We start from the raw sequence: 53,090 nt of genomic DNA on the forward strand, positions 1-53,090 counted from the left end.
AGAAAAAAGATTAAAGAGAAAAGGATGTATTCTCGTTTTTAATAAAGGTTTTTTAGATGAGTTAAGGAGGTTTTTTATACTTTTTTAAAAAGAAGAACTTCCTCCTTTCTGTCATACTGACGTTAGGAAGTATCTCCGTATAAATAGGGAGTCCTCTCACAACATTTTTTATCATAATTTTTCCATTCATCTTCCCCTTGAAATTTGGGTTTTGCTCTCTTGGGACTTGCGCAGCCATTTACAGAGTCTATTAAAATCAAAAAAATAAGATTTATAAAATTGTTATTTTTTTATTAAATTTACAGCTGAATGAAATTAAATTTAACATACGCTATATGATACATAATCTATTTAAAGTAAGCTTTTTACTTTGTTTTCTAGTTTGCATACAGCCGCTGAAAGCACAACTTTTTATCAATGAATTTTTATCTTCCAATCATGCCGGTATAGAAGATATGTATGGCAATAATGAGGATTGGATAGAAATTTATAATTCCGGTCAATCACCGGTTAATCTTCAGGGATATTACCTTTCAGATGATGAAGATGATAAATTAATGTGGTCCTTCCCGGATACGGTAATCGCTCCCGGAAGTTTTTTAATTGTGTTTGCTTCCGGACATGATATTTTTGAATCGGGAGAAATGCACACCAATTTCAGAATAAGTATTGAAGGTGAACCTTTGTTTTTATCAGACCCTTCCGGTCAACAAATAGATATGGTGCCGGCTCAAAACTTATTAACCGACTATTCATACGGGCGCTATCCTGACGGAGCTGCTCAATGGTACATTATGGGTAATCCCAGCCCTGAAGAGCCAAATAATAATCAATCTAACTATACCGGTATTTTGTCTCCGGCAAATGTGTTGACAGAAGGTGGTTTTTATCAGGACTCTGTGGAAATTCAAATAGCACCGGCTGTCACAGGCAGTGAAATCCGATATACGACCGACGGTACAGAGCCGGATGAAAATTCTCCACTTTATACCGGTCCTTTTAAATTATACGATCGCTTTGGAGAGCCAAACCAGCATTCTACAATAGTAACATCAACTTTAGGTGGATGGCATGGCTGGGACCCGCCGGCAAGCGAAGTGTTTAAAGCACATAATTTACGGGTTAAAGTTTTCAAACCGGGCTATGTCCCTTCAGAAGTGGTTCACACCTATTTTATCGACTCCACAGCTAATATGCGTTATGATTTACCGGTTTGGTCCATTACGACTAATCATGATAATTTTTTTGGACAGAGTGAGGGATTGTTTATTCCCCAAAATTATCTGAACCGTGGCTTTGAATGGGAAAGAGAGGCATTTATAGAGCTTTTTAAAGACGGACAAAAAGTAATTGGACAACATGCGGGAATACGTACTCACGGAGGTGCAAGCCGGCATTATCCTCAGAAAACTTTACGTTTGTACGCCAGAAATCTTTATGGAAACTCTCATTTTGAATACCCGTTATTTGGTGATGACCACTTAACCAATGACGGCAGAAAACAATTAAATCAATTTAAACGCCTGCTACTGAGAAGCTCAGGGAATGATTGGCCTATGACTTTAATCAGAGATGCCGCATTACAAAGCCTTTTGGAAGGGATAGATATCGATAAACAAGCATACACCCCCTCCGTTGCATTTATAAACGGAGAGTTTTGGGGTATACACAACATTCGGGAAAGACAAGATCGCTTTTATATAGCTACCCATTATGATTTAGACCCCGATAGTGTAGTAATTCTAAAAAGAGACAGAAATACAGGTGTTTATGATTTGAAAGAAGGAGAACCGGGTGATGAACAGCATTATATTGACATGGAAGCTTTCATAGATAATGAGGATATTACAGACCCGGTGATTTATGAGCAGGTAAAAGAATTGATGGATGTATACAATTTTATTGATTTTCAGATTGCTCATATCTTTTTTGCAAACAGAGACTGGCCTTCAAATAATAATAAATACTATAGGTACAAAGGGGCTTATGATGAAGACAATGACCGGACTGACGGTCGCTGGAGATGGATAGTTTTTGATACTGATTTCAGCTTTGGGTATTCTCAAACGCCACCCTCTCACAATACCTTGGTTTTTGCAACCAATGACAGTCATAATTCCTGGCCAAATGCTTCCTGGGCAACTTTCTTACTAAGAAATTTATTAGATAACGAAAGCTTTAAAGTTGCTTTTATTAACAGGTTTGCCGATCATTTGAATACCCGTTTTAAACCCTCTTTTGTTGAGGCGCGTATAGATTCTTTTCATAATGATTTGGCAAATGTGATTGATGAGCATGTGAATCGCTGGCAAAGACCATTTTATTGGCAAGGCTCAACCCAAAACATTATTGACTTTGGAAATGTGAGAGCAGGCCATGTGTTTAACCATATACAGAACTTCTTTAGTTTAGATGAAATTCATACAGTTATTTTGGATGTAGACAATCCGCAAAGGGGTAGTATTAAGTTTAGCACTCTGCAGCATGATGAATATCCCTGGACAGGTGATTACTTTTCTAATGTTCCTGTATTGTTAAAAGCTATCCCTGAAGACGGTTATGAATTTGTGGAATGGTTGGAGACGGGCGATACTCTTAGTGAAATGTATGTTTATTTAGATTCGGATACCCAATTCACGGCAGTATTTGAAGCAAAAGTTGCTGCATTCCTGCCGTTTACTTATCCGGCTTTGCATGATGTTTGTGACAGTGATTATGTTTTTGATTTCTGGCCTCCGAATGCACCGGCACTTACTTATCCTCAAAATATTATGTTTCACACACAGGATTTTACAAATACTCCTGATGAACAAACAGAAATGGTTGCTAATTACACCTGTGCGTATGATTTGAACAACCGTCCCCGGATTAATGGCTTAGGAGTTTCCGGATTTTCGTTTATAAACACCGGTAATCCCCAAAACAGTGAAACCTGCCTAAGTGAAAACGGTTGGGTAGGCGCTGCTGTTTTAGGTCTCAGTACGGATGCTTGTGAAGATATTGAACTATATTTTACAGCCGGTACCGTACAGGAAAACTCAAGGACATATAACCTTCGTTTACAGTATAAATTATCTGAAAATGATGTTTGGCAGGATTTTGAACCTTTCACGGAATATACCTCTTCATATACATTACATTTTCAGGAATTTGGACCTATACCTTTTCCCGATTATATGGAAAATCAGGATACTGTTTATCTGCGCTGGCTGTATTATCAATCTCCTCAGTCGGATGATAGCGGACCACGCGCGCAGGTTCGTATAGATGACATAATAGTTAAGCTGGCTGAAGAACCTCAGGATACAATACCGGATAATGATACTGTATCTGTACCTGAAGTAGTGGATTACACAAATGTAACATTATATCCGAACCCTGGAAATAATCAGTTCACGATTGATTTACCTTTTGATGACAGTTATTTAATTGATGTAAAAAATGTGCTAGGGCAAAAAATGGCTGAAACTGTTTTTAATGGTTCCCGTTTTGTTCAGAATACAGCAAACTGGCCGGAGGGTATTTACTTTATCAGAATTCAGCATGATGCAGATTTGCCGCCTTTAATTTTTAGGTGGATTAAATAGGGGGAGCTAACCTGTAAGTCCCTGAATTAGGTTGACCATTTTTATAAGATAGGAATTTTTATAAACCTGACTATTTTGAAAAAGAAAACGCTTAAATATTTCTTAAATTTAACAGCGTTAATTATATTCAGCTTAAATTTTTAGCTTTGTAAAAAAAAAGTGACAGAAATACTCCAATTTATATCGATAGGGTTTATGGAAATCCGTTTACTGGATATACTGGATATATTTCTGGTAGCCTTGCTAATCTATCAACTTTACCGTCTGCTAAAGGGAAGCCTTGCTTTTTATATTTTTCTTGGTTTGGTTTCTATTTATATGATTTACTTTGGTGTGCGGGCACTGAACATGAACTTACTTTCCGGGATTTTAGGACAGTTTATAGATGTAGGGGTTATTTTATTGCTAATTATTTTCCAACCGGAAGTGAGAAGGTTCTTGTTAATTATTGGCAGGGGCAGTCACTTCAAGAGAAATAGATGGCTTAAAAAATGGTTTCCCAATAAAATTCAAACCGAGGAGGAGCTGGAGTCTTATATTGAAGAAACCTTAAGTGCCATAGCTATTTTTCAAAAAGCAAAAACCGGTTCACTGATAGTTTTTGCAAATACTTCTAAGCTTCAGTTCTTTGCAAACTCCGGGGTGAAGATTGATGCTGTAATTTCATCAAAACTTTTGGAATCTATATTTGAAAAAAATAGCCCACTGCACGATGGGGCGGTAATTATTTCAGAAAATAAAATTATGGCTGCAGGTTGCACTCTGCCGGTATCTGAAAATGAAGACTTGCCTGATAGAGTTGGTGTGAGACATAAAGCAGCAGTAGGTATTACTGAACAGAGTGATGCTTTGGCAATAATTGTTTCAGAAGAAAAGGGCACCATTTCTTATGCCCGTGGCGGAAACTTGATTTTCGACATTAAAATCAGTGATTTACGTACTCTGCTAAGGAAAATTATGGTTGAAGATAGTTTTTAAAAATCTATTGATTGTCTTGCTGAGATTCCCATAAGCGAATCATTTCTTCGGGTGATTTACCTAAAAAATTCAGTGAAAATTCAACATCCTTTGTGAGGGGGTGTTCAGGATATACCTCTAAAAAACGATTGTACCAAAAACGTGCTTCAGAGGTGTCATTTACTTCGTTTTCATATGTAAAGCCTATTAAAAATAAAACCTGAGCACGGTTTTCATAAGTTGGATATTCTGCATAAGTTCTTTCGTAGGTCCGGGCAGCTAATACCGGATCGCCGGCACTTCGGTGTAAATCTGCCAATCTAAACAAATATTCCGGAGCTATGGAATGATTAGGGTATTGACTGTAAAAGGCATCATACTTTTCTATTAATTCGTTTCTTATATTTTCTGAAAACTCAAAGCTTAGATTATCTTCAAAAAGTTTATTCTCTAATTTCGTAATTTCCTCTATTAAAGTGTCTTCTGTTTTCTCTGTTGCTGAACAGGATGTTAAGAAAACAGCAAGCAGACTAATCAGAAAGAAATAATTTTTCCAATACATAATTTTATTTTATTAGCGGCAAAGTTAGAAAGTTTTAAAATATACACCCTTAAATATGATGTTTAGTAAATGTTCTTTATTTAATTAATGAAAATTAGCGGAATTTATTTTAGCAATTTATTTTTTATCGTTGTAATTGACATTTTGCTCTTTCAGGGCTAAGCATTAGCTATTGCAGTAATTATGGGGCTATTGACCAAAGTTAGACGTGTAATGCCTTTTTAAGGCTTATTCTGGCTATGACAGATATGATATGGCAGCAATAATGTTGAATAAGCTGATATTATAAGTTTTGGCAACTTCTCTGCAGCCCTGAAAGGGTGTAATAGTTTTAATCATCTCCTTCATTTTTTTTCGGTAACTTCAATATTTCTTCGGCTTCTTTGGTATCCAGGGTGCCGATATCTTTCAGCTTCCTGCTCATTACATTGGTGCGGGTGTTTCTCAATTCATCTAAAGACTTAGATGCGGTGTGTAATTGTTTATCCACCTTTTCTAACTGTTCGCCAAATTTATCAAACTCAGTTTTTACGGCTTCCAGAATTTTCCATACTTCACTGCTTCTTTTTTGCACTGCCAGGGTTCGGAATCCCATTTGAAGACTGTTTAAAAGAGCAGAAAGGGTTGTTGGCCCGGTAATGGTTATCCGGTAAGTTCTTTGAAGCTTTTCAAACAAGCCGCTATGCCTCAATACTTCTGCATATAAGCCTTCTATGGGTAAAAACATAATGGCAAAGTCTGTAGTGTGAGGCGGATCTATATATTTTGCACTGATTTCTTTAGCAGACAATTCAATGCTTTTTATTAATCCTTTTTGAGCAACATCAATTTTTATTTTATCCCCTTCATCATATGCATCCAGTAAAAATTGATAGTTTTCAGTTGGGAATTTTGAATCTATAGGCATCCAGACACCTTCATCTGCAGCACGGCCCGGTAATTTGACAGCAAATTCCACAAAAGCATGACTACCTTTTTTGGTAGCTACATTTTTAGAGAACTGATCGGGTGTTAACAGTTGCTCCAGGATATTTTCAAGTTGGTATTCACCCATAACTCCACGGGTTTTTACATTTGATAAAACTCTTTTTAAGTCGCCAACTCCATTTGCCAGGCTTTGCATTTCACCCAGTCCTTTGTGAACTTGTTCAAGTCGATCACTTACCTGTTTAAAGGATTCCCCCAATCTTTTTTCAAGTGCAGTCTGCAATTTCTCATCTACGGTTTTTCGCATTTCGGTGAGTTGTTCGTTATTATCCTTACGGATACTTTCAAGGTCTTTTTCCACCCGCTCACTAATATCTTTTAGGCGATTCAGAAATCCGATATTCAGCTCTTGCTGCATTTTGTTAAAGTCTTCAAAACGTTCCCTAACGGATTTATTGAGTTTATCGCTGTTTTCGGCATTGATATTCCCAAATTGGTTCAGTGACTTTGCCAGCTCATCTCTACTCATCTGAGCATATTGAGCAGCTTCTGTCCGGTTTGTTTTCATTTCTTCCCGTATGGAACGTTCAATGTCGCTGAGCTTGCTGTTGAGCTGTTGAATAATCTCTTTATTATCAGACTTTTGGTGTTTTTTGCCGAAAAGTAAATAGATGATTACTAAAATTAGCAGCAAACAAAAAGAAATTAAAACCTCAGCCATAGTGATTTTTTATTTTAAAAAATTATATGAAAGCATCCCCGGTAAATTACAAAAAAATAATTGATAGGATACGCTTGTATTTTTTATATTTTTGCGTATTAAATATTTATTAACAAAGCAATGACTGATTATACTCAAAAAATAAAGCAAAACTTAAGGGATGCTGTTAATGACAGAGAGAGTTTAAATAAGTCATTTGAAAAGTTAGAGCAATTTTACTTTAAAAGAAAGAATCAACAGTTGAATGCCGGTGAAGACCTGAAAGCCAAATCTAAGTATTTGCGCTGGAGATTTTTTGAAAATATGGAAGAGCACTTGCTTCAGTTGGATTCCAAATTTAGTGAAAGTGGCATTAAACTGCTTTGGAGTGATGATGAGGAAACAGCTATTCAGTTAGTATATAATATACTTAAAAAAAACAACATCACTTATTTTACCGGAGAGGACGATTTGTTGCGAAAAGAATTGAAATTAGACGAGCGCTTGCAAAATTTTCATTTTAAACGCATAGCCCCCGACCGCTGGCATACGTTAGCTCATAAGAATAGTCAAAAAAATGCACCACTGGAGGAAGCTGCTATAATTACAAGCTGCCGTTTTGTGATATCCGGACAGGGTTTGATCGTCTTGCCTGCAGAATCACCCTATCATACTTTAGAAGCAAAAATGAGCCCGGTAAGAATTTTTTTAGTTGGTATAGACCGGATTATGCCTGATATTAAAGAGCTGAATCACTGGATGCGTTTGTTTTACCAAAACCGGGATTTTACGGACTCACCACCCGATTACAACTTGTTTGGAGGGTTTGGAAAAGAAAATCAGGAAGGTACGGATTATCTGATATTTCTTAATAACGGGCGCGATAAAGTTTTAGCAGATAAAGATTATAGGGAGGCAATGTATTGTATAGATTGTAAAGCCTGTGAAAAATCTTGCCCGGTGACTACTCTCACTGTTAATACAACTGATAATTTGATAGAATCTCCCATTCAAAATATTGTATTCCCCTTAAAAAATGAATTTCCGGCAGCATATTACCTTTCTCATACAAGCACTCTCAGCAAGTCAAACACTGATGTATGTCCGGTAGGGATAAATATTGATAAACTAATGCGATTGAGCCGACAGAGATATAAAGAAAACTTTGGGGAAAGTCTGCAACAAAAATGGGCATATAGCTTTTGGGAGAGAGCAATGTTAAACCCGGTATGGCTTGAGAAATTAAATACCGGTCTGAAATACATCTTAATGAATATGTTGCTACATCATGTCATGGGTAGTGGATATAAAAAAATGAGCCCGGCACCCAAGTCTTTCCGCCAATTATATAAAGAGAAAAATAAATCTTAATTCTGTCGCGTTTTGTAATTAGTTAATTGTCTTATAAAATTAATCATAAAACTAAAAAACCGGTTAAATTTTTGATGTTTTATATTATTATTTGACAATTCTTTTAAATCGTTGTATTTTTGCATTTTAACAAAACAACTTTTATTCGGCATACTTCTACGCAAAATTTGACTTTTAATTTGAACATTTCTTTTACAAATATGCTTAGAAGTAGCTTATTATTGTGTTTTATCGTCCTACTGTTAGTTTCTTGCTCCAACGAGCGCATAGAGGGTTCGTTCACCAAGGAAGAGCTTGCCTGGTTGGTTTATGATAAAGGAGATACCGTTGATTTTTACAGTAAAGAATCGGGAGAAATTCAATTTATCGTTACGGAAAAAACTGAGTTACATCAGGTCTCCAATAAATTCCCTATTGAAGCCGAAGTTTTACTGGAAAGTGATCACCATAATTTAAAGTTTAAGATTTATCTTTTAAAAGATCAGTACTCATTTAAGCGTTACGTACGATTGAATCATATATACCGTCCGTTAGATTTATTAAAACCTGTTGAAACTAAAAAAATTGAAGGCTTAAACTTTTTTAATGTTTATGAGATTGAGGAGAGCAGCAAGGAAGAAACATTTATTCAATCTGCTTCTTTCAACAAACAAAATGGTTTTCTTGAATTTACAGATTCTACCGGAGTAAATTATATTCAAAAAAACCTCAGTGAAAGTAATTCTCCATCAGCTTATTATGTTTTATTTGAGAAATAGCTCTCTTTCTTACTGTACTTTTAAACCTGTTTTTCATTGCCCGAAAAAGTAATTTTAATATTCATTTAATCCTTTAAAATTTTTCTTTCTGTAAAATTGCTTTTATCTTTAAGGCATTATACAATAAGCATATATGATGCTGTGGGTTCAGATGTATTTAGTAAAACTATGTGGTAATTTATTTTAAAGTTATAATTTAAAAAAACAAAAAATGAGACAGGCAACAATTTTTCTCTATTTATCGGTAATTGTATTTTTTATTTATGTGCCATTAGATGTTGAAGGTCAAAGATTAAGGTTAAACAGACCACATGAAGTCAGAGCAGTTTTTTATAATGTAGAGAATCTTTTTGATATATATGATGAACCGGGTAAGAATGATGTGATGTTTACGCCGGAAGGCAGAAATAAATGGACAGCTGAACGTTATGAAAAAAAAGTAAAAGATCTGGGAAAAGTCATCAATGAGATGGGTGGTGACAAGCATCTTGCGCTTATCGGTTTATGTGAAGTTGAAAATATGTTAGTTTTAACAGACCTTGCGATGGAAATTTTTGAAAGGGAAAGAGATTTTAGTATTATTCATCGAAATTCAGCGGATGCCCGGGGTATTGATGTGGCGTTAATTTATGACAATCGATTTTTCACCTTGCTTTCTAAAGAATTTATTGCTGTTGAACCGGAGGAGTTCCCGCAAATGCGTACCCGTGATATTTTATATGCTAAAGGTATTTTATCCGATGCAGACACGCTGCATGTTTATCTGAATCACTGGTCAAGTCGCAGAGGCGGATTGGCTGAAACAGAACCAAGGAGGGTAGCTGCTGCTGAAATATTAAGAAGTCACGTAGATGAAGTTTTGGCTCGAAATTCAGCAGCAAATATTTTGATAATGGGGGATTTTAATGACGAACCGGATAATAAAAGTGTTAAAGAAACTCTAAGGGCAAAGCCGGTAGAACAGGCTTACGAAGATGGAATGCTCTTCAACCTGGTGTATGACTATGTGCATAGAGAAGATATTGGAACTTATAAATTCCGTGGAAACTGGAATATGCTCGATCATATGATTGCATCCAGAGGGTTACTTGATGCGGGAAGTCAAATACACATTCCAACAAAAAAGGCTTTAATTTTTAAAGAAGACTGGCTGTTTACAGAAGATGAACGATTTGGAGGGAAGACAATTTTCAGAACTTACGGAGGGCCTAATTATTTAGGTGGATATAGTGATCATCTTCCTATTTATACAGACATACAAATTATTCCCACTTCAAGGAGAGGGCGTTAAAATGAGAATTTTAATAACCGGTGCGTCAGGTATGCTAGGTACAGCACTTGTAGAAATGGCGGCTGACAAATATGAAATATTAGCTCAGTTTAATAAAACAGAACCGATAAAGGGAGCAGTTGAATATCTGCAATGTGATTTTAATCACGCTGAATTTTTGTTACCCATGTTGAACCGGCTCAAACCGGATGCAGTGATACATTTAGCGGCCATAACTGATACGAATTTTTGTGAAGAAAACCCCGATTTTACTTCTAAATTGAATGTGACGGCTGTTTTTATAATTGCTCGATGGTGTGCACAGCAAAGTATTCCTTTTATTTTTACTTCTACTGATCTTGTTTTTGACGGTAAAAATCCTCCTTACAGTGAAACATGTGAACAGAATCCATTGATGGTATACGGAGAGCAAAAAGCTATGGCAGAGAAAAAAATACTAAGCATTTATCCGGGAGCTCTTATATGCAGGGTGCCTTTAATGTTTGGTTATAAAAATGGCAAACCCGGGGGCTTTTTACGCGGTCTGATAGATACTATTGGAAAAAAAGAGTATGCCTCTCAGTTTAGGGATGAATACCGCACACCTGTCTACACAAGAAGGGTTGCAAAAGGGATTTTAATCGGTCTGAAAAAAAAATTGAAAGGATATTTACATTTAGGCGGTTCGCAAAGACTTTCCAGATATCATCTGGGTCTTCTTGTTTGTGAAGTGTTTGATTTGGATAGTGTATACAATAAGCCTTCCTGGTTGAAAGACACTGAGTTGGCTAAAAAAAGACCTTTAGATGTATCCCTTGACAGCGGACTTGCTATTGAAAATGGCTATGACCCCGGGGATTTAAAAGCAGATTTTATTGATTTAAGAGAAAGACTCCGAATAAATTAAACCGGATATTCTACAAAATTTCTTGGCGTTTCATATAAACGAACCTGTACTTCAAGATTTTTATCCAATACAGCAGTTAATTTATTATAGATTACCACTGCTATATTTTCGGCTGAAGGAATCAGATTTTTGAATTCTTCGGTGTCTAAATTCAGGTTTTTATGGTCAAAAACATCTGTAACCTCTTTTTTTATTACATCTTTTAAAACCTTTAAATCAATTACATAGCCGGTTTCGGGATTGATTTCACCAACAATTTTTACGATTAACTCATAATTGTGTCCGTGATAATTATGATTATTGCAAAGGCCAAAAACCTTTTCGTTCTTTTCGTCTGACCACTCAGGATTAAACAAGCGATGAGCAGCATTAAAATGAGCTTTTCTGTATACAGCAGCTTTCATAATTTTTTATTTAAAAGGGCAAACAGTTGTTTTAGTTGTTTGCTCGCAAGAAGTAATTATCAATCTTGCAAACGTAAAATAGCAATTTATGTTTAAAAAAGTAATTGAATTGTGAATTCCGTGAAAATATTCTTTTATTTTAACGAAATAACTTAATGTTTAGGTAGTTTTGTAAAGAAAAGTGAATAAATGGCAGTGAAAAAAAGTATTTATCAATTTCAGATCGAAGGTTTAGATGGTGAGGAAATTGATTTCGGGCAGTTTAAAGGCAAATTGCTTTTGATAGTCAATACAGCTTCTGAATGTGGATATACTTATCAATATGGCCAGTTACAGGAATTGTACGATATGTTTAAAGATAAAATCAATATTTTAGGTGTGCCTTCCAATGATTTTGGAAATCAGGAGCCGGGAAAAGAAAGTGAAATACAAGCTTTTTGTGAAAAAAACTTTCAATTGAGTTTTCCGGTGACTAAGAAACTTAAAGTATTGGGTGAAGACAGGCATCCACTATATGAATTTTTATGTAATGGAGACTTAAACGGGTTTCAGGATTCTGAGATGGAATGGAATTTTCAGAAATTTTTGTTTGATGAAAAGGGTAGGTTGTGTGGTGTTTACAGCCCGGCTACCGAACCCAATAGTCCGACTATACTGGAAGTCCTGACAAAAGAGCCTAAAGTCTGATTTTGTACAATTTCTACTGAGTACATATTGTACTGCCCTGTTTTAAAAATTATGATAGGGTTTAATAATATTATAGGTCAGCAAAAGCTAAAAGATTATTTGCGTCAAACGGTACGCTCTGAAAGAGTAAGTCATACGCAAATGTTTTTGGGAAGTCCCGGTTATGGAACTTTACCAATGGCTATCGCTTTTATTCGCTTTCTGTTATGTCTTGACAAACAGGAAGATGATGCTTGCGGAGTCTGTGATAGTTGTCAAAAAATAAAAAAATTAATCCACCCGGATGTTCATTTTATATTTCCCACCGTTCGAACAAAAAGCATGAAGTCTGCTCCTAAGAGTGCTGATTTTATGCATGAATGGCGAAAAGCTTTATCAGAAAACCCTTATTTGAATGATAAGGAGTGGTTTCGCTATTCGGGAGAAGAAGATAAGCAGGGAAATATTACAGCAGCCGACTGCAACAGTATCATACATAAGTTTAATATTCAAAGTTCGGAAAGTGAATTTAAAGTATTGCTTTTATGGATGCCTGCTTACTTAAAAAAAGAAGGAAATATTTTACTGAAGCTTTTAGAAGAGCCTCCGGAAGGTTCAATATTTGTTTTGATAGCGGAGAGTGAAACGGATGTTTTGCCAACCATTACTTCCCGCTCACAGGTTTTACGCTTCAGTCGTATAGATGAACAGGCAATTATAGAGGCTTTAGTTAATAAAAAAAATCTCAGCCATTCAGATGCTGCTGATATTGCATTGGCTGCTGAGGGTGATTATGCTGAAGCATTGAGAATGTTGGAGACCTCAAATGAAAGCAAGCCGTCGGGTTTTTTAAACTGGTTGAGACTCTGTAAGGAGATGAAAAAACCCGGTTATCACGATAAGTTAATTGAACTGAATAAATTTATAGATCAGGTGAATTCGTGGGGCAGGGAAGAGCAAAAGAACTTTTTGCAAACCGGATTAGGCTATATGAGAAAAATGCTTCCGGGAAAAAATGATGGCTTTATTCCACCTGAGTTAAGGTTCGAACCTGAAAAAATACAGGCAATTAATGAATTGATAAACAAAAATTATTATTTTATCGAAAGAAATGCCAACGGAAGGATTTTATTTTTTAATCTTTCTTTGGATATAGAGCGAATTTTAAATTAAGGAAAAACAATACTATGGGATGTTCTACATGTGCCACAAAAGATAAAGATGGTCTGCCAAAAGGCTGTAAGAGCAATGGGGATTGCCTGACCGGAGCTTGTAATAAAATGAATGTATTTGACTGGTTATCTGATTATACTTTCGGAGCAGTTGAGTCAAACAGTTTGTATGAGATAAGCTTTAAAAAAGGAGCCAGAAAAGAATTTTTTAGAAATGAAAAGGGATTACCGGTAATTACAGGCGATTATGTTGCTGTTGAATCAGACAGCGGATATCATGTAGGAGAGATTACGCTTTCGGGGCCTTTAGTGAAGCTTCAAATGAAGAAAAAGGGAATAAAAAAAGTGGCTCCGGAAAATTATCCAATGATATTGCGGGAGGCATCTGAAAATGACCTGGCATCTCTTGAAAAAGCCAAATCCAGAGAACTGGATATAATGATTCGAAGCAGGGCAATTGCAAGGTCATTAAATCTGGAAATGAAAATTGGAGATGTAGAAGTACAGGCTGATAATAAGAAGGTAACTTTTTTCTATACGGCTGAAGGTCGGGTAGATTTCAGAGAGCTCATTAAAGTATATGCTAGAGAGTTTCATGCCCGTATAGAAATGAAGCAAATTGGCTCCAGGCAGGAAGCCGGACTTATTGGGGGCATAGGCAGCTGTGGCAGGGAACTTTGCTGTTCAACCTGGTTAACAGACTTTAAAACTGTTTCTACCGGAGCTGCACGATATCAGAATTTATCTATTAATCAGACAAAATTGTCCGGGCAGTGCGGCCGCTTAAAATGCTGCCTGAATTATGAATTGGATACCTATGTGGAGGCCTTAACCTACTTTCCCAAAAAAGCAGAAGTTATTTACACCAAAAAAGGTAAGGCTATCCTCCAGAAAAGTGATATTTTTAAAAAATTGATGTGGTATTGTTATGAAAATACGACTAAGTTTATTCCATTGGAGGTTGATCAGGTAACAGATTTGTTGGAAAAGCAGAAAAAACGTATAGATATAAACGATTTAGAATCGGTTGCATTTAAGATAGAAGCTTCTGTAGATATAGAAGTAGAAAGGGAATACAGTGATTTAGTGGGGCAGATTTCGCTGGAATCTTTGGATAAGAAATCGAAAAAAAGACGTAATAAAAGACGTAAGAAGCCCGGTAAGCGATAATTTTTCAGAATTATAAAGACTGTCATGATTAAAAATAAAATGCAGAAAGCTCATCTTTTCTTTTTGTTTTGCCTGATGATTTTATCAGCCGGCTGTCAACCGGATTATTTTTTTGATAAAACAGAAGAAATTCCGAATGATATATGGACTTATGAATATCAGCCTGAGTTTACGGTAGAAATTGAAGATACTATGGCCTTGTATGATATAATGATTAACATTCGCCATACCCGTTTTTATGGCTATAGAAATCTTTGGGTTTATGTGCATACCCTAATGCCGGATGGGGAAAAACTGGAAAATAAAGTAGAATTGCCTCTTTCAGAACCTAGTGGCAGGTGGTATGGAAACTGCTCTGGAGACATTTGTTTTGTGCAGGTGCCTATTCAGATGAAAGCCATTTTTAAAGAGGCCGGCAGCTATACTTTTCGCATACAACAATACATGAGGGTTCCGGAATTGGAACATATTTTAGGGGTTGGACTTCGCCTGGAAAAGTCAGGGGAAAGGCCATAAAAAAGCGCAAGTTTTTAATTTAAAACAGAGATTTTGTATCTTTATAAGGACAGTTAATCTCTTTTTTTAAAATTTATGGAATATATTGTTCTTGCCATACCGGTTTTTTTTCTGTTAATAGGTCTTGAACTGTTATTCGGTAAGCTGAAAAAGACTTCCTGGTACAGATTTAACGATGCAATAACGAATATCAGCTGTGGTATAGGACAGCAGGTATTAGGTGTATTTTTAAAAGTGGCTGTTTTTATTGGTTACGTTTGGATTTTTGAACATCTCCGCCTTTTTACTATTCCCGTAAATCTTTTTACCATTTTTATTTTATTTGTAGGGGTAGATTTTTTCTACTATTGGTTTCATCGTTTAGCACATGAAATCAGTATTTTATGGGGAAGTCACATTGTGCATCATCAAAGTGAGGAATATAATTTAACGGTTGCTCTAAGGCAGGGATGGGTTCAAAGTGCTTTCAGTTGGGTGTTTTATATTCCACTGGCTTTTATGGGTTTTGATCCATTTGTCTTTTTAGCTGTAAGTGCATTTCAAACACTTTATCAGTTTTGGATACACACCAGAGCCATTGGTAAGTTGCCCAAAGTTGTAGAATATATTTTTAATACCCCTTCTCATCATAGAGTTCATCATGGTATCAACCCTAAATATCTAGACAAAAACCACGGTGGTACCCTTATTCTTTTTGACAGAATGTTTGGAACATTTCAGGAAGAAGAGGAGGAAGTGGTTTATGGTATCACCTCCCAAGCCAAAAGCTGGAATCCTTTGTGGCTGAATTTTGCGTATTGGATTGACTTACTGAAGTTAGTGAGTAAAGGCAGAAACCTGAAAGATAAATGGCAAATTTTAACAAAACCACCCGGTTGGAAACCTGACTATTTAGGAGGTGTAGAAAAACCGGGAGAAGTGAAGCCGGAAACTTTTCAAAAATTTGATGTGCAAATACCGGAAAAGGTTAACTATTATGTACTTTTTCAATATGTGATTTTAATAGCGGCCGCTTCCGCCTTTTTATTTTTTGAATCTCATTTCGGCTGGATAGTGAAAAGCGTAGTTGTTTTATACTTAATTATAACCATAGTATCATTAGGGGGCTTACTGGAAAAAAAACAATGGGCATGGAAAATGGAGCTTCCCCGCTTAATATTTCCGGTAATAGCAGCTATTTTATTTACCCGAAAAGAAAGTTTTTTTAGCAGCATTACATTTACCGCAGAGATTCCTTCCTTTTACGTAATATTCCTTATTTTAGGTGTAATTTCCTTTGCACTGATAAGTATATTATGGATAAACGCATTTAGAAACATATTTAAAACCCCTGACTTAAGTATAAAATAGTTGTATGGAGGATCCGATATTGTATGCAATTCCGGTTTTTATAGTATTTATCCTATTAGAATTAGGGATAGCATGGAAAATAAAAAGAGATGCTTACGAATTAAAGGATAGCGCAGCCAATATTACAATGGGATTGGGTTCTGCTATTATTGGCTTAGGGGTGAAATCAGTTGTTCTGATTCTTTTTTTAGGTATTTATCAATACCGAATTTTTGATATTGGTTTTCAATGGTGGGCTTGGTTAATACTGCTTTTTGCAGATGATTTTTCATTTTACTGGCATCATCGACTAAGTCATCAGATTCGCTTACTTTGGGCTGCACATGTCAATCATCATTCATCTCAGAAATACAACCTCAGCGTAGCTCTTCGTCAAAGTTGGACTGAAGTTATCTATAAATATATTTTTTGGATGTGGCTGCCGTTGATAGGATTTCATCCACTGATGGTTATGACGATGATTTCCATAAACTTAATTTATCAATTTTTTGTACATACTGAAGTGGTTAAAAAAATGGGAGTATTAGAGTACTTTATGAATACTCCCTCTCACCACAGAGTTCACCATGCAAGTAATATCCGGTATTTAGATAAAAATCACGCGGGTATATTTATTATTTGGGATAAGTTGTTTGGTACTTTCAGCCCTGAAGATGAAGATGAAAGACCGGTTTATGGAATTACCCGAAATATAAATACACATAATCCGCTAAAAATAGCCTCACATGAATTTGCAGATTTGTGGAAAGATGTCCGTAAAGCAGATAATCTGAAAGACAAGATTTTGTATATAATAATGCCTCCCGGTTGGTCTCCTGACGGCTCTACACTTACGAGTAATCAGTTAAGGGCTTTGGATAAAAAAGATTCCCGAGTTTAAATATCTGCTCTGAATTGAGTAGGACAGCATACCTAACATTAGATTGCCACCAACTATCTATAATTGTGTATTTTTGAAAAAAAAAGATGGGTACTTTAGTTGCAGATAGTGGTTCTACAAAAACTGACTGGGTTTGGTCGGATGGAAATGAGTATATCAATATGCAATCCCCCGGTTTGAATCCACATTATGTAAAAGGTGATTATGTAGAAAATATTTTGCAAAAAAATGTTTTAACAATACTGAAAGATAAGCCTGTTGAAGCTTTGTTTTTTTATGGAGCAGGTTGTGCCGGTGAAGATCCGGTAAGTGTTTTGGAAACTTCTTTTCACCGTATTTTCAATAAAAATACACAGATTGAAATAAACCATGACTTATTTGGTGCTGCCCGGGCCTTATATGGCATGAAAAGTGGAATAGCGGCGATATTGGGTACCGGTTCGAGTTCCTGTTTATTTGAAAATGGTGTAATAACTGACAGAATACCATCTCTTGGTTTTACTATAGGAGATGAAGGCAGTGCCGGTTACTTTGGAAAAATGTTTCTCAGACATCACTTTTACAGAGACTGGCCCACTGATCTGGCAGAGCATTACAGCAAGCATTTTAAATGGTCCCTCAGCGAAGTACAAACTAAAGTATATACCAAACCTATGCCGAACACTTTTGTGGCGTCGCTCGCTAAATATTTATTTGAAAAGAAAGAACACCCTTTTGTGAATCAGCTTATTTTAAAAGGATTTGAAGAATTTATAGAAATGCATTTGATGAAATACGGAGGAGAAAATAAACTTGCTGCCTTTGTGGGCAGTCTGGCTTTTTTTAACCGGGATATTTTGAAAGTTGCTTTAGAAAAAAAAGGATTGAAATTGCATAAGATTATTCACCGGCCAATAGAAGATTTGGTGAGTTTTCACTTAAAACAGCTGTAGAGTTAAATCAAAGCTTTGAAAATAGAAATCATGAAAAAAATTACAGAATCACCTTCTTTGTATGATAAACTCGAGCTAAAAAGCAGTGGTGAAATACTAACGGAGATAAACACAGAGGATTTAAAAGTTGCTGCGGCTGTTGGACTTTTAATACCTAAGATTGAAAAATTTATAAATGCATTGGAAGACAAAATGCTGGCAGGCGGTAGATTATTTTATATTGGAGCAGGTACCAGCGGCCGTTTGGGTATATTAGATGCCAGTGAGTGTCCTCCGACATTCGGTGTACCGCATAGTTTAGTTACAGGTATTATTGCCGGCGGAGATCAGGCAATCAGAAAAGCTGTTGAGTTTGCTGAGGATGACTATGAGCAGGCCTGGAAAGATTTACAATCTTTTGATGTAACTCATTTAGATTCATTAGTTGGTATCGCAGCTTCGGGGACAACCCCATACGTAATTGGAGGGGTGGAGGCAGCCCGGAAAAATGGCTTGCTAACTGCCTGTATTTGTTGTAATGCAGGTTCTCCATTAGCTGAAAAATCTGAACACCCTCTTGAGGCAATAGTGGGTCCGGAATATGTAACCGGCAGTACACGGATGAAGTCAGGTACTGCACAAAAAATGATTTTAAATATGATTAGCACAACAGTCATGATAAAGCTAGGTCGTGTTGAGGGAAATAGAATGGTTGATATGCATTTGTCCAATAAAAAACTGGAGGAAAGAGGAGCTAATATGGTTGCTGAAAAGCTGGGCATTTCTTTCGAAAAAGCATTTCAATTACTGAAGAAATACGGAAGTGTAAGAAAGGCAGTTCTCTCCGGAAAATAAACGGATTAAGATTTTCTGCGATTTTTATCGTCATCAATATCTTTTATCAACATAGCCGGATTCACCCGAAAAAGCTGTTCCTTTTCATTATTAAACCCAAAACAAGCATGAGGTAATTTATTTTTTAATTCTTCCAGCAATTTATCGTGCTCACTGTCTTTCACCCTGACTTCATCTCCATCCCCGTCCAGAAATCTAAAAAACACAGTTACCATATTTGTAAATTTAATGCCAAAAGGCATAGGCACCACTCTGTATGTGTATACCCAAACAATTTTTTCAGGATCATTTTTAAGCAGATATGCAACTTTATGATTTGCGGCATTAATCAACCGGGATGCATTATAAAACAAGTAAGTGGTAAACCCAAACAATAAGATTGCAATCACTTTTAAAAAAATATTTGTTTGCGGCATTTCCTGCGGAAGATTTTCTGACCATCGAAAAAACAACATGCCTGATAAAAAAAGGAATAAAAATCCATACAGGACTTGTTGATTTCGATCCCTCCTTACAGATTGTAAAATTACTTTTTCTATGTTTTCAGTCTTTTCCATGTTCAAATATACGTGCAATTAGTAAGTAATTTAGAATGAAAAAAGTTTAATTTATATTCATAAAAGGAAGAATGCTTTTTTGAGCACATCCAAATGATTTGAATACCTTTTACATAAAAATAATTTGAACTGTCAATATATTTTTTAGTGTCAAATATTTAAATTTCAACTATGGATTTGCTGAGAACTTTTTAGACGTTGATGCGTAATAATCTAAGCTTGAAAATGTTTTTGTATTTAGCTAAAAAATGAGTACGGCTGTTGTTTTGATTTTGGGGATAGTTTGACTAATCATAGGTCTTTAGGTATATTTAGCCCCTTATTTTTAAAATAAAAAGCAATATAAGGGTGTTTTATCTTAGAATAATAAATAAATAAAAAACCGTGTACAAGATTAAAACAAATTATTAAATTCACTTGAAAAAGTAAGAGAGATAATTTTTAATTAATAGAATTAGAACGCTGAGGAAAAACATTAGTTTAGAATACTGAAATAAAACTATATGCATGAATTGGAGCCTTTTTACAGGTGGCGGGAAGCCTATATAGCTGATGAAGATGAGCGTTCACCGTTTTTCGGGAGAACCTATGACGAGTTTTCATTTCAACAGACAATTTACAATTACTACATACATCCGCAATGGGATGAATTTGGTTCGCCTACCCTGTATCTGAAAATTTTATACGTAGATTATGAAAACGCTTTTGCTATTATTGAGCTCATAGGTGAATGGAATGACTGCATTAATAATGACATTATGTTTTTAAAAAGAAACATCATTGATCTCATTCAAAAAGAAGGAATTAATCAGTTTATCTTATTGGGTGAAAATGTTTTAAATTTTCATGCCTCGGATGATTGCTATTATGAAGAGTGGTTTGAAGATCTGGCTGACGAAGGGGGGTGGATTGCTTGTTTAAACTTCCGGGACCATGTAATAGATGAAATGCGTTCTGTAAACCTGAACTATTATCTGAATTTTGGAGGGCAGTTAAACGATATTAACTGGAGAACCCTTACACCCTTAAAACTATATAAACTGATAGATTTTTTAGTTTTAAAAGCACTTTCCGGATAATGATATTTACTTAGGGGCTCTTATCATAAGAACAATTGCCAGCAGGCCGAAAATTAAATTCGGAATCCAGACACCCAATATAGAAGGCAAATCGCCATTCGTTGAAAAAGTAGTTGAAAAGCGGATAAATATGATATAAGCAGCACTCAATCCAAGCCCAATGACTATATGCATACCCATACCTCCTCTTATTTTTCTTGAAGCAATAGAAAATCCGATAAGTGTCATTATAAAAACGGTAAAGGCATCAGCTGTTCGCCGGTAAAGCTCTACTTCATAAAAAGAAACATTATCTGAGCCCCGCATCACTTCTATATCAATATACTCTCTGAGTTCAGTTGTGTTCATTTCTTCTCTCAAATGCATGCTTTTACTAAGATCTCTGGGGGTAAAATTCAAAACAGTATCCATAGACTGACCAAAAATTAATTCTTCGTAGTCATCATGAAAAACCCGGATTGTGTAATTTCTAATTTCCCAATTTTGGTTTTCATTATCCCACAGAATTCTGTCCGCTCTAAGCTTTGATTTTAACTCACCGTCTTCAAATTTTTCAAGGGCAAATTTATAGCCGGTGCTGTCTCTACCGGTAAAATTGTCTATATACATAAAAACACCTTTGTCTATCTGCATATTTACATTTCGGGTAATTTGCCGGCCATGGCCATAAATGTATTGTCCTTCGAAAGCCAACCTCTCTTTGTTTGAGTTTGGTACCAGAAAATGATTGGCATACAAAATCAGACCGGAAAAAATGGCGGCAGCAAAAAAATATGGCAAAAGCAAGCGGTAAAAACTGACTCCACTGGACAATAGTGCAATAAACTCAGAGTTTGAAGCCATCCTACTGGTAAAAAAAATTACTGCTATGAATACAAATAAGGGACTCAGTAAGGTGAGTATGAAGGGAATAAAATTCAAATAGTATTCAAAAATGATTTTATCTATAGAAATATTCTTTGTAACAAATCCGTCGATTTTTTCAGACAGGTCAATTATTACAGCTACGGCAGTAAATAGTAATATGGAAAAACTAAAAGTACCTACGAATTTCTTAAATATGTATAAATCAATTTTCTTCATTGTCTTATCTCGCTAAAACGGATATTTTTATTTTTCATTTTAAAGACGTTGACTTAGCTTTGGAGACAATTTCTTTTTCCACACAGAAAAGTCACCTGTCTCTATTCGTTCACCGGCTTCCCGAACCAGTGAAAGATAAAAGCTAAGATTGTGTATACTCGCAATTTGCATACCAAGTATTTCATTACTCATAAACAAGTGTCTTAAATACGCTTTTGTATGAATTCTGCTTGTTGGAGCAATACTTCCGGAATCAATCGGGCTGAAATCCTTTTCCCACTTTTTATTTTTGATATTAATAATTCCATCTTCCGTAAAAATCATTCCATTACGACCATTTCGGGTTGGCATTACACAATCAAACATATCAATTCCCAGACTTATGGCTTCGAGTATGTTTTGAGGTGTTCCAACGCCCATTAAATAGCGGGGTTTGTCTTCCGGTAAAATAGGGCACACAACTTCCAGTGTTTTATACATTTCTTCGGCAGGTTCGCCGACTGAAAGGCCTCCAATTGCATTGCCGGGTAAATCTCTGGAAGCTATGTATTCGGCCGATTGTCTTCTCAAATCATCATAAGTTCCTCCCTGAACAATAGGGTAGAGACGTTGCTCATAACCATATAGCGGTGGTTTAGAATTGAATTGTTTTATGCATCTGTCTAACCAGCGGTGAGTCATTTCCATTGAACTTTTAGCATAAGACTTTTCGCAGGGATAAGGAGTACATTCGTCAAAGGCCATGATGATATCAGCGCCAATCTGCCTTTGAATATCCATTACATTTTCCGGTGTAAAAAAGTGTTTGGAGCCGTCTATATGTGAACGAAATGTTACTCCCTCTTCTGTTATCTTTCTTTTTTCTGCCAATGAATAAACCTGATAGCCACCGCTGTCGGTTAAAATAGTCTGATCCCAACTGTTGAATTTATGTATACCTCCGGCCTCTTGCAGTATTTCCATGCCAGGTCGCAGATATAAATGGTAGGTATTACCCAAAATTACCGGACTTTGGATGATTTTTTTCAGTTCTTCAAAATGTACTGCCTTAACGGTTCCGGCAGTGCCAACCGGCATAAAAACCGGTGTTTGTATCTGTCCGTGAGCTGTTTCTATAAGACCTTTCCGGGCTTTAGATTCTTTATCTTTATGTAATAACTGGAAATGCATTTTATGTAGCTGTAGGTTTATCTGTTAAAGAATTATTTATAAACCTTGCAAATTTACATTTTTAAAATACCATAATTCTCTTAAAAACAGCATTTTTGTCTAACAGTTAGCATTTGAAAATAAGCTGCATGGATTTTATCTTTTATCTTTTTGTCATTTCTTTTTCTATACTGGTGTTTTATCAAGTTTTTTGGTTTTCTGTGCTGACTTTATATAAAGGGACTTCAGCCAGCATGGCCTCAATCATCGATGAAACACCAAAAGTGAGTGTGTTGATTTGTGCCAAAAATGAAGCAGATAATCTTCAACAAAACTTGCCGCTCATCTTTTTACAAAAATACCCTGACTTTGAAGTGATAGTAGTTGATGACCGGTCTACGGATGATACTTATGAAGTGTTAAAAAACTTTGAGTCTAAATATAAACTGTTAAAAATTATCAGGGTTAGTGATTCCGGCTTAAAGGGGAAGCGCAATGCATTAAAAACCGGACTAGAGCATGTTAACGGTGCTTTTGTTTTGCTTACTGATGCAGATTGCAGCCCGTCATCTGAAAATTGGATTCTTTCTATGCTGCAGAGTACCGAAAATTTAACAGCTGATGTAGTGCTCGGGAGCGCGCCTTTAAAAGGGAATAGTTTAGCCGCTGAATTTCATCGTTTTGAAACGGTTAAAACACTTTTACTCTATCAGTCTGCGGCATTACATAATTTTCCTTATATGGGTGTAGGCAGAAATATGCTTGTAAGAACCAAAATTTATAAAGAGGCATTTGAAAAAACAGCAAATATTAATGTAATTTCGGGAGACGATGATTTGTTGATTAATCAGCTAAACCCTTCGGTAAAGGTGAAAATTAATATTAGTGAGGATGCTTTAATGCACAGCAAAGCCGCTGAAACACTTAATCTTTTTTTCAAAAAAAAGCGCAGACATTTGTCTGCCGGAAATTTTTATAGTCTAAAGAGTAAACTGTATAATATTTCTTTTGTTGGTAGTCATGTATTGACCTATCTTTCATTCTTTATATTATCTTTTATGAATTATGAAAAGCTAAATTTGATTTTTTTAATGATGTTTTTTAATTATTTTTCCGGAATCTTGGTTTTTAGTTATATAGCCATAACTTTACATCAAAAGGATTTGATAAAAAAATATCCGGTATACGACCTTTTATATTCGATATATTTTCTAATTTTAGGAACAACGATGATATGGAAACCACAAAAATGGAACTAAACAACAACTTATCTGATAAGGCAAAGGAAGATTTAAACTTAGTAATAAGAGCTGTAGAGAAGAACGATCAGTCTGCATATGATGAAATTATGCGCAGATATAAAGACGCTGTTTTTTTTACGGTATTGAAAATGATTAAGAATAGAGATGATGCTGAAGATTTGACTTTGGATTCTTTTGGTAAGGCGTTTAAAAATATTCATCGTTACAATTCAAATTTTGCATTCAGTACCTGGCTGTTTCGAATAGCCACGAATAACTGTATTGATTTCATAAGAAAGAAGAGATTAAATACCTGCTCTTTGGATCAGCCTATGGATGGAGAACAGGGAGATAATTATACAGTTAATATCCAATCAGAAGCACTTAACCCGGAAGAAGAAGTAATGAAAGACCAGCGGGTGATTTCTATTAGGAGTGTAGTGCAAAAGTTAAAACCCAAATATCGTCAGTTAATAGAAATGCGCTATTATGATGAGTTGAGCTATGAAGAAATTGCACAGAAGCTTGATTTGCCTTTAGGTACCGTGAAAGCCCAGCTATTCCGGGCTAAGGAATTGTTATCTGCAATGCTTGAAAATGTTCGTTCAAACTTTTAGTAAAATCTATATACTTGAAAAAAAAAGAAATTTTACAAAAACATTTCAGCAATAAACTTTCCGGTGAACAAATTGATAAGCTCTTACTTCTGGAAGACTTCTATAAAGAATGGAATCAAAAGATTAATTTGGTTTCCAGAAAAGACATAGAATTTTTTTTTGAAAGGCATTTGTTACACTCCTTGTCAATAGCTTCATTATTTCAATTTTTCAAGGGGCAAAAGGTTTTGGATCTTGGAACCGGAGGCGGATTTCCGGGTATACCGCTTAGTATTTGCTTTCCTGAAACAGAATTTATGCTGGTTGATTCAATCCAAAAAAAGATTTCCGTAGTAGAGGCTATTGCTAAAGACTTGAATTTGCAAAATGTAAGCTGGAAACATAGCCGTGTAGAAAGCCTCAAACCACGAAATTCTTTCCATACAATCATGAGTAGGGGAGTTGCTCCTATGGAAAAGCAAGTACAGTGGACTTTGTTGCAATTAACCAGAAAGAAACCTGTTTCAGGTCCTTACGGACTTATCATGTTAAAAGGTGGAAATCTGGAAGAGGAAATTGAAGATTATAAAAAAAGTACCCGAATTTATTCTATAAAAAATATATTTCCGGGCGATTGGTTTGCCGAAAAGTATGTGCTCCATTGGATGCCTGCAAAGCGCTAATCAGGAGGTAAAAATATTTATCTCTGTATTTTCTTTTGAAAATGCGTGAAACATACCTTTTGAATTATAGGGACACTCGATATTTCCTTTATTATCTATTGCGATTAATCCACCGTACCCACCCATATTTACCAAATCTTTTTGAATAATCAGATTTGCAGCATCTTTTAAGGTAAATCTTCCGAATTCCATCATGTGAATGAGCCTTGCCGCTGCATTTAAATTCGTAAACGCTTCACCGGTTCCGGTGCAGGATACGGCAGCATAACCATTTTTAGCATAATTCCCTGCTCCGGGTACACCGGAATCTCCTATTCTTCCGCTCCATTTTCCGGTCATCCCTCCGGTTGATGTAGCAGCTGCCAGATTTCCTTTAGAATCAAGGGCAACAGCACCCACTGTTCCTTTTTCTTCAACATCTTCTAAATTATGGTCCAGAGCAGCTTCATTTGTTTCGAGAGCTTTCTGTAATTGTGTAAATCTGTTTTCTGTTTTAAAGTAATCCTCATCCACAATCTCAATATCATCAAAAAGTGCAGCAAATTCATGGGCGCTGCTCCCGCAAATAAAATTATGCTTCCCCCAATTCAAAATCTTCTCTGCCAGCCTTATCGGGTTTTTAATTCCCTTGACAGCCGCCAGACTACCGGATTTTATTTTTTGTCCACACATTACTGAAGCATCCATTTCTATACTTGCATCCTTGGTAAATACAGAACCTCTACCGGCATTAAAAATAGCATTGTTTTCCATATGCTCAACAGCTAAAATGCTTGCTTCGAGTGCACTTCCGCCATCTTTTAGAACTTTAACAGCAGCTTCTATTGAACTTTTTAATCCATTGAAATAAGCATTCTGTTTTGCTTTATCAAAATTATCCCAGTTGTAATTACCGGCACCACCATGTATGGCTATAGAATATTTATGTTTTGTCATTTTAAATTTAGGTATTTGACTGAAAATCAGACTTTGCCGGCTAAAAGAAATAAAATAGCCATGCGGATAGCCACTCCGTTTTCAACCTGTTGTAAAATGATAGATTGTTTGCTGTCAGCAACGTCACTACTCAACTCAACGCCCCTGTTTATAGGCCCGGGGTGCATAATTATAATTTCCTTATTTAATTTATCGAGTATTTCTCTGTTAATACCGTAATAAAGAGAATACTCTCTCAAAGACGGGAAATATTGTATGTTTTGTCTTTCAAGTTGTATGCGTAGAACATTCGCAACATCACACCACTGAAGGGCTTCCATCAGGTTGTATGTAGTTTTAACACCCAGCTCCTCTATAAAAGGGGGTAATAATGTAGGGGGCGAACAAAGCATTACCTCAGCCCCTGATTTCAAGAGGCAGAAAATATTGGACATGGCAACTCTTGAGTGTTTTATGTCACCAATAATAGCCACTTTCAAACCTTTTACACTGCCTGTTTTTTCACGAATGGAATATAAATCAAGCAAAGCCTGAGTCGGATGCTCATTAGTTCCGTCACCGGCATTTATAATGGAAGCATCTATATGATTGGATAAAAAAACAGGAGCCCCGGGGCTGGAATGTCTCATTACTATCATATCAACTTTCATGGCAAGTATATTCTTAACTGTGTCTATAAGCGTTTCTCCTTTTTTCAGCGAGGAGGTGGAGGAGGAAAAGTTTAGAACGTCAGCCGATAATCTTTTTTCTGCTATCTCAAAAGAAATGCGGGTTCTGGTACTATTTTCAAAAAAAACATTGGCAATGGTAGTATCTCTGAGCGTGGGTACTTTTTTAATAGGTCTGTTGAGGACTTCTTTGAAATTATCAGCGGTTTTAAAAATGAGTTCTATATCTTCTTTTAAAAGATATTTAATGCCTAAAAGGTGTTTGGTTGAAAGTAAACTCATTTTTCGGTTATTTTTTTAACTTTTTTTCATTAACTAAAGTTACCCGATCTTCTCCGCCGTATTCAGCCCAGTTAACGACCACTTTTTGCGAGTCTATAGCGTCAACTGTTTTACCGGTATAATTACTTTGAATAGGAAATTCCCTGCTAAACCTTCTGTCTATCAAGACTAAAAGTTCTACTTCGGCCGGCCGGCCGAAATCTAAAACAGCATCCATTGCAGCTCTGACGGTACGTCCTGTATATAATACATCATCTATTAAAATAATTTTTTTCCCTTCTACCGAAAATTCAATTTCTGTTTCTGAAGGATTTAAGGGCAATGCTTTTCTTCGAAAATCATCTCTGTAAAAGGTGATATCTAGTTTTCCGTAAGTAATGCTGAGTTCCGGATTTAATTCATTTAAAACAGATACTATTCTATCAGACAACAAGGTGCCACGGGGCTGTATGCCTATAATGGCGCTATTGGAAAAATCACCATGATTTTCCAGCAATTCATGACACAGCCGCTCTATGGTCAGGTCAAATTTATTTCCGTCTAATAATCGCTTTTTTTGCATTTAAGTAATCTTCTGTTTAAAAAATAATAGATTGCTTTAATAAAGCATTATTATTTTCGCATAAAGATAAATAACTTTGAACGTATTTTATATCAGGTACTAAATTGAAATTTTAAAGCTTTACATTTACAAGCTGAATATGGCAAAATCAAATGAAGGGAAAGAAACGCCTTTAATGAAGCAGTACAACCAGATTAAATCAAAAAATCCGGATGCATTGCTGTTATTTAGAGTGGGTGATTTTTATGAAACTTTTGGGAAAGATGCAATTATTGCAGCTGATGTATTGGGGATTGTTTTGACAAAACGTTCAAACGGTGCAGCTAATGATATGGAATTGGCCGGGTTTCCCTATCATGCATTGGATACTTATTTGCCTAAGCTTATTCGAGCCGGTTACCGGGTGGCTATTTGCGAGCAGTTGGAGGATCCAAAAACGACCAAAAAGATTGTTAAAAGAGGTGTTACAGAAATGATTACACCCGGCGTGGCTATGAACGACCAGATTCTTGACCACAGAAAAAATAATTTTTTAGCTTCAGTATATCTGACTAAAGATATGTCAGGAATAGCATTTCTGGATATTTCTACCGGTGAGTTTTATGTTTCAGAAGGACCCGACGATTATCTGGACAACCTCTTGCAAAGTTTTCAGCCCTCAGAAGTGATTTTTGCAAAAAGTAAACAAAAGGACTTTAAGGCCCGCTTTGGGACTAAACATTATACTTATTTCCTGGATGACTGGATTTTTTCTGAAGATTTTGCAAGAGATACATTACTGACCCACTTTGAAACACCTAATTTGAAAGGTTATGGAGTGGATGAAATGAAGCTTTCTGTCAGTGCTGCCGGTGCAGCCTTACACTATATTAAGGAAACCAGCCGTACTGCCCTCAGCCATATTAGCAGAATTTCACGGCTTGAAAGAAATAATTCTATGTGGCTCGACAGATTTACTGTCAGAAATCTGGAACTTTTATACCCCACTATGGATGATGGTAAAAGTTTACTGCAAATAATAGATGCAACTATTTCACCTATGGGTGCCCGCCTAATGAAAAAATGGCTGATGATGCCTCTGCTTGATTTAAAGCAAATATCTGAAAGACATCTTGTGGTGGATACCTTTGTAAAAGAACCGGATTTAAGCGAATTGCTTGGTAAACAATTGAAGCAAATCGGAGATATAGAGCGTTTAATTTCTAAAGTTTCAACTGCTAAAATTAACCCCCGTGAGGTAAATCAACTCAGAAGAGCACTTACGGCTTTGAAGCCAATAAAAGATATACTTGAGCAATCTGAAAATAAAGTACTCAAAAAAATGAGTGATCAGATTCATTTATGTGATTTACTCAGAACTAAAATTGAAGATGAACTGGAAGAAGAGGTTGGAGTACATATTAATAAGGGCGGCTTATTTAAAAAAGGGATTAATGAAAATCTCGATAAATTAAGAGAATTGTCGACTTCCGGGAAAGGCTATTTAACGGCACTTCAAAAGCGTGAAGTGGAGAAAACCGGTATTTCATCTCTTAAAATAGGCTTTAATAATGTTTTTGGTTATTATCTGGAAGTTACTCACAAGCATAAAGATAAAGTCCCTGAAGACTGGATGAGAAAACAAACTTTAGTCAATGCAGAAAGGTATATAACTCCGGAATTAAAAGAATATGAAGAAAAAATACTGGGTGCTGAGGAAAAGATAGTGGTTTTGGAAGAAGAGCTTTTTAAAGGACTTGTCAGCTATATGCAGGACTACATAAATGCCATACAGATAAATGCAAATGTAATGGCTCGTTTGGATTGTTTGCTTTCATTTGCGGATACGGCATCAAAGTATAATTATTGTCGCCCGGAAGTTCATAAAGGTTACGAACTGACAATTAAAGAAGGCCGGCATCCGGTTATTGAAAGGCAATTGTCAGATGACTCTCCTTTTGTACCAAATGACCTCGATTTGGATAATGAGAATTGTCAGATTATGATGATTACCGGACCGAATATGTCGGGTAAGTCTGCTTTATTAAGACAAACTGCCCTGATTACTCTGATGGCTCAAATTGGGAGCTATGTGCCTGCCCGAAAAGCATTAATACCTCTTACAGATAAGATTTTTACAAGGGTGGGTGCGTCCGATAATATCTCTACCGGTGAATCAACATTTATGGTTGAAATGCATGAAACGGCGAGTATCCTCAATAATATATCTTCAAGAAGTCTGATTTTACTCGATGAAATAGGAAGAGGCACCAGTACTTATGATGGTTTGTCAATAGCCTGGTCAATTGCTGAATACATCCATTCAAATGAAATAGCAAGACCAAAAACTTTATTTGCAACGCATTACCATGAGCTCAATGAGCTGGCTGAAAAATTACCCCGGATAAAAAACTTTCATGTAGCTACTAAAGAGTCCGGTCAAAAAGTTATTTTTCTCAGAAAACTCAAACCGGGTGGCAGTCATCATAGTTTTGGTATACATGTCGCGAAAATGGCCGGAATGCCTCCCGAAATTATAAAACGTTCGAAAGAAATTTTGTCCAGACTTGAGGATAAAGCCATTGCTAAAGACATGAAGCAAAAGATAAAGTCAATTCCCGACAGCTATCAGCTTAATATATTTCAGGTAGATGACCCCATACTTGAAAAAATACGGGAAGAATTGTCTAATATTGACATAAATAGTCTTACACCAATGGATGCACTTATGAAATTGCATGAATTGATAAAGCAGATGAAAGAAAAAGAGGAAGAAGCCTGATTTTTTTTATGCCCCAAAACACATTTTAATGGAACCACAATTGATTTATGAAATTATAGGATATCTGGCGTCTTTATTAGTTGCAATATCTCTTATGATGGCCAATATTTTCCGCTTGAGATTACTGAATATGCTCGGGGCGATTACTTTCTGTATATATGGAATATTAATAGGTGCCATTCCGGTAGCAGCCATGAATGCCTTTATAGTAGCGATAAATATCTATTATCTCATTAAGATGTATAGAAGTAAAGAAGCTTTTCAATTGGTTGAGGTAGATGCAGAGGATGCTTATTTAAAGGTGTTTTTAGATTTTCACAAAGATGAGTTAAAGCCTTTTTTTACAGATGGGAAGATTGATGTTCAAGCAAATAACTTATATGTTTTTGTATTAAGAGATATGGTTCCTTCCGGCTTGTTAGTAGGTAAAGTGAATCAGGAAGGTATTTTAAAAGTCAGCATTGACTTTGTGACACCGGCTTACAGGGATTTTAAAACCGGATTTTTCTTTTTTCATAAAAACCTGAAGTTTTTCAGAAATAAAAATATTCATACAATCGAAGCAAAAGGTGAAACGAAATCTCACTCAGCATATCTGAAAAAAATGGGATTTGAACCAAAGGGTACTGAGGCGGACGTTTTTAAGTTAAAGCTATAGTCCCTGCTTGCTTATTCGTATTACTTTTTAGGAATTACCAGCATGGGTGTTTTCGCATGAAAAGCCATCTTTTTGGATAGACTTGAATCAAAAATAGATTGCAAAAGGCTTCTTTTTTCTGAAAATAAGATGATCAAATCGGTAGGATTATCAATAATATAATTTTCAATATCATTTAAAGGGTCTTTACCTTTTACTGATTTAAACTTAAGTTTATCATAATGATGCCTTCTAATAAGATCTACTCCTGTAGATCCATCTTCAATCATTGAATCCGGCAATTGCTCATTAAAAATATGCAATACAGTAATAGAAGGTGTCCAAAGCTTAAATAAACTTAAAATTTCATCTATTTCACTATCCATATTTTTCAAATCTGAGGCATACAGAATTTCATTAAAAGATAAGTAATTTGAGTCTTCAGGGATTAATAAAACAGGGATTTTAGTGTTTTTAATAACACCGGAAGCATTGGAGCCAATTAAGGCTTTCTTCAAGCCCGAAGCTCCTTTAGTTCCCATAACTATCAGGTCGGCCCCAATTTTGCCGGAAAATTCATTGATGGCCATAACCGGATCTCCAACACTAAAGTTGCCGTTTATATCGACTTCTCCACTGACTTCAGATTTTACTTCGTCCAGTAGATTATTTAAGTCATTTTGCGTTTCTTTTTCCAAAACATCCATCATTTCATTCATCATAGCTATAGAAGAGCCCGGCACATGTATAGATGTGAAAATATAAATACTGCCATTGGTTTTTTTGGCTATTTCAATACCAAATTCAATGGCTTTAAGAGAAAATTCAGAAAAGTCTGTAGGAATTAAGATTTTCATTGCTTTAGTTTAATATAAGAGTTTTTCAAGTTTTTCAATAACGGCTCTTTCCTGTTTGTTTATTCCTCTGTAACTGTCAGCTACCTTTTTGACCAGACTCAAGCTCATGGATTTTCTGGCAGGTGTCATAAATTCAGTATGCTCGTTAACAAAAGTTTCAAACTCCTTATAGGCTGTTTCTTCTTTTATAAAGCTGTCTTCCAGCGTATCAAATTGAAATTGTACATAAAAGCCAATGTCTGTACCAAATTCGTCTGTTCCATCTTCGAAGGGGACAATTTCATTGGTGACCATTTCTTCCAGTGCTTTAATTTCTTTCTTTTCTATCACACCATCTGCCTTGGCAATTGCAAAAGCCAGATTCCCTAATGCCTCATAAAATTTTTGCTTAACCATAATGTTCAAACGCTTTTATATAAAATTAATTTTTAATGAAATGTAAATTAATTGTTAAATTACTTCAACTAATTCGACATCGAATATCAAAACAGTATTCGGAGCGATTAAGTCCCCGGCTCCCTGACTACCGTAAGCAAGAGGTGAAGGAATAAATAAAGTTGCCTTATCTCCTTCTCTCAGTAATGAAATACCTTCATCCCATCCACTGATTACCATTCCCTGGCCAAGGATAAACTCTATGGGCTCATTTCTGCCTTCAGAAGAATCAAAAACGGTTCCATCAAGCAGATAGCCTGTGTAATGAACTCTTACTGTATTGCCCGGTTGAGCCTGAGCGCCTGTACCTTCTTGCGTAATTTTATAATGCAAGCCGGAAGCCTTTCTGTCCCCAATAATATTACGTTCACGCATGTAATCTTGTATAATTTCTACATCTCTGTCAAGTTGCGTTTTGGGCTGCTCCGGAGACTCTTGCATAACGGGTCTTTCCGTAGTTTCTTCACGACTACTTCCATTATCTCCACAGGAAATCATAAAAAATAGTAAACTTACAAGGCTGAAATAAACGGTAATTCTCATAACTTTTTGTTTTTATTATAAAGTGTCTAAAATACGAATAAATTTTTGAACAGTCTTTTCTAAACTTAATTTTGATTGTCCTCCGGCGGCATTTTTATGCCCTCCTCCTAAAAAATGCTTACGGGCAAAATCATTCACATCAAAATCTTCTATGGAACGAAAAGAAAGTTTCACCAAATCTTCTCTTTCAATAATTAGGGTAGAAAACTTTATACCCGTCAGCTTGAGGGGGTAATTCACTAAACCTTCAGTGTCACCTATACCCAGCTCAAACCTATCAATTTCCTCCCGGTTAATAAAAATCATTGCAGCGTTTTTGTCAGGGAAAACTTTCATTTTCTCGGAAATTGAATATCCTAAGAATTTAAGCCGGTTTTCCGAGTAATTATTATAGATATGATTAAATATTTTGTTACCATTAACGCCGGCATCAAAAAGATTTGCAGCTATTTTAAAAGTCTCAGCTCTTGTAGAAGGGTATTGAAACATGCCGGTATCCGTTAAAATGCCCGTATATATTGCTTCAGCTACAGAAGTTTCAAATTGGTAATCACTGTCTATCATTAGAATCAACTCATAAATTAATTCCGCAGTCGAGCCATATTTGTCATTACAGTATTCGAACTTTGCAAAGTTATCGGGTTCGGGATGATGATCTACCATGATTTTTGGTGCTTTTGCTCTTGACAGAATAGTTGCTAATTGATTGAGCCTGGCGATACTATTAAAATCTAGACAAAAAATCAGCTCGGCTTCTTCTATTAATCGAATTGTTTTCTCTCTTTCTGTTTCAAAATTCAGCACATCTTCAACCCCTTTTAAAAAATTAAACTGCTCCGAAAAGGCACTGGGAATAATTACCTGTGGAAAAAATCCCTTTTTCTTGAGAAATAAAGCAAGTGCGAGTGAAGAACCTATAGCATCTCCATCGGGCCTGTGATGAGTTAAAATCACTATGTTTTTAGATGCTTGCAATTGTTCTTTAAACTCAGACAAATGGCTTTTTATATTTTTCATTTTTCGCATTTACTGTTGCTAATCTTGAAAATGTCTTTTTGAATAAAAAGAATTCCAAATATTATTATTTATTGTTGAGAATATTTTTTGCAAAAGTAGTAAATATATGAGTTGTATTTTATGATAGATTTCATAAATATTAATTCTTTTTGCTTTTTTAATTTACCGGTTTAAATCAGATTTAAAAAAAACATTTTAAATTTAGTGTTTTGCATTGTCTATTCTTTTATAAAAAAGTAATTTTGCAAAAAAATACAAATGAGTAATATTACATTGACAATGATTAAACCCGATGCTTTTGGCAAAGGTTTTACAGGAGCTATCCTAGACAAGATTATAAAAGCAGGTTTTAAGGTTAAAGCTATGCGTTTATTACAGCTTACCGAAAAAGAAGCCGGTAAATTTTATGCTGTTCATAAGGAAAGACCATTTTATAATGACCTGGTAGGTTTTATGACTTCCGGACCTATAGTTGCGGCTGTACTTGAAAAAGATAATGCTGTGGATGATTTTAGAAAGCTAATCGGAGCTACGAATCCTGAGCAGGCTGAAGCTGGTACTATTCGTAAAGAGTTTGCTGAAAGTATTGAGAAAAATGCTGTTCACGGTTCTGATTCTAATGAAAATGCGGCTATTGAGGCTTCATTTTTCTTTTCAGAGTTAGACAGAGTATAGGAAAGTTTTAAGAAAATTTGGGAAAAGCCTGTGTCTGAAATTCTGAAGATACAGGCTTTTTCTATATACTTACTAAATGGTTATGTGGATTCGATTTTATTAATACTCCTCGTTATGTTCTTTATTTTGGCTTAGATTCTCTGTATTGCTCCTTAAGGTTCTATTTGTAGCTCCAAATCCCTCTAATCCCGGTAAATAGAAGTAGAATGTAGATCCCACATTTTTCTCACCTTTAGCCCATATTTCACCTTCGTGTTTTGAAATAATTCTGGCAACAGTAGCTAATCCAATACCGGTACCTTTAAAATCTTCCTGGGCGTGTAACCTTTCAAAAGGTTCGAATATACGGTGTGCAAATTCCATATTAAATCCGGCTCCATTATCTTGTACATACAAAGTGGGTTTTCCCTCAATGATTTTTTTACCAAATACAATTCTGGGGTTTTCTTTATTGTAGGAGTATTTAAAGGCATTATTTATTAAATTATCCAAAGCAATCTTTAACAAACGCGCATCTCCTTTAACGATAATATTCTCCTGCATTCTGATAAGATACTTTTTATCAGCATACATGTTTTGATAGAATTTCATAATTTTCCTGACCTCTTCACTAAGGTCTACCTCTTCAACTATAATTTCCTTACGGGTGATTTTAGATAATTCAAGCAAGTCTTTTATCAGGGTAGACATTTTGTCTGTTTCCTTTACGATTTCCGTTAAATATTCTTTAGGTTTATCTTCAAAATCTGCCCCGTATTTTTTTAATAAAAGTTGGGTGAAGCTTCTGATAAGATTTATCGGGTTTCTAAGGTCATGACTTACGGCAGAGGTGAAAGATTCCAATTCAAGATTGGCTTCTTCAAGTTCTTCGGTACGTTGTTTAACTCTTTTTTCAAGTGTAAGATTTAACAATCTCATGGCTTGTTCAACTTCCTTTTGTTCAGTGATATCAAAGCGTATAGCCAAAAATTTATAGGGTTTTTTATTTTCATCCAAAAAAGGAACAATAGTGGTGTCTGCCCAGAAATAATCACCGGATTTGGTTTTGTTTTTCATTACACCTTTCCAGATTTCACCATTTTTAATAGTTGACCACATTTTTTTGAAATATAGTTGATCGTGATAATCAGACTTAATTATGCGGTGCGTATTACCAATAAGTTGATCACTTGTATAGCCCAGGATTTCACAGAACTTATTATTTACATAGGTAATAATACCATTGGGGTCTGTAATGGATACAATAGATGAGTGGTCTAAAGCATATTTTTGCATGGATAATTCCAGTTCTGCTTTTTTTCTCTCAGAAATATCCCTGAGAACGGTGATTATTTCATAACCCGGTATTTCACTGTCTAAAATTTTTCTGGCACTGGCTTCAACCCATACACTTTCCCCATTAGCGGTTAATAATTCTACTTCCAGATATCCCTGAGAATCATTGTTTTTTAAACTATTGAAGTAATCAATAACCTTATCGATGTTTTCTTCTTTAATAAACTGATAGATATTCTTACCTATAAACGCCTCCATTTCAAAGCCGGTTATCTCAATTATAGCCGGAGAAACAAAATTAATAACTGCTTTTTGGTCCATCCGAACGATTGCATCCGTTGAGTTTTCAGCTAATAATCGGTATAGACTTTCACTTTTTCTCAATTTTTCATTGGAGATTGTCTGCTCGGTAATGTCAGAGACACTTAAACAGACACTGATAACTTCTCTTTTTTCATCAATTACAGGTTGATAAATGATTTCATAATAAATCCATTTATCATTTTTATCTTTAAAACGTTTAACTATTTTTAATACTTTCCCGTTAACAGCTCTATTGAAATTTTCCAGAAAAGAATCTTTAAGTTGATCCGGTAGAAAAGCTAATAAAAGTTCTCCCTTTTTTAATCGGGTGTCCAGCTTTTCCAACCAATACTCGTTTACCAGTTTATTGAAATCCAATATTTTAGCATCAGGTAAATCCAGCAAGATATACCCCTGAATAGCACTGTCCAGAATAGCTTTTAGATTACTTCTTGAGACTTTAACATAATGCTCTCTTTTTTGAAGCTCAATCATGCTTAGTCTAATAAAAAAGTATAGAAACAGACTGGTAACTATTACAATCACAATGCCGCCAAAAATAGAAAACTGAGTTCTCAGAGATGGGTCACTGATTAGATATGCCAGAATTAACTCTGAGTATATAATCCACAAAATCCCAAATAGTACATAAGCAATGCTTATATAATATGCTGGTCTTCTAAGTAAGAAAATTGAAAGTGCTTTGTTTAACACAAGCAAAAAAAGTTTTTTAAATTATCCGATTCCTGTTAATACATCACAAATATAATAAAAGTCTTATAATTTTTATTCTTTGTTATCTATACTGCGAAAAAATAAAGTGCAATTATTACATAGAAAACACTATGTTTTTGTTAAAAATAAAACATTCAATACGTATTTTTTTGTAAAATGTTTATGAATAGAAAAGGGAAGAAAACAATTCATTTATTCTTTAGTTTACTTATCAACTTCTGATGGAAGTTGTTAGGAATTACTTTTATTAGTGTTTAAATTTTAAATTTGACTTCTTAAAATAAAATTATGACAAAAATTAGCAGACAGGATGCCTTGGATTATCATTCCTCGGGTAGGGCAGGTAAGATTGAAGTTATACCCTCAAAATCATATAGTTCTCAACGGGATTTATCATTAGCTTATAGTCCGGGAGTAGCAGAGCCCTGCAAGGACATAAGTGAAAATCCGGAAGATGTTTATAAGTATACTGCCAAAGGAAATTTGGTTGCAGTGATTTCAAACGGAACGGCTGTATTAGGTTTGGGCGATATAGGGCCGGAAGCTTCGAAGCCGGTAATGGAAGGAAAAGGATTACTCTTCAAAATTTATGCAGATATTGACGTATTTGATATAGAACTAAATGCTTCGGAGGTTGACAGTTTTGTTCATATAGTAAAAGCCATGGAGCCTACTTTTGGAGGTATTAATCTGGAGGATATTAAGGCTCCCGAATGTTTTGAAATCGAAGAGAGGCTTAAGAAGGAAATGAATATCCCGGTTATGCATGATGACCAGCATGGAACAGCTATTATTTCCGGTGCAGCTTTGTTGAATGCTCTTGAAATAGCCGGTAAAAAGATTGAGGAAGTTAAAGTAGTAATTAATGGAGCAGGGGCTTCTGCAATTTCATGTGCTAAGATTTATCTTTCTTTAGGAGCCCGAAAGGAAAACATTATTATGTTGGACAGTAAAGGTGTTTTGTATGAAAACAGAGATAAAATGGATCGCTTTAAACAGCTTTTTGCGACAAAACGCCCTGAAAGAACTTTAGAAGAAGCCATGAAAGATGCAGATGTTTTTCTTGGTTTGTCAAAAGGGAATATAGTTACTCAGGATATGTTAAAATCCATGGCAGACAGACCAATTGTCTTTGCTTTGGCTAACCCTGATCCGGAAATTACTTATGAGCTTGCATTGGAAGCCCGGGAAGATGTTATTATGGCTACCGGTAGGTCTGATAATCCGAATCAGGTGAATAATGTATTGGGATTTCCCTACATTTTCAGGGGAGCTTTAGATGTGCGGGCAAATGTTATTAATGAGGAAATGAAAATAGCAGCTGTTTATGCAATTGCTGAGTTGGCTAAAAAAAGTGTGCCGGAAAGTGTTTTACTGGCCTATAATAAAAGAGATTTACATTTTGGCAAGGAGTATATTATCCCTAAGCCCTCAGACCCGCGTTTAATTACTCAGGTAGCGCCTGCTGTTGCTAAGGCAGCTATTTCTTCCGGTGTGGCAGCTTCCCCGATTACAGATTGGGAAAAGTATAAGGAGGAGCTTATTAAGCGTCTGGGGTTAGATAATAAACTTATTAAAAACATCACCACAAAAGCTAAACAAAAACCCAAGAAAGTGGTCTTTGCAGAGGCAGATAATTTTAAAATCCTGAAAGCTGCTCAAATCGTATTAGACGAAGGGATTGCAGAGCCTATTTTATTGGGAGACAGGGATTCGATAAATAAAATTTGTGCAGACCATAAGTTGGAACTGCCGAATGTGCAATTGATAGACCCCAGAGAAAAATCAAATCAGGAGTTTAGGAAAGAGTTTGGATACGAATTCTTTCAAAAGCGAAAGCGAAAAGGATTAACCTTATTTGAAGCTGAAAAATTGATGCGTGATAGAAATCATTTTGGTGCGATGATGGTTAAAAATGGAAGTGCAGATGCTTTAATTTCCGGTCTAACCAGAAATTATGCAAATACTATTCGTCCCGCACTTCAAATAATCGGTAAGCAAAAAAATATTAATAAAGTCGCCGGCATGTATATAATGATGGCAAAAAACGGACCCTTATTTTTTGCAGATGCTACGGTTAATATAACTCCAACAGCTGAAGATTTGCGTGATATTGTAAAACTGACTGTTCAGGCGGTAAAGCAGTTTAATATTACACCCCGAATAGCCCTGCTTTCCTACTCAAACTTTGGTTCTTCTGCAAAAGATGAAGAAAGTTTACGCATCCGGAGAGCTCTTGACTTAATTGAAAAAGATAACCCGGACCTTGTGGTGGATGGTGAAATGCAGGCCAATATTGCCCTTAATACCAAATTGAGAGATGAAATTTTTTCATTTAATAAATTGAAAGGTAAAAGGGCGAATACTTTTATTTTTCCAAACTTGTCTGCGGGAAATATCGCCTACAAATTATTACAGGAACTGGAAGCAGCAGAAGCTATAGGACCCATTTTGCTGGGCATGGATAAACCGGTGCATATTTTACAGATGGGGAGTTCGGTTCGCGAAATCGTAAATATGGTAACTATAGCTGTAGTAGATGCTCAGGCAAGGGAGTAAATTTTTGATACATAAGTTAACATTAAAAATTTAATCTTGTAAAAGTTGATTTATCTTTATTTTCAGACCTCTAATTTTAAAAAAAATGAAGAATATTTATCCAAAAGAAGGTTTGATAGGGATTACAGGTATGAGGTTCTTTGCCTACCACGGAGTACATCCGATTGAACGCACAAATGGAAATAACTTTATAGTGGATGTGTACATTAAAACTGAAATGAGGGTTGCTGTAGAAGAGGATGATCTGGATGGTACCGTAGATTACTCACTGGTATATAAAATCGTCAAGTCTCAAATGCTTTTTAAATGCAGCTTACTGGAACATTTAGCCGGAAAAATCATAAGCAATATTGTAGAAGAGTTCCCTTATATCTCTCATATTCAGGTTAAAGTAACCAAGGAAAACCCACCAATGGAAGGAAATGTTGCTGCAACTTTTGTGGAATTAGAGAAAAAAATTAAAAAGTAAAGAATATTTTAAAAATCAACTTAACTATATTATAGGATAAACTTTTCCAAATATTTATTGTAGCTGAGAGTATTGTAAATATATCATTGAAAAATGACTTGTTTATCCATCTCTCTTCTAAAATACTTACTGTTTATTTTTACTCAACTTTTGTTTTTTACAGATTTTCAAGTAATTTATTCCTGTAAATCAGACAAATATATTTTCTTCTATTCTATATAACGATACATGCTTTTTTGTGTTTATGTTTATCAAAAAGTATAAATCCATATTTAGAAATAGTAAAAAAACAATATTTAAATCCAAATTAATCGATCTTAAAATCAAACTAATCTTTAAATTAAAATTAATATTTTAAACACTTGATTATTAATTGTTTATACTGTTTTGAATAAAAATTCAGCCCGCTGTAATGTAGGTAAGAAAATGGCATTAATATTTAAGATTAAATAATGTTTATGTTTTTATTTTGCTGTCTAAAGGATTTTAAAAGCATTTTTTACTGAAAAAAAATTAGGAATCAAATAAATTAACAAACTAAAGATCTTTTTAAAACCGGATTTTGAAACAGATGATATTTGGGAGATTCAGAAACTATGACTTTTAAACTCTTAAACTTTCAATAAATCTAAAATAATAACAATTAACCAAATTATATTTTCACCATTTTTTTAAACTTTTAATTATGAAAAAAGTATTTACAACTGTAATTGACTTCAATTTAAAGAAGACGCTTTTTCTTCTTTCGCTTTTTATTTTTTCCGGGATGCTCTATGCAAACAATGTAGAGATAACGGGTATGAGTTATTCCAATACTGATGAAGTTAGTTTTGATGTCAGCTGGGACAACAGCTGGCGTAATACAGGAACTCCGGGTAGTACTGAAAACTATGATGGGGTTTGGATTTTTGTCAAATTCAGGGATGCATGTGCAAAAGACTCTCTTGAGCCATCTACATATTCTCATATGTGGCTGGATACTGACGTGAATGCACATACAGTTCCATCAAATGCAGCAATTGAAATAGGTACAACCAATATAGGCGGTACAGATAGGGGTATGGGTGTCTTTATTTACAGAGATACGGATGGTTTTGGTACTTTTTCTGTTAGTAATATTACCTTGAAATGGGATCAGCTTGCGCAGGGAGTAAGTGGCACAGACTGGGATATCAAAGTTTTTGCTTTTGAAATGGTATATATACCGGAGGGATCTTTTTATGTAGGGGATGCTTCTTCTTCAAATTACTTAAAAGATGGGTCTACAACCAGTCCTTTTCTGATTGATTCAGAGAATGCAATAACAATGGGTACTGCTGCCGGTAGTTTAAATCAGGTAGGTACCAACTTATCCGGTACTTTACCGGCAAATTTTCCTAAGGGATTTGATGCTTTTTGGGTAATGAAATACGAAATAACACAACAGCAATATGTAGAGTATCTGAATACTCTAAGCCGAACAGATCAGAATAGTGCAGTGGCTACTCCTGTTCCTCCCGGAATTATTTCTATTGCATCTTCTGACAGATATGTAATGAGTAGAACTATTTCTCCAAGTTTTAGAAATGGTATTAGAATGCCGGAAACTTTTCACCCTACGCAACCAATTGAATTCTTTAATGACCTTAATTATAATGGTATAGAAAATGAAATAAATGACGGGCAAACAATAGCATGTAACTTTATCACAAATGCTCAAATGAGGAGATTTTTAATTTGGTCAGCCTTAAGACCAATGAGTGAGCTTGAATTTGAGAAAATTTGCAGAGGCCCGGAATCGGTTTACGGGGGGGTAATTACAAATGAATTGGCCTGGTCTTTAGCCGGCAACATGCCGGGAACCTTTACTTCTGTAGCCGGAGTTGTTAATTCGGGAGCTCCGGATGAATTGCCTAATAATACGGGAATAGGATTAGTGCACAATTCATCAAATCCTAACGGTCCTATTAGAGTTGGAGCTACATATACATCGGCAACAGACAGACTTGAAGCAGGTTCTTCTTACTATGGAGTTGCTGACATGAGTGGAAATGTTTACGAATTTGTAATACGTGTAACAAGTAATAATTCTTTTTCCGGTGCTGTTTATGGAAATGGGGGAATTTCATGGAACAATCCTGCCGGTTGGACTATACATGGCTATAGAGGTGGAGCATTTGGATTTGGTAGTTCTACTGCACACCTTCCAACCTCAAGCCGAGTTTATTCATCAGGTTCTTCAATTCCAACAACATCAGCTGGCCGAAATACCGGTGGCAGAGGGGCCAGATAATTGTACCTAAGTTTTATTGAAATAAAAGTATGATGACAAGAGCTATTTTATTATTGTTGCTAACGGGTTTTACTGCCTTTCAGGGTTTTGCCCAATATACAGGCGGAGATGCTTCGGTATTATCTTCAAAGGCATTGATAGTAACATCTTCTTGTGTAACATTTGCTTCATCCGATATTTATTCCGGAGGAACGGAAGGTGGTTTTACATCAGCTTCCGTAATTTCAACACCCGTTTGTCAAAATTTTAATTTTACATCTGATATATACAAAGGGGGAACTGGGCAGGGTTTAGCTGTATCCGGTTATTCCCCAGTAGTTAATTGTTCTTCATTCAATTTGATGTCTGATATATACAAAGGAGGAGCGGGTCAAGGATTAGCTATTTCAGGCTTTTATCCAACTGTGAATTGCGCAACATTCAACTTAGCCTCTGATATTTACAAAGGAGGAGTTGAAGATGGAGCTGCTGTAAGTGAAATAATCAAAAATATAAATTGTGGTGCCGTAGTTGCAGGTTCTCCTTATAATGGGGGAGATGGTCAGGGATTTGCCTCTTCAGCTTTTTTTGCTCCGGTAAGCTGTAACAGCTGGGATGTTGTTTCAACTATTTATAAGGGAGGTATTGAAGATGGTTTTTCTTCTGCTTCTTTAATCTCTTATCCTGCTTGTCCTTCATTTATTGTTTTATCAGACATTTATAAAGGTGGAGTGCAGGATGGAGTTTCGGCCTCAACTGTGATTTCTACCTCGCTATGTCCATTATTCAATATTGTGTCCGATATTTATAAAGGGGGAGAAGGGCACGGATCTTATGCGGCTTCACTTCCTATGCATTTAGTCCCGGGGGTTACTATAGATGCCTCTACCTTGTCTATTTGTGCAGGAGAAACGATTATTTTCACAGCTTTCCCTGTGGCAGGGGGTCTGTTACCGGAATTTGAATGGTTTGTAAATGGGGTTAGTATAGGTGTAAGCCCGGGAGATTCAATTCAATTAAACAATTTAGTGGATGGAGATGAGATTAATGTTGAATTGACTTCATCTTTAGCTTGTGCCTCACCAACAGTTGCAATGTCTTCTGCGCTTACAGTCAGTGTAATTACCGTCGCCATTAAAATCTGGAATGGTAGCGTAAGTGATGACTGGCATAACCCCTTGAATTGGAATTGTGGAATACCAACTACTTCAGATATTGTTTTTATTCCGGCCTCTCCATCGAATCAACCGATGATTTTTGGGGGTAATACAGGCTATTGTCAAAACATTGAATTAGAGGGAGGGGCATCATTGACTATTCAGTCTTCAGGAGTTCTAAATGTAAATCAGTAAATTTCTGCGCTTGAAATTCATTTAATTTTACACTTTCTGTAAAAAACTATTGAATTAAGTACCCGGTTTAGATTTGAGATAAAGCTCCAAAGTCATTTATTAGAAATAAATTAGGATTTTTAAAGAGATAATTTTTATCCTTTGATAATAAATACTTATTTTTGTGCCACTTTAAAAGGTCGAGTGGCCGAGTGGCTAGGCAGAGCTCTGCAAAAGCTCGTACAGCGGTTCGAATCCGCTCTCGACCTCAAACACTAAGCACTGAGTCTTTTTAACAAAAGATTTGGTGCTTTTTTGGTTTTATACTTTCTGTAAAAACTATATTTTTATTAATTCAGAATAATAAATTTTGTAAATTTCAAGCGAAGTAAATGCACATTATGTTAGGTGAATTCTATGAACTAGATAAAAAGATTATAAAACTAATGGCAACCTATGGTTTGCCCGCACTGAGGATTAGTATGGGTGTAGTCTTTTTATGGTTTGGGTTTTTGAAGTTTTTTCCGGGAGTAAGTCCCGCTGAGGAATTAGCTATACATACCACCGAAATTTTAAGTTTTGGTTTGCTTGATGACCGTACAGCTGTTTTCGTAATTGCGCTTTGGGAGTCAATTATAGGTATAGGACTGATTTTTAGATTATTCATGCGTTTCACCATATTACTTTTATTTTTACAAATGATAGGAGCCTGTGCGCCTTTAGTGATTTTCCCGGATCAGGTTTTTACTCAGTTTCCTTATGCTCCTACTCTGGAAGGACAATATATTATTAAGAATATCGTGATAATATGTGCTGCTTTGGTGTTGGGAGCCTCTGTCAGAGGTGGTAGTGTTTTTCCGGGTTTTGTTCAGAAAAAACTACTTAAAAAAGCAGACGAGAAATCTCAGGATGGTAATTCGTAACAATCTAATTTAGTTAAATGACTTTTAAGCCCGTTTCCTTGTTGATTCTTTTACTTTTTTGTGTTTCTGAAATATTTGCACAAAGAATAACTACTGAAAATGTTCCAAACAGAGCAAAACGTTTTTACAATGAAAGTACAGAACATTTAAACTGGGACCGTTATAAAGAAGCTGCGGAAAATCTTGAGAGAGCAGTGAATATATTTTATGAGTTTCCGGAAGCACATTTTCGTTTGGGGTTCACTTATTTGGAGCTGCATGAATATGAAAAAGCAGCTAAATCATTTGATTATCTGGCAGAAAATTTTCCGGATGTTCATCCGGGTATGTTTTTTGGTTTGGGGGAAGCTCGTTTTCATTTAAATAAGTTTGATGAAGCAGAAGAAGCCTTTAATCTTTTTTTAGAAAAAGGCCGTCACCGGGGTCAATTGGAAGAAGCCAAAAAAAGAATTAATAATATAACTTTTGCCAGAGAGGCCATTAAAAATCCGGTTCCTTTTAATCCAATACAGTTAGATGAGCCGGTAAATACCGAACTGTCAGAATACTTTCCGGCTTTAACGGTTGACAGTCGTTTTTTGATTTTTACCCGTATGGATATGGAGGGAAATTTTCCTGTTGAAAACCTTTATATAGCGGAAAGAGTTGATAATAAATGGGGGAAGGTATATCCTGTCGGACCACCGGTAAACACCTATGAAAATGAAGGCGCACATTGTATATCACCGGATGGAAGATTTATTTTTTTTACAGCCTGTAACAGACCCGGGAATTTAGGGAATTGCGATATTTATGTAGCAGAAAGAAGGGGTGAACGTTGGTCGAGACCTCAAAATTTAGGACCTGTTGTTAATTCTACTTCCTGGGACGGACACCCTTCCATAAGTCCCGACGGAAGAAAACTATTTTTTAGCAGTACCAGAAGTGGAGGCTTTGGAGGTCAGGATATTTGGGTAAGCACCCTAAGCGAAAAAGGAGAGTGGCAAAAACCTGAAAATTTAGGTCCTGAAATTAATACATCAGGTGATGAGCGTACACCTTTTATTCACTTCGACAATCAAACACTTTATTTTGCATCTGACGGTTTACCCGGCATGGGTGGTTTTGATGTTTTTAAAACTCAATACGTAGATGGTAAGTGGGCAGTGCCGGTAAACTTAGGCTATCCAATAAATTCTGCCGGTAATGATATGGGTTTGTTTGTAAGTGCAACTGCAGATACTGCTTATATTGCTTCAGATCGTTTTGGCAAACCGGATTTGCTTGATATTTTTTATTTTGAACTTTATGAGGAAATGAGACCTAATCCAAGTAGCTGGATTAGCGGCAGGGTTTTGGATAAAGTTACGAGAAAACCGGTTCAGGCAAGTGTTGAAATAAGAAATATAGAAAATGCACAAATGGTTGCAGCAGTTACTTCCGACCCCGCAGACGGAAGCTTTTTAATAAGTCTGCCATTAGGTGGCAGGTACGCTTATCATGCAAAAGCCGAGAATTACCTTTTTTATTCCGAAAGCTTTGATGTAACTGACAGTGATAAAAAAAGTTTTGACTTAGAAATTTTGCTCCCTCCTTTGGATAAGGGAGCTGAAATCGTTTTACGGAATATCTTTTTTGACCATGATAAATATGATTTAACAGAACAGTCAACCCTTGAATTGGAATTGTTAGCTGACTTGATGAAGGTTAATCCTGAATTGCATATTGAAATACAGGGACACACAGATAATACAGGTAATGCAGCTTACAATAAAACACTTTCCGAGAAAAGAGCTGAATCAGTCAGGAATTATTTGTTGAAGACCGGAGATATTTCTTCTGAGAGATTAACTTATAAAGGCTTTGGGCAGGAAAACCCCATAGCGGATAATTCGACAGAAGAGGGTCGAGCTCAAAACAGACGCACATCTATCAAAATATTAGAATAGATACTCACTAATTAATTATTTTTGGTAAAATATTTAGACTTTTTGAAAAGTAATAGAGATTATGAATAAAATACCTAAACAGCTATTATTTCTGTTTTCATTTATCCTTTTTGCTGTTTTTGTATGGTATTTTAATAGTATTTTAATTTATTTAGTAATTGCCTGGATTTTATCATTGATCGGAGAGCCGGTAATGAATTTCTTTGAAAAACTCAGGTATAAAAAGTTTTATGTACCCCGATTTCTCTCTGCAGCACTTACTATCATCAGCTTCTATCTTGTTTTAATCTTTTTCCTGATGATATTTGTCCCATTGGTAGTGAAAGAGGCCCGCTTCTTTACCAATTATAATATAGAAGATATTACATATTTCATTGAAGGTCCGTTGGAAAATTTAGATGATTTTTTGAAAACCAATAAGATAAAAGAGGAAGGCTCTCCGACGTCTATTGAATTTTTAGAAAGTGAAATAAGAGGGTTTTTAAACTTTCAAAATGTCAACAAAGTACTCACGCAGTTGATAGACATTATTGGGGGGTTCTTTGTTGCTCTCTTTTCCGTCACTTTCATTCTCTTCTTTTTTCTGAAAGACCGGGATTTTTTCTTTAATATGATATTGATGTTTACCCCTTCCGAATATGAAGGGAGGGTAGCGAATATTTTGAAAAAAGTAAAACTGCTTCTGGTTCGCTATTTTGTGGGTATTATTATTCAAATTAGTATGATTACAATGCTAATTTCCGGTGGTTTGTATTTTGTAGGAGTTGAAAATCCTTTATTCATAGGTTTGCTGGCCGGAATCTGGAATATAGTGCCTTATCTGGGGCCATTGATAGGAGCTACTATAGGAGTTATATTGGGATTAAGTGGTTTTGTGGAAAAAGGGGCCATAGAAATAAATTATTATATATTAATATTTCAGCTTTTGAGTGTATTTGCTATTGTGCAAATACTGGATAATATCTTGTTTCAGCCTGTAATTTTTTCTAATAGCGTAAAGGCCCACCCGATGGAAATATTTTTAGTATTGTTAATTGCAGCTACTTTAGCCGGTATAGTGGGAATGATTTTAGCAATTCCTACTTATACAATCTTACGGGTTATTTCTAAGGAGTTTTTTAGTGAGTTTAAAGTAATTAAAAAAATTACCCGGCATTTATGATTTATACTTGAGCAGATTCAGTTCATCTGTGCAAAAAGTATATTCTCTTTTTTGATTAGAGGCTACAATAACTATTTTCTCTTTGCTAAAATCATTGATTAATTGATGGTACCAGTTTAGGCCGCTTTCGTCAAGGTTGGTTGCCGGTTCATCTAAGAGTAAGATACTTTTTTCGGCCAGCACAGATAAAATTAGTTTCACCCTTTGAAGCATACCGGAAGAAAAATACCGAAGTTGCTTATTTTGATGTTTTTCAAATTTCAAAATATCTGAAATTATCTGTTTGCTGTTTAAATTCTGTTGGTAGGGGATTATTTTTTCCTGAAATTCCAGCATTTCAAGTAGAGTAAATTCAGAAATCAAGGCCATGTAAGGCGCACAAAAAGCAATTTCTTTATAGATTTCCTTATCAGGAATTGACGGTTTGTTACTTGAAGAGTAAAAAACCTTACCTGAAGATGGCGTTACTGCTGATGAAATAATTTTCATCAAGGTGCTTTTTCCGGAGCCGTTTGGGCCGGTAATGGCATATGAATTATTAATATGAAAGTCAAAGGAGATATCTTTAAATATCCATTCTTTTTTAAATTTCTTAGCTATATTTTCTAATTCAATTTTCATTTTTGGTAGAGCTGTAGCCTTTCATAATGCCTCTTACGGAATTTCTTATAAAATGCACGATTTCATCTCTTTCTTCAGTTGCTTCCATCTGGGTTTCTACATAGTTCAGAGCTTTGGAAATTGAATAGCCTTTTACAAAAATGGTGCGGTAAATTTCGAGTATTTGATTGATTTTATCAGAGTGAAACCCTCTTCTTCTCAAACCAACAGAATTGACCCCCACGTATGAAAGGGGTTCTCTGGCAGCTTTAACAAATGGAGGAACATCTTTTCTGATGAGACTTCCACCGGATATAAAGGCATGTTTCCCGATTTTCACAAATTGATGCACAGCAGTCAGGCCTCCTAAGATTGCGTATTCATCAATGGTTATATGTCCTGCAAGATTTACATTGTTGGCAAGTATGCAGTGATCTCCAATAAAGCAGTCATGAGCAATATGGACATAAGCCATTAAAAGACAATTGTTGCCGACCACTGTTTTGTGGCTGTGTGTCGTACCGCGGTTGACGGTTACACATTCCCGGATGGTTACATTGTCACCAATTTCTACAGTAGTTTCTTCTCCGGAAAATTTGAGATCCTGAGGTATAGCAGAAATAACAGCTCCCGGAAAAATTTTACAGTTTTTCCCAATTTTGGCGCCGGGCATAATAGTTACATTCGGACCTATCCAGCTGCCTTCTCCAATTTCTACATTTTTATAAATCGTTACAAAGGGCTCAATTACGACGTTGTCAGCAATTTTAGCCTGTGGATGTACGTAAGATAGTGGTTGATTCATAGTTTTTCTTTTCTTACAATTTGGGCAACTAAGTTTGCTTCTGAAGCAATTTTATTTCCAACAAATGCGGTTCCTTTCATTTCACATATTCCTCTTCGTATAGGACTCAGTAATTCTAGTTTTAGAATGAGGGTATCGCCCGGGACTACTTTTGTTTTAAATTTTGCTTTATCTATCATTAAAAAATAAGTATCATAATCCTGTGGATTTTCTACGGTATTCAATACCAGTATGCCACCTGTTTGAGCCAAAGCTTCTAATTGCAAAACGCCCGGCATAACCGGATTGTTGGGAAAATGACCTTGAAAAAACTCTTCATTAAAAGTCACATTTTTTATACCTACAACATGTTTTTCTGAAATATCAATTATTTTATCCACTAAGAGAAAAGGGTATTTATGGGGCAAGCTTTTTTCAATATAGCTTATATCATAAATAGGTTTTTTATTCGGATCGTATTTAGGGATGGTTACCTTTTTGTTTTTAAGCTTTTCTTTTATGTGATTTTTAATTTTTTTGGCAAAATCAATATTTGCCTTATGGCCCGGTTTTGAAGCTATGATTTCTGCTTTAAAGTTGTATCCAACCAATGATAAATCACCTACAACGTCCAGCAGTTTATGTCTGGCAGGTTCATTGGGGTGAATTAAATCAACATTACTGAGGATTCCTTCTTCTTTAATTTCTATTTTTTTCTGGTTGAAAAGCCCGGAAATACGGTCTAACTCTTCCTCAGAAACTTTTTTATCGACAATAACAATGGCATTATCCAGACTGCCACCTCTGATGAGGTTATTTTTGAATAGAGCTTCAATCTCATGCAAAAAACAAAATGTCCGGGATGAGGCAAATTCTTCTTGAAAATGCTCTATGTTATTTAAGTGTGCATATTGATTTCCCAAAGTATTTGATTGATAGTCAATCATTACGGTTAATTTATAGCGATCGGAAGGCAATGCTATTAAACGGGCATCTTTTTCCGGGTCATAAAACTCTATAGGGCTATCAATTTCAATAATCAGCTTTTCTTTTTCCTGGGACTTTAAACCTACGGAAATAAGTGTTTCAGAAAATATTTTAGAGCTGCCGTCGAGGATAGGGATTTCCGGACCATTTACTTCTACCTTTAGATTATCTATACCGGCACCGGTAATCGCTGCCATTAAATGTTCTATAGTGCTTATAGTAGTTCCGTTTTTTCCGATAGTGGTTCCCCGGCTTACATCCACAACATTGTCTACATCAGCTTCAATTACAGGAGAATTTTCAACATCTGTGCGGCTGAATTTTACGCCAAAGTCAACAGGTGCCGGAAGAAAGGTAATTTTAACGGTTTTGCCGGTATGCAATCCAATCCCCTCGAGGCTGATTTCATGTTTAATAGTTAATTGATTTGTTGGCATATTTAGGTCTTTTCGCGAGAATCAGATAATTTTTCTAATTCAGATACTCTTTTTTCTAATTCGGGTAATTTCTTAAAAATTGCTTGTGCTCTTAAGTTTTCAATATAATCAAAGGCCGGACTTCCGGTTAAGGCTTTTCCTTCTTTTTTCACTGTTTTAGATACACCACTTTGTGCATTGATTTTTGTAAAAGGGGCAATTGTAATATGTCCGACGAATCCGGCCTGCCCGCCAATCATACAATTTTTACCAATTTTTGTACTGCCACTCACTCCCGCCTGGGCAGCAATAACAGTGTTTTCACCAATTTCCACATTATGGGCTATCTGTATTAAGTTGTCTAATTTACTACCTTTTTTTATAATAGTAGCCCCCAAAGTTCCTTTATCTAAAACGGTATTTGCTCCAACCTCTACATTATCTTCTATAATTACATTTCCAACCTGTGGGATTTTGTGAAAACTTCCGTTTGCAAGTGGTGCAAATCCAAATCCATCACTTCCGATTACAGCATTTGCATGTATTATGCAATCAGCCCCAATAATCGTATTGTCATATATTTTTACACCCGGGTAAATAATGGTATTGGGTCCGATTTTTACATTTTCACCAATAAATACCTGTGGGAAAATTTTTACATTTTCACTAATAGTGGCCGTATTTGAAATGTAGGTAAAGTCTCCAATATAACAGTCTTTAGGAAGCTCAACCTTATTTATTTGCGCATTAGCCGAGATCCCTTTCTTTTGCTTAATGACTGATTTTGAAAAATGTTCCAGAATCTTACCAAAAGAAAGGTACGGATTGGAACATCTGATGATTACGGCAGGTATATTTTCTTTTAAAGAGTAATTATCCGCTATTATAACTATGCCTGCCTTCGTTTTATAGAGCAGGTGTTCGTATTTCAGATTTGCCAGAAAACTTAAATCAGAATCTGTGGCATTTTCTAATGAAGCAGCGTTTTTTACTACTTTAGTTTTGTCTCCTTCGACTTTGCCTTCTATAAGTGCTGCTATTTCAGATGCTTCTAATTGCATGTTCAAAACTAAGAATTATTTTATTATCTCTTTATTCTAAGTGAATAATTTACTCTTTAAGTCAATATAAATTTCGGATAGCAAAGGTAATGTTTAGTAACCGTTGCAGACAAGGTATGGATGTTTAAATGATCACTTGCTTCTGCTATATCTATTAACTGCCCGTTTTTATAAAGAATTTCGATTTTCCCGCCACTTGGGTTATAAGCATTATTAGTTGTTTTGTCTTTAAAAACAAAGTACTCTGTATCTTCCATAGATATCTTTAGTTTTTCTGCAGTTTTCTTTTTATAATTCTCAATAATCTCCGGTTCTATCTTTACAATATCCATTTCAATGTGTAATAAATTTCTGTTTAAAATGCTTTTGCATAACTCAGACAGTACAATGTCCTTTTCTGTTGTCCATGCTTTAATGTGAGCTTGTATATCAGCATCATCCAATTGGGCAAACTGATTGGCAAATTCCGCATTGTTCAAATCAAATTCATTAGTCCGGGGTTGTAAAAAATACTGAAATGCTCCGAAAGTAAACAGTTTTTCACCGGCGGAGATTAATTCTTTAGCTCTTTTGAATATCCGGATTAACATTTGTTCGGCACAAATTACTGTTTTGTGCAAGTAAACCTGCCAGTACATTAACCTTCTTGCTATCAAAAATTTTTCTATGGAATAGATTCCTTTATGCTCCACAACCAATTTATCATCAACAACATGCAGCATTTTAATTATACGGTCATATCCTATCACACCTTCATGCACTCCGGTAAAGAAACTGTCTCTGTTTAAATAGTCCATGCGATCCATGTCTAGCTGACCGGAAACTAAATTATGAAAAAACTTTCTGTGATAAGTACCTGTAAAAATTTCTATGGCAAGCTCAAGACGGTTTTGAAAATATTTATTCAAAATTTGCATAAAAAACAAAGAAAGCTTTTCATGGGAAGTGTTTGGGATAATGCAGGATTCTAAGGAATGTGAAAAGGGCCCATGTCCTATATCATGAAGCAATACGGCTATTTTTAAGCCCAGGCTTTCTTCCTCAGAAATATCAACCCCTTTCCATCGGAGCACGTTGATGGCTTGCTCTGAAAGGTGCATAGCTCCCAGTGCATGGTGGAAGCGGGTATGTAAGGCACCCGGATAAACCAAATCTGTCATTCCCAATTGCCTTATTCTCCTTAATCTTTGAAAAAAAGGATGTTCGATAATGTCAAAAATTAACTCGTCCGGTATTTTTATAAAACCATATACGGGGTCATTTATAATTTTTCTTTTATTCAAGGAGTGTTTTTTTGCAAATTTATAAAAAAGCAGTCAATGCTTTGGGAAAGCATTCAGCATATTCATGTAGTTTTTTTTAAAGTTTGGGACTTTGACTTCGCGCGTCCTGAATAAAGGCCGCATTCCTTCTGCGAAATGGCTTCTTTAAGGTCTTTAAGCTTGAAGTTTATCCAAAATATAAATAAAAAAGCCTTCCGTGCTGTTAATCGGGCCTTGAGGGGTTGTCCAATAAAACAAGAAAACCGGAACGCTTAGAATTTGAGAAGAAAATGGACAGAGAACAGCCTCAAACCCCACCG

General features: G+C 35.7%; 47 protein-coding genes and 1 tRNA gene. 29 read left to right on the forward strand and 19 right to left on the reverse strand.

The features are described from left to right. Positions 1 to 335 precede the first annotated feature (335 nt). Together EA412_03370 and EA412_03375 are read left to right on the forward strand one after the other, a co-directional pair. Complete coding sequence (locus EA412_03370; GenBank protein TVR81164.1) at positions 336 to 3,587, forward strand: T9SS C-terminal target domain-containing protein; 3,252 nt, start codon at positions 336 to 338, stop codon at positions 3,585 to 3,587. Positions 3,588 to 3,782: 195 nt separating this feature from the next. After that, the gene (locus EA412_03375; GenBank protein TVR81165.1) at positions 3,783 to 4,565 is read left to right on the forward strand and encodes a TIGR00159 family protein; all 783 of its coding nucleotides are present in this window, start codon (positions 3,783 to 3,785) and stop codon (positions 4,563 to 4,565) included. Positions 4,566 to 4,569: 4 nt separating this feature from the next. On the opposite strand, the gene EA412_03380 is transcribed toward EA412_03375, so the two are convergent. Both EA412_03380 and rmuC read right to left on the reverse strand, forming a co-directional pair. Next, positions 4,570 to 5,106, reverse strand: coding sequence for a hypothetical protein (locus EA412_03380; GenBank protein ID TVR81166.1), 537 nt, complete (start codon positions 5,104 to 5,106; stop codon positions 4,570 to 4,572). A gap of 331 nt (positions 5,107 to 5,437) precedes the next feature. Continuing rightward, positions 5,438 to 6,754, reverse strand: coding sequence for a DNA recombination protein RmuC (gene rmuC, locus EA412_03385; protein TVR81167.1), 1,317 nt, complete (start codon positions 6,752 to 6,754; stop codon positions 5,438 to 5,440). A gap of 120 nt (positions 6,755 to 6,874) precedes the next feature. Between rmuC and EA412_03390 the strand changes: the two genes are divergently transcribed. The 4 genes from EA412_03390 to EA412_03405 all read left to right on the forward strand — a co-directional run bounded on the left by EA412_03390 (position 6,875) and on the right by EA412_03405 (position 11,039). Further along, complete coding sequence (locus EA412_03390) at positions 6,875 to 8,104, forward strand: lactate utilization protein (GenBank protein TVR81168.1); 1,230 nt, start codon at positions 6,875 to 6,877, stop codon at positions 8,102 to 8,104. 119 nt (positions 8,105 to 8,223) lie between these two features. Then, the gene (locus EA412_03395) at positions 8,224 to 8,862 is read left to right on the forward strand and encodes a hypothetical protein (protein TVR81169.1); all 639 of its coding nucleotides are present in this window, start codon (positions 8,224 to 8,226) and stop codon (positions 8,860 to 8,862) included. A gap of 211 nt (positions 8,863 to 9,073) precedes the next feature. Beyond that, positions 9,074 to 10,153, forward strand: a complete 1,080-nt coding sequence (locus tag EA412_03400) for an endonuclease (GenBank protein TVR81170.1) — start codon at positions 9,074 to 9,076, stop codon at positions 10,151 to 10,153. 1 nt (position 10,154) lies between these two features. After that, positions 10,155 to 11,039, forward strand: coding sequence for an SDR family oxidoreductase (locus EA412_03405; protein TVR81171.1), 885 nt, complete (start codon positions 10,155 to 10,157; stop codon positions 11,037 to 11,039). On the opposite strand, the gene EA412_03410 is transcribed toward EA412_03405, so the two are convergent. Next, positions 11,036 to 11,443, reverse strand: coding sequence for a 6-carboxytetrahydropterin synthase (locus EA412_03410; protein ID TVR81172.1), 408 nt, complete (start codon positions 11,441 to 11,443; stop codon positions 11,036 to 11,038). The genes EA412_03405 and EA412_03410 overlap by 4 nt on opposite strands. A 189-nt stretch (positions 11,444 to 11,632) precedes the next feature. Between EA412_03410 and EA412_03415 the strand changes: the two genes are divergently transcribed. From EA412_03415 to murQ, 8 genes are all read left to right on the forward strand, one after another. Then, complete coding sequence (locus EA412_03415) at positions 11,633 to 12,130, forward strand: glutathione peroxidase (GenBank protein ID TVR81173.1); 498 nt, start codon at positions 11,633 to 11,635, stop codon at positions 12,128 to 12,130. 27 nt (positions 12,131 to 12,157) lie between these two features. Beyond that, positions 12,158 to 13,282 carry a hypothetical protein gene (locus EA412_03420; protein TVR81174.1) on the forward strand — a complete coding sequence of 375 codons (1,125 nt, stop codon included), beginning with the start codon at positions 12,158 to 12,160 and terminating at the stop codon, positions 13,280 to 13,282. A 14-nt stretch (positions 13,283 to 13,296) separates the two neighbouring features. Further along, a complete protein-coding gene (locus EA412_03425) occupies positions 13,297 to 14,451 on the forward strand; it encodes a hypothetical protein (GenBank protein TVR81175.1) in 1,155 nt (384 codons plus the stop codon). Between the two features lie 24 nt (positions 14,452 to 14,475). Next, positions 14,476 to 14,967, forward strand: coding sequence for a gliding motility lipoprotein GldH (gene gldH / locus EA412_03430; protein ID TVR81176.1), 492 nt, complete (start codon positions 14,476 to 14,478; stop codon positions 14,965 to 14,967). Positions 14,968 to 15,042: 75 nt separating this feature from the next. Next, entirely contained in the window at positions 15,043 to 16,317 is a 1,275-nt protein-coding gene (locus EA412_03435) for a sterol desaturase family protein (protein TVR81177.1), read from the forward strand. A gap of 4 nt (positions 16,318 to 16,321) precedes the next feature. Continuing rightward, positions 16,322 to 17,197 carry a sterol desaturase family protein gene (locus EA412_03440; GenBank protein TVR81178.1) on the forward strand — a complete coding sequence of 292 codons (876 nt, stop codon included), beginning with the start codon at positions 16,322 to 16,324 and terminating at the stop codon, positions 17,195 to 17,197. A gap of 86 nt (positions 17,198 to 17,283) precedes the next feature. Continuing rightward, positions 17,284 to 18,129, forward strand: coding sequence for a hypothetical protein (locus EA412_03445; protein TVR81179.1), 846 nt, complete (start codon positions 17,284 to 17,286; stop codon positions 18,127 to 18,129). A 30-nt stretch (positions 18,130 to 18,159) separates the two neighbouring features. Next, a complete protein-coding gene (gene murQ / locus EA412_03450; GenBank protein ID TVR81180.1) occupies positions 18,160 to 18,963 on the forward strand; it encodes an N-acetylmuramic acid 6-phosphate etherase in 804 nt (267 codons plus the stop codon). Between the two features lie 5 nt (positions 18,964 to 18,968). On the opposite strand, the gene EA412_03455 is transcribed toward murQ, so the two are convergent. Then, positions 18,969 to 19,520, reverse strand: a complete 552-nt coding sequence (locus tag EA412_03455) for a hypothetical protein (GenBank protein ID TVR81181.1) — start codon at positions 19,518 to 19,520, stop codon at positions 18,969 to 18,971. 503 nt (positions 19,521 to 20,023) lie between these two features. Between EA412_03455 and EA412_03460 the strand changes: the two genes are divergently transcribed. Further along, positions 20,024 to 20,599, forward strand: a complete 576-nt coding sequence (locus EA412_03460) for a hypothetical protein (GenBank protein ID TVR81182.1) — start codon at positions 20,024 to 20,026, stop codon at positions 20,597 to 20,599. A gap of 6 nt (positions 20,600 to 20,605) precedes the next feature. Here EA412_03460 and EA412_03465 read toward each other — a convergent pair whose 3' ends face one another. Together EA412_03465 and EA412_03470 are read right to left on the reverse strand one after the other, a co-directional pair. Then, positions 20,606 to 21,682, reverse strand: coding sequence for a YjgP/YjgQ family permease (locus tag EA412_03465; GenBank protein ID TVR81183.1), 1,077 nt, complete (start codon positions 21,680 to 21,682; stop codon positions 20,606 to 20,608). Positions 21,683 to 21,721: 39 nt separating this feature from the next. Beyond that, on the reverse strand, positions 21,722 to 22,852 hold the full coding sequence (locus EA412_03470) for a tRNA guanosine(34) transglycosylase Tgt (protein ID TVR81184.1): 1,131 nt from the start codon (positions 22,850 to 22,852) through the stop codon (positions 21,722 to 21,724). 128 nt (positions 22,853 to 22,980) lie between these two features. Here EA412_03470 and EA412_03475 point away from each other — a divergent pair, with 128 nt between their 5' ends. From EA412_03475 to rsmG, 3 genes are read left to right on the forward strand one after another with little or no spacing between them, the layout of a single operon-like run. Continuing rightward, positions 22,981 to 24,090, forward strand: coding sequence for a glycosyltransferase (locus tag EA412_03475; protein ID TVR81185.1), 1,110 nt, complete (start codon positions 22,981 to 22,983; stop codon positions 24,088 to 24,090). Next, positions 24,081 to 24,689: a sigma-70 family RNA polymerase sigma factor gene (locus EA412_03480; GenBank protein ID TVR81210.1), complete on the forward strand. Its 609-nt coding sequence runs from the start codon at positions 24,081 to 24,083 to the stop codon at positions 24,687 to 24,689. The genes EA412_03475 and EA412_03480 overlap by 10 nt, the downstream gene beginning before the upstream one ends. A gap of 8 nt (positions 24,690 to 24,697) precedes the next feature. Next, positions 24,698 to 25,351 (forward strand): 16S rRNA (guanine(527)-N(7))-methyltransferase RsmG, encoded by a 654-nt coding sequence (gene rsmG / locus EA412_03485; protein TVR81186.1) that lies wholly within the window; start codon positions 24,698 to 24,700, stop codon positions 25,349 to 25,351. Here the strand turns inward: rsmG and EA412_03490 are convergent, their stop codons facing one another. From EA412_03490 to pyrR, 3 genes are read right to left on the reverse strand one after another with little or no spacing between them, the layout of a single operon-like run. Continuing rightward, positions 25,352 to 26,287 (reverse strand): isoaspartyl peptidase/L-asparaginase, encoded by a 936-nt coding sequence (locus tag EA412_03490; protein TVR81187.1) that lies wholly within the window; start codon positions 26,285 to 26,287, stop codon positions 25,352 to 25,354. Positions 26,288 to 26,313: 26 nt separating this feature from the next. Beyond that, the gene (locus tag EA412_03495) at positions 26,314 to 27,237 is read right to left on the reverse strand and encodes an aspartate carbamoyltransferase catalytic subunit (GenBank protein TVR81188.1); all 924 of its coding nucleotides are present in this window, start codon (positions 27,235 to 27,237) and stop codon (positions 26,314 to 26,316) included. 7 nt (positions 27,238 to 27,244) lie between these two features. Beyond that, on the reverse strand, positions 27,245 to 27,799 hold the full coding sequence (gene pyrR / locus EA412_03500) for a bifunctional pyr operon transcriptional regulator/uracil phosphoribosyltransferase PyrR (GenBank protein TVR81189.1): 555 nt from the start codon (positions 27,797 to 27,799) through the stop codon (positions 27,245 to 27,247). Between the two features lie 139 nt (positions 27,800 to 27,938). On the opposite strand from pyrR, the gene mutS reads away from it, so the two are divergent. Both mutS and EA412_03510 read left to right on the forward strand, forming a co-directional pair. Beyond that, on the forward strand, positions 27,939 to 30,560 hold the full coding sequence (gene mutS / locus EA412_03505; protein ID TVR81190.1) for a DNA mismatch repair protein MutS: 2,622 nt from the start codon (positions 27,939 to 27,941) through the stop codon (positions 30,558 to 30,560). A 28-nt stretch (positions 30,561 to 30,588) separates the two neighbouring features. Next, positions 30,589 to 31,218 carry a hypothetical protein gene (locus EA412_03510; GenBank protein TVR81191.1) on the forward strand — a complete coding sequence of 210 codons (630 nt, stop codon included), beginning with the start codon at positions 30,589 to 30,591 and terminating at the stop codon, positions 31,216 to 31,218. 20 nt (positions 31,219 to 31,238) lie between these two features. Here EA412_03510 and EA412_03515 read toward each other — a convergent pair whose 3' ends face one another. Genes EA412_03515 through EA412_03530 form a run of 4 tightly spaced genes read right to left on the reverse strand, consistent with a single transcriptional unit; the run spans position 31,239 to position 34,058 of the window. Further along, a complete protein-coding gene (locus tag EA412_03515) occupies positions 31,239 to 32,054 on the reverse strand; it encodes a hypothetical protein (protein ID TVR81192.1) in 816 nt (271 codons plus the stop codon). Between the two features lie 9 nt (positions 32,055 to 32,063). Continuing rightward, positions 32,064 to 32,450 (reverse strand): hypothetical protein, encoded by a 387-nt coding sequence (locus EA412_03520; protein TVR81193.1) that lies wholly within the window; start codon positions 32,448 to 32,450, stop codon positions 32,064 to 32,066. A 54-nt stretch (positions 32,451 to 32,504) separates the two neighbouring features. Continuing rightward, complete coding sequence (locus EA412_03525) at positions 32,505 to 33,032, reverse strand: FKBP-type peptidyl-prolyl cis-trans isomerase (GenBank protein ID TVR81194.1); 528 nt, start codon at positions 33,030 to 33,032, stop codon at positions 32,505 to 32,507. A 15-nt stretch (positions 33,033 to 33,047) separates the two neighbouring features. After that, positions 33,048 to 34,058, reverse strand: coding sequence for a bifunctional oligoribonuclease/PAP phosphatase NrnA (locus EA412_03530; protein ID TVR81195.1), 1,011 nt, complete (start codon positions 34,056 to 34,058; stop codon positions 33,048 to 33,050). A 249-nt stretch (positions 34,059 to 34,307) separates the two neighbouring features. Between EA412_03530 and EA412_03535 the strand changes: the two genes are divergently transcribed. After that, the gene (locus EA412_03535; GenBank protein TVR81196.1) at positions 34,308 to 34,724 is read left to right on the forward strand and encodes a nucleoside-diphosphate kinase; all 417 of its coding nucleotides are present in this window, start codon (positions 34,308 to 34,310) and stop codon (positions 34,722 to 34,724) included. 99 nt (positions 34,725 to 34,823) lie between these two features. Here the strand turns inward: EA412_03535 and EA412_03540 are convergent, their stop codons facing one another. Then, entirely contained in the window at positions 34,824 to 37,016 is a 2,193-nt protein-coding gene (locus EA412_03540; GenBank protein TVR81197.1) for a PAS domain S-box protein, read from the reverse strand. A 309-nt stretch (positions 37,017 to 37,325) separates the two neighbouring features. Here EA412_03540 and EA412_03545 point away from each other — a divergent pair, with 309 nt between their 5' ends. The 8 genes from EA412_03545 (at position 37,326) to EA412_03580 (ending at position 47,660) form a co-directional block, all read left to right on the forward strand. Beyond that, a complete protein-coding gene (locus tag EA412_03545) occupies positions 37,326 to 39,596 on the forward strand; it encodes an NADP-dependent malic enzyme (GenBank protein ID TVR81198.1) in 2,271 nt (756 codons plus the stop codon). An 85-nt stretch (positions 39,597 to 39,681) separates the two neighbouring features. Further along, entirely contained in the window at positions 39,682 to 40,065 is a 384-nt protein-coding gene (folB, locus tag EA412_03550; protein ID TVR81199.1) for a dihydroneopterin aldolase, read from the forward strand. Positions 40,066 to 40,750: 685 nt separating this feature from the next. Beyond that, positions 40,751 to 42,337: a hypothetical protein gene (locus EA412_03555; GenBank protein TVR81200.1), complete on the forward strand. Its 1,587-nt coding sequence runs from the start codon at positions 40,751 to 40,753 to the stop codon at positions 42,335 to 42,337. A gap of 32 nt (positions 42,338 to 42,369) precedes the next feature. Next, positions 42,370 to 43,668 carry a hypothetical protein gene (locus EA412_03560; protein TVR81201.1) on the forward strand — a complete coding sequence of 433 codons (1,299 nt, stop codon included), beginning with the start codon at positions 42,370 to 42,372 and terminating at the stop codon, positions 43,666 to 43,668. Between the two features lie 177 nt (positions 43,669 to 43,845). Further along, a tRNA-Cys gene (locus tag EA412_03565) sits at positions 43,846 to 43,919 on the forward strand. 120 nt (positions 43,920 to 44,039) lie between these two features. Beyond that, on the forward strand, positions 44,040 to 44,570 hold the full coding sequence (locus EA412_03570) for a DoxX family protein (protein ID TVR81202.1): 531 nt from the start codon (positions 44,040 to 44,042) through the stop codon (positions 44,568 to 44,570). A gap of 17 nt (positions 44,571 to 44,587) precedes the next feature. Then, positions 44,588 to 46,498, forward strand: a complete 1,911-nt coding sequence (locus tag EA412_03575) for a hypothetical protein (GenBank protein ID TVR81203.1) — start codon at positions 44,588 to 44,590, stop codon at positions 46,496 to 46,498. Positions 46,499 to 46,559: 61 nt separating this feature from the next. Beyond that, on the forward strand, positions 46,560 to 47,660 hold the full coding sequence (locus EA412_03580) for an AI-2E family transporter (GenBank protein ID TVR81204.1): 1,101 nt from the start codon (positions 46,560 to 46,562) through the stop codon (positions 47,658 to 47,660). Here the strand turns inward: EA412_03580 and EA412_03585 are convergent. The 5 genes from EA412_03585 to EA412_03605 are packed head-to-tail and all read right to left on the reverse strand — an operon-like array spanning position 47,655 to position 52,791. Next, complete coding sequence (locus EA412_03585) at positions 47,655 to 48,281, reverse strand: ATP-binding cassette domain-containing protein (protein ID TVR81205.1); 627 nt, start codon at positions 48,279 to 48,281, stop codon at positions 47,655 to 47,657. The two genes, EA412_03580 and EA412_03585, sit on opposite strands and share 6 nt — an antisense overlap. Beyond that, the gene (locus EA412_03590) at positions 48,271 to 49,065 is read right to left on the reverse strand and encodes an acyl-ACP--UDP-N-acetylglucosamine O-acyltransferase (GenBank protein TVR81206.1); all 795 of its coding nucleotides are present in this window, start codon (positions 49,063 to 49,065) and stop codon (positions 48,271 to 48,273) included. The genes EA412_03585 and EA412_03590 overlap by 11 nt, the downstream gene beginning before the upstream one ends. Then, positions 49,062 to 50,468, reverse strand: a complete 1,407-nt coding sequence (locus EA412_03595; GenBank protein TVR81207.1) for a bifunctional UDP-3-O-[3-hydroxymyristoyl] N-acetylglucosamine deacetylase/3-hydroxyacyl-ACP dehydratase — start codon at positions 50,466 to 50,468, stop codon at positions 49,062 to 49,064. The genes EA412_03590 and EA412_03595 overlap by 4 nt, the downstream gene beginning before the upstream one ends. 2 nt (positions 50,469 to 50,470) lie before the next feature. Beyond that, positions 50,471 to 51,508: a UDP-3-O-(3-hydroxymyristoyl)glucosamine N-acyltransferase gene (lpxD, locus tag EA412_03600; GenBank protein ID TVR81208.1), complete on the reverse strand. Its 1,038-nt coding sequence runs from the start codon at positions 51,506 to 51,508 to the stop codon at positions 50,471 to 50,473. 56 nt (positions 51,509 to 51,564) lie between these two features. Beyond that, positions 51,565 to 52,791 (reverse strand): HD domain-containing protein, encoded by a 1,227-nt coding sequence (locus tag EA412_03605; GenBank protein TVR81209.1) that lies wholly within the window; start codon positions 52,789 to 52,791, stop codon positions 51,565 to 51,567. Positions 52,792 to 53,090 lie beyond the last annotated feature (299 nt).

It is taken from the genome of Chitinophagaceae bacterium (assembly GCA_007695095.1).
Lineage (GTDB): Bacteria > Bacteroidota > Bacteroidia > Chitinophagales > REEL01 > REEL01.

What these genes read in the sequence shown, in the direction of transcription:
- EA412_03425 (TVR81175.1), top strand. Translation starts at nt 13,297, where the DNA reads ATGGGATGTTCTACATGTGCCACAAAAGATAAAGATGGTCTGCCAAAA.
- rmuC (TVR81167.1), bottom strand. Translation starts at nt 6,754, where the DNA reads ATGGCTGAGGTTTTAATTTCTTTTTGTTTGCTGCTAATTTTAGTAATC.
- pyrR (TVR81189.1), bottom strand. Translation starts at nt 27,799, where the DNA reads ATGCAAAAAAAGCGATTATTAGACGGAAATAAATTTGACCTGACCATA.
- EA412_03575 (TVR81203.1), top strand. Translation starts at nt 44,588, where the DNA reads ATGACTTTTAAGCCCGTTTCCTTGTTGATTCTTTTACTTTTTTGTGTT.
- EA412_03520 (TVR81193.1), bottom strand. Translation starts at nt 32,450, where the DNA reads ATGGTTAAGCAAAAATTTTATGAGGCATTAGGGAATCTGGCTTTTGCA.
- EA412_03545 (TVR81198.1), top strand. Translation starts at nt 37,326, where the DNA reads ATGACAAAAATTAGCAGACAGGATGCCTTGGATTATCATTCCTCGGGT.
- EA412_03465 (TVR81183.1), bottom strand. Translation starts at nt 21,682, where the DNA reads ATGAAGAAAATTGATTTATACATATTTAAGAAATTCGTAGGTACTTTT.
- EA412_03525 (TVR81194.1), bottom strand. Translation starts at nt 33,032, where the DNA reads ATGAGAATTACCGTTTATTTCAGCCTTGTAAGTTTACTATTTTTTATG.
- EA412_03370 (TVR81164.1), top strand. Translation starts at nt 336, where the DNA reads ATGATACATAATCTATTTAAAGTAAGCTTTTTACTTTGTTTTCTAGTT.
- EA412_03580 (TVR81204.1), top strand. Translation starts at nt 46,560, where the DNA reads ATGAATAAAATACCTAAACAGCTATTATTTCTGTTTTCATTTATCCTT.
- murQ (TVR81180.1), top strand. Translation starts at nt 18,160, where the DNA reads ATGAAAAAAATTACAGAATCACCTTCTTTGTATGATAAACTCGAGCTA.
- EA412_03380 (TVR81166.1), bottom strand. Translation starts at nt 5,106, where the DNA reads ATGTATTGGAAAAATTATTTCTTTCTGATTAGTCTGCTTGCTGTTTTC.
- EA412_03445 (TVR81179.1), top strand. Translation starts at nt 17,284, where the DNA reads ATGGGTACTTTAGTTGCAGATAGTGGTTCTACAAAAACTGACTGGGTT.
- EA412_03460 (TVR81182.1), top strand. Translation starts at nt 20,024, where the DNA reads ATGCATGAATTGGAGCCTTTTTACAGGTGGCGGGAAGCCTATATAGCT.
- EA412_03495 (TVR81188.1), bottom strand. Translation starts at nt 27,237, where the DNA reads ATGAGTTTACTTTCAACCAAACACCTTTTAGGCATTAAATATCTTTTA.
- mutS (TVR81190.1), top strand. Translation starts at nt 27,939, where the DNA reads ATGGCAAAATCAAATGAAGGGAAAGAAACGCCTTTAATGAAGCAGTAC.
- EA412_03390 (TVR81168.1), top strand. Translation starts at nt 6,875, where the DNA reads ATGACTGATTATACTCAAAAAATAAAGCAAAACTTAAGGGATGCTGTT.
- EA412_03535 (TVR81196.1), top strand. Translation starts at nt 34,308, where the DNA reads ATGAGTAATATTACATTGACAATGATTAAACCCGATGCTTTTGGCAAA.
- EA412_03400 (TVR81170.1), top strand. Translation starts at nt 9,074, where the DNA reads ATGAGACAGGCAACAATTTTTCTCTATTTATCGGTAATTGTATTTTTT.
- lpxD (TVR81208.1), bottom strand. Translation starts at nt 51,508, where the DNA reads ATGCAATTAGAAGCATCTGAAATAGCAGCACTTATAGAAGGCAAAGTC.
- EA412_03405 (TVR81171.1), top strand. Translation starts at nt 10,155, where the DNA reads ATGAGAATTTTAATAACCGGTGCGTCAGGTATGCTAGGTACAGCACTT.
- EA412_03440 (TVR81178.1), top strand. Translation starts at nt 16,322, where the DNA reads ATGGAGGATCCGATATTGTATGCAATTCCGGTTTTTATAGTATTTATC.
- EA412_03455 (TVR81181.1), bottom strand. Translation starts at nt 19,520, where the DNA reads ATGGAAAAGACTGAAAACATAGAAAAAGTAATTTTACAATCTGTAAGG.
- EA412_03595 (TVR81207.1), bottom strand. Translation starts at nt 50,468, where the DNA reads ATGCCAACAAATCAATTAACTATTAAACATGAAATCAGCCTCGAGGGG.
- EA412_03555 (TVR81200.1), top strand. Translation starts at nt 40,751, where the DNA reads ATGAAAAAAGTATTTACAACTGTAATTGACTTCAATTTAAAGAAGACG.
- EA412_03510 (TVR81191.1), top strand. Translation starts at nt 30,589, where the DNA reads ATGGAACCACAATTGATTTATGAAATTATAGGATATCTGGCGTCTTTA.
- EA412_03530 (TVR81195.1), bottom strand. Translation starts at nt 34,058, where the DNA reads ATGCGAAAAATGAAAAATATAAAAAGCCATTTGTCTGAGTTTAAAGAA.
- EA412_03585 (TVR81205.1), bottom strand. Translation starts at nt 48,281, where the DNA reads ATGAAAATTGAATTAGAAAATATAGCTAAGAAATTTAAAAAAGAATGG.
- EA412_03470 (TVR81184.1), bottom strand. Translation starts at nt 22,852, where the DNA reads ATGCATTTCCAGTTATTACATAAAGATAAAGAATCTAAAGCCCGGAAA.
- EA412_03435 (TVR81177.1), top strand. Translation starts at nt 15,043, where the DNA reads ATGGAATATATTGTTCTTGCCATACCGGTTTTTTTTCTGTTAATAGGT.
- EA412_03560 (TVR81201.1), top strand. Translation starts at nt 42,370, where the DNA reads ATGACAAGAGCTATTTTATTATTGTTGCTAACGGGTTTTACTGCCTTT.
- EA412_03570 (TVR81202.1), top strand. Translation starts at nt 44,040, where the DNA reads ATGCACATTATGTTAGGTGAATTCTATGAACTAGATAAAAAGATTATA.
- EA412_03590 (TVR81206.1), bottom strand. Translation starts at nt 49,065, where the DNA reads ATGAATCAACCACTATCTTACGTACATCCACAGGCTAAAATTGCTGAC.
- folB (TVR81199.1), top strand. Translation starts at nt 39,682, where the DNA reads ATGAAGAATATTTATCCAAAAGAAGGTTTGATAGGGATTACAGGTATG.
- EA412_03410 (TVR81172.1), bottom strand. Translation starts at nt 11,443, where the DNA reads ATGAAAGCTGCTGTATACAGAAAAGCTCATTTTAATGCTGCTCATCGC.
- EA412_03415 (TVR81173.1), top strand. Translation starts at nt 11,633, where the DNA reads ATGGCAGTGAAAAAAAGTATTTATCAATTTCAGATCGAAGGTTTAGAT.
- EA412_03480 (TVR81210.1), top strand. Translation starts at nt 24,081, where the DNA reads ATGGAACTAAACAACAACTTATCTGATAAGGCAAAGGAAGATTTAAAC.
- EA412_03515 (TVR81192.1), bottom strand. Translation starts at nt 32,054, where the DNA reads ATGAAAATCTTAATTCCTACAGACTTTTCTGAATTTTCTCTTAAAGCC.
- gldH (TVR81176.1), top strand. Translation starts at nt 14,476, where the DNA reads ATGATTAAAAATAAAATGCAGAAAGCTCATCTTTTCTTTTTGTTTTGC.
- EA412_03375 (TVR81165.1), top strand. Translation starts at nt 3,783, where the DNA reads ATGGAAATCCGTTTACTGGATATACTGGATATATTTCTGGTAGCCTTG.
- EA412_03475 (TVR81185.1), top strand. Translation starts at nt 22,981, where the DNA reads ATGGATTTTATCTTTTATCTTTTTGTCATTTCTTTTTCTATACTGGTG.
- EA412_03490 (TVR81187.1), bottom strand. Translation starts at nt 26,287, where the DNA reads ATGACAAAACATAAATATTCTATAGCCATACATGGTGGTGCCGGTAAT.